This window comes from Natrinema marinum (assembly GCF_024296685.1).
GTDB lineage: Archaea > Halobacteriota > Halobacteria > Halobacteriales > Natrialbaceae > Natrinema > Natrinema marinum.
Genome location: NZ_CP100763.1, coordinates 2,068,607 through 2,124,912, shown reverse-complemented (window position 1 = coordinate 2,124,912; position 56,306 = coordinate 2,068,607). Strand labels below are relative to the sequence as shown.

General features: G+C 64.0%; 52 protein-coding genes, 1 tRNA gene and 2 pseudogenes (2 of these 55 running past the window's edge). 28 read left to right on the top strand and 27 right to left on the bottom strand.

Translation table 11 applies throughout. The annotated features are described in order from the left end of the window. Positions 1 to 29: the 3' portion of an adenylate kinase gene (locus NKH51_RS10500; protein ID WP_254761631.1), read on the top strand. Its footprint begins 607 nt before the window's first position; 29 of the gene's 636 nt are visible here — the last part of the coding sequence; the start codon falls outside the window, past its left edge; it ends in the stop codon at positions 27 to 29. A 64-nt stretch (positions 30 to 93) separates the two neighbouring features. On the opposite strand, the gene NKH51_RS10495 is transcribed toward NKH51_RS10500, so the two are convergent. The 3 genes from NKH51_RS10495 to NKH51_RS10485 form a co-directional block, all read right to left on the bottom strand. Then, the gene (locus NKH51_RS10495; protein ID WP_425606667.1) at positions 94 to 1,608 is read right to left on the bottom strand and encodes a DUF7289 family protein; all 1,515 of its coding nucleotides are present in this window, start codon (positions 1,606 to 1,608) and stop codon (positions 94 to 96) included. Between the two features lie 249 nt (positions 1,609 to 1,857). Then, the gene (locus NKH51_RS10490) at positions 1,858 to 3,801 is read right to left on the bottom strand and encodes a polymer-forming cytoskeletal protein (protein ID WP_254761629.1); all 1,944 of its coding nucleotides are present in this window, start codon (positions 3,799 to 3,801) and stop codon (positions 1,858 to 1,860) included. 138 nt (positions 3,802 to 3,939) lie between these two features. Continuing rightward, positions 3,940 to 6,600 carry a vWA domain-containing protein gene (locus NKH51_RS10485; RefSeq protein WP_254761628.1) on the bottom strand — a complete coding sequence of 887 codons (2,661 nt, stop codon included), beginning with the start codon at positions 6,598 to 6,600 and terminating at the stop codon, positions 3,940 to 3,942. Between the two features lie 271 nt (positions 6,601 to 6,871). Between NKH51_RS10485 and NKH51_RS10480 the strand changes: the two genes are divergently transcribed. From NKH51_RS10480 to NKH51_RS10465, 4 genes are all read left to right on the top strand, one after another. Continuing rightward, positions 6,872 to 7,825, top strand: coding sequence for a DUF106 domain-containing protein (locus tag NKH51_RS10480; RefSeq protein ID WP_254761627.1), 954 nt, complete (start codon positions 6,872 to 6,874; stop codon positions 7,823 to 7,825). A gap of 123 nt (positions 7,826 to 7,948) precedes the next feature. After that, complete coding sequence (gene cmk, locus NKH51_RS10475; RefSeq protein ID WP_254761626.1) at positions 7,949 to 8,524, top strand: (d)CMP kinase; 576 nt, start codon at positions 7,949 to 7,951, stop codon at positions 8,522 to 8,524. Next, positions 8,524 to 9,432: an RNA-guided pseudouridylation complex pseudouridine synthase subunit Cbf5 gene (locus tag NKH51_RS10470; RefSeq protein WP_254761625.1), complete on the top strand. Its 909-nt coding sequence runs from the start codon at positions 8,524 to 8,526 to the stop codon at positions 9,430 to 9,432. Before cmk ends, NKH51_RS10470 begins: the two co-directional genes overlap by 1 nt. Positions 9,433 to 9,514: 82 nt before the next feature. Further along, positions 9,515 to 9,585: transfer RNA gene (locus NKH51_RS10465), tRNA-Pro, on the top strand. Positions 9,586 to 9,846: 261 nt separating this feature from the next. Here NKH51_RS10465 and NKH51_RS10460 read toward each other — a convergent pair. Next, positions 9,847 to 10,218: a type IV pilin domain-containing protein gene (locus NKH51_RS10460; protein ID WP_254761624.1), complete on the bottom strand. Its 372-nt coding sequence runs from the start codon at positions 10,216 to 10,218 to the stop codon at positions 9,847 to 9,849. A 769-nt stretch (positions 10,219 to 10,987) separates the two neighbouring features. On the opposite strand from NKH51_RS10460, the gene NKH51_RS10455 reads away from it, so the two are divergent. The 5 genes from NKH51_RS10455 (at position 10,988) to NKH51_RS10435 (ending at position 14,534) form a co-directional block, all read left to right on the top strand. After that, entirely contained in the window at positions 10,988 to 12,016 is a 1,029-nt protein-coding gene (locus NKH51_RS10455) for a hypothetical protein (protein WP_254761623.1), read from the top strand. 4 nt (positions 12,017 to 12,020) lie between these two features. Beyond that, positions 12,021 to 13,535 carry a molybdopterin-dependent oxidoreductase gene (locus NKH51_RS10450; RefSeq protein WP_254761622.1) on the top strand — a complete coding sequence of 505 codons (1,515 nt, stop codon included), beginning with the start codon at positions 12,021 to 12,023 and terminating at the stop codon, positions 13,533 to 13,535. A 43-nt stretch (positions 13,536 to 13,578) separates the two neighbouring features. Continuing rightward, positions 13,579 to 13,857, top strand: a complete 279-nt coding sequence (locus tag NKH51_RS10445; RefSeq protein WP_254761621.1) for a winged helix-turn-helix domain-containing protein — start codon at positions 13,579 to 13,581, stop codon at positions 13,855 to 13,857. 2 nt (positions 13,858 to 13,859) lie between these two features. Next, a complete protein-coding gene (locus NKH51_RS10440) occupies positions 13,860 to 14,156 on the top strand; it encodes a DUF8036 family membrane protein (protein WP_254761620.1) in 297 nt (98 codons plus the stop codon). 111 nt (positions 14,157 to 14,267) lie between these two features. Beyond that, entirely contained in the window at positions 14,268 to 14,534 is a 267-nt protein-coding gene (locus NKH51_RS10435; protein WP_254761619.1) for a HalOD1 output domain-containing protein, read from the top strand. Positions 14,535 to 14,608: 74 nt separating this feature from the next. Here the strand turns inward: NKH51_RS10435 and NKH51_RS10430 are convergent, their stop codons facing one another. Further along, the gene (locus tag NKH51_RS10430) at positions 14,609 to 15,826 is read right to left on the bottom strand and encodes a zinc metalloprotease (protein WP_254761618.1); all 1,218 of its coding nucleotides are present in this window, start codon (positions 15,824 to 15,826) and stop codon (positions 14,609 to 14,611) included. Between the two features lie 176 nt (positions 15,827 to 16,002). Between NKH51_RS10430 and NKH51_RS10425 the strand changes: the two genes are divergently transcribed. From NKH51_RS10425 to NKH51_RS10415, 3 genes are all read left to right on the top strand, one after another. Then, positions 16,003 to 18,783 (top strand): ATP-dependent helicase, encoded by a 2,781-nt coding sequence (locus NKH51_RS10425; protein WP_254761617.1) that lies wholly within the window; start codon positions 16,003 to 16,005, stop codon positions 18,781 to 18,783. Positions 18,784 to 19,040: 257 nt separating this feature from the next. Then, positions 19,041 to 19,892, top strand: a complete 852-nt coding sequence (locus NKH51_RS10420; protein ID WP_254761616.1) for an alpha/beta fold hydrolase — start codon at positions 19,041 to 19,043, stop codon at positions 19,890 to 19,892. 27 nt (positions 19,893 to 19,919) lie between these two features. Further along, positions 19,920 to 20,444: an Lrp/AsnC family transcriptional regulator gene (locus NKH51_RS10415; RefSeq protein WP_254761615.1), complete on the top strand. Its 525-nt coding sequence runs from the start codon at positions 19,920 to 19,922 to the stop codon at positions 20,442 to 20,444. Positions 20,445 to 20,458: 14 nt separating this feature from the next. Here NKH51_RS10415 and NKH51_RS10410 read toward each other — a convergent pair whose 3' ends face one another. The 6 genes from NKH51_RS10410 to NKH51_RS10385 all read right to left on the bottom strand — a co-directional run bounded on the left by NKH51_RS10410 (position 20,459) and on the right by NKH51_RS10385 (position 26,212). Beyond that, positions 20,459 to 20,911: a PaaI family thioesterase gene (locus tag NKH51_RS10410; RefSeq protein WP_254761614.1), complete on the bottom strand. Its 453-nt coding sequence runs from the start codon at positions 20,909 to 20,911 to the stop codon at positions 20,459 to 20,461. A gap of 1 nt (position 20,912) precedes the next feature. Further along, positions 20,913 to 22,865: a 3-hydroxyacyl-CoA dehydrogenase/enoyl-CoA hydratase family protein gene (locus NKH51_RS10405; protein ID WP_254761613.1), complete on the bottom strand. Its 1,953-nt coding sequence runs from the start codon at positions 22,863 to 22,865 to the stop codon at positions 20,913 to 20,915. A gap of 289 nt (positions 22,866 to 23,154) precedes the next feature. Next, positions 23,155 to 24,216 (bottom strand): phosphotransferase family protein, encoded by a 1,062-nt coding sequence (locus tag NKH51_RS10400; RefSeq protein ID WP_254761612.1) that lies wholly within the window; start codon positions 24,214 to 24,216, stop codon positions 23,155 to 23,157. A 296-nt stretch (positions 24,217 to 24,512) separates the two neighbouring features. Beyond that, positions 24,513 to 25,082 carry a DoxX family protein gene (locus NKH51_RS10395; protein ID WP_254761611.1) on the bottom strand — a complete coding sequence of 190 codons (570 nt, stop codon included), beginning with the start codon at positions 25,080 to 25,082 and terminating at the stop codon, positions 24,513 to 24,515. Positions 25,083 to 25,295: 213 nt separating this feature from the next. Continuing rightward, a complete protein-coding gene (locus tag NKH51_RS10390) occupies positions 25,296 to 26,039 on the bottom strand; it encodes an HAD family hydrolase (RefSeq protein ID WP_254761610.1) in 744 nt (247 codons plus the stop codon). After that, on the bottom strand, positions 26,036 to 26,212 hold the full coding sequence (locus NKH51_RS10385) for an isopentenyl-diphosphate delta-isomerase (RefSeq protein WP_254761609.1): 177 nt from the start codon (positions 26,210 to 26,212) through the stop codon (positions 26,036 to 26,038). The genes NKH51_RS10390 and NKH51_RS10385 overlap by 4 nt, the downstream gene beginning before the upstream one ends. Positions 26,213 to 26,377: 165 nt before the next feature. Between NKH51_RS10385 and NKH51_RS10380 the strand changes: the two genes are divergently transcribed. The 3 genes from NKH51_RS10380 (at position 26,378) to NKH51_RS10370 (ending at position 29,542) form a co-directional block, all read left to right on the top strand. Further along, the gene (locus NKH51_RS10380) at positions 26,378 to 27,154 is read left to right on the top strand and encodes an SDR family NAD(P)-dependent oxidoreductase (protein WP_254761608.1); all 777 of its coding nucleotides are present in this window, start codon (positions 26,378 to 26,380) and stop codon (positions 27,152 to 27,154) included. A gap of 114 nt (positions 27,155 to 27,268) precedes the next feature. After that, on the top strand, positions 27,269 to 28,270 hold the full coding sequence (locus tag NKH51_RS10375; RefSeq protein ID WP_254761607.1) for a TIGR04024 family LLM class F420-dependent oxidoreductase: 1,002 nt from the start codon (positions 27,269 to 27,271) through the stop codon (positions 28,268 to 28,270). Positions 28,271 to 28,546: 276 nt separating this feature from the next. Beyond that, complete coding sequence (locus tag NKH51_RS10370; RefSeq protein WP_254761606.1) at positions 28,547 to 29,542, top strand: AIR synthase family protein; 996 nt, start codon at positions 28,547 to 28,549, stop codon at positions 29,540 to 29,542. On the opposite strand, the gene NKH51_RS10365 is transcribed toward NKH51_RS10370, so the two are convergent. The 3 genes from NKH51_RS10365 to NKH51_RS10355 form a co-directional block, all read right to left on the bottom strand. Next, positions 29,506 to 30,666 carry an ion channel gene (locus NKH51_RS10365; RefSeq protein ID WP_254761605.1) on the bottom strand — a complete coding sequence of 387 codons (1,161 nt, stop codon included), beginning with the start codon at positions 30,664 to 30,666 and terminating at the stop codon, positions 29,506 to 29,508. The two genes, NKH51_RS10370 and NKH51_RS10365, sit on opposite strands and share 37 nt — an antisense overlap. Before the next feature lie 92 nt (positions 30,667 to 30,758). Next, a complete protein-coding gene (locus NKH51_RS10360) occupies positions 30,759 to 31,601 on the bottom strand; it encodes a phosphatase PAP2 family protein (RefSeq protein WP_254761604.1) in 843 nt (280 codons plus the stop codon). Between the two features lie 78 nt (positions 31,602 to 31,679). Next, positions 31,680 to 34,442, bottom strand: coding sequence for an AAA domain-containing protein (locus NKH51_RS10355; RefSeq protein ID WP_254761603.1), 2,763 nt, complete (start codon positions 34,440 to 34,442; stop codon positions 31,680 to 31,682). A gap of 205 nt (positions 34,443 to 34,647) precedes the next feature. On the opposite strand from NKH51_RS10355, the gene NKH51_RS10350 reads away from it, so the two are divergent. Beyond that, positions 34,648 to 35,205, top strand: coding sequence for an SPW repeat domain-containing protein (locus NKH51_RS10350; protein ID WP_254761602.1), 558 nt, complete (start codon positions 34,648 to 34,650; stop codon positions 35,203 to 35,205). A gap of 10 nt (positions 35,206 to 35,215) precedes the next feature. On the opposite strand, the gene NKH51_RS10345 is transcribed toward NKH51_RS10350, so the two are convergent. Then, positions 35,216 to 35,470: a hypothetical protein gene (locus NKH51_RS10345; protein ID WP_254761601.1), complete on the bottom strand. Its 255-nt coding sequence runs from the start codon at positions 35,468 to 35,470 to the stop codon at positions 35,216 to 35,218. Positions 35,471 to 35,611: 141 nt separating this feature from the next. On the opposite strand from NKH51_RS10345, the gene NKH51_RS10340 reads away from it, so the two are divergent. Then, positions 35,612 to 36,163 (top strand): hypothetical protein, encoded by a 552-nt coding sequence (locus NKH51_RS10340; protein WP_254761600.1) that lies wholly within the window; start codon positions 35,612 to 35,614, stop codon positions 36,161 to 36,163. A gap of 1,047 nt (positions 36,164 to 37,210) precedes the next feature. On the opposite strand, the pseudogene NKH51_RS10335 reads toward NKH51_RS10340, so the two are convergent. Next, a pseudogene (locus tag NKH51_RS10335) lies at positions 37,211 to 37,582 on the bottom strand (transposase); the annotation flags it as partial. A 187-nt stretch (positions 37,583 to 37,769) separates the two neighbouring features. Here NKH51_RS10335 and NKH51_RS10330 point away from each other — a divergent pair. Beyond that, positions 37,770 to 38,180 (top strand): hypothetical protein, encoded by a 411-nt coding sequence (locus NKH51_RS10330; RefSeq protein WP_254761599.1) that lies wholly within the window; start codon positions 37,770 to 37,772, stop codon positions 38,178 to 38,180. Next, complete coding sequence (locus NKH51_RS10325; RefSeq protein ID WP_254761598.1) at positions 38,177 to 38,392, top strand: hypothetical protein; 216 nt, start codon at positions 38,177 to 38,179, stop codon at positions 38,390 to 38,392. The genes NKH51_RS10330 and NKH51_RS10325 overlap by 4 nt, the downstream gene beginning before the upstream one ends. A 48-nt stretch (positions 38,393 to 38,440) precedes the next feature. Here NKH51_RS10325 and NKH51_RS10320 read toward each other — a convergent pair whose 3' ends face one another. After that, positions 38,441 to 39,400, bottom strand: coding sequence for a zinc-dependent metalloprotease (locus tag NKH51_RS10320; RefSeq protein ID WP_254761597.1), 960 nt, complete (start codon positions 39,398 to 39,400; stop codon positions 38,441 to 38,443). A 134-nt stretch (positions 39,401 to 39,534) separates the two neighbouring features. Further along, the gene (locus NKH51_RS10315) at positions 39,535 to 39,843 is read right to left on the bottom strand and encodes a hypothetical protein (protein WP_254761596.1); all 309 of its coding nucleotides are present in this window, start codon (positions 39,841 to 39,843) and stop codon (positions 39,535 to 39,537) included. Between the two features lie 167 nt (positions 39,844 to 40,010). Here NKH51_RS10315 and NKH51_RS10310 point away from each other — a divergent pair, with 167 nt between their 5' ends. The 7 genes from NKH51_RS10310 to NKH51_RS10280 all read left to right on the top strand — a co-directional run bounded on the left by NKH51_RS10310 (position 40,011) and on the right by NKH51_RS10280 (position 43,938). Then, positions 40,011 to 40,184 carry a hypothetical protein gene (locus tag NKH51_RS10310; RefSeq protein WP_254761595.1) on the top strand — a complete coding sequence of 58 codons (174 nt, stop codon included), beginning with the start codon at positions 40,011 to 40,013 and terminating at the stop codon, positions 40,182 to 40,184. 139 nt (positions 40,185 to 40,323) lie between these two features. Continuing rightward, a complete protein-coding gene (locus NKH51_RS10305; RefSeq protein WP_254761594.1) occupies positions 40,324 to 40,551 on the top strand; it encodes an LSM domain-containing protein in 228 nt (75 codons plus the stop codon). Next, positions 40,548 to 40,724, top strand: a complete 177-nt coding sequence (locus NKH51_RS10300) for a 50S ribosomal protein L37e (RefSeq protein WP_254761593.1) — start codon at positions 40,548 to 40,550, stop codon at positions 40,722 to 40,724. Before NKH51_RS10305 ends, NKH51_RS10300 begins: the two co-directional genes overlap by 4 nt. Positions 40,725 to 40,886: 162 nt before the next feature. Then, positions 40,887 to 42,077 (top strand): threonine synthase, encoded by a 1,191-nt coding sequence (locus NKH51_RS10295; protein ID WP_254761592.1) that lies wholly within the window; start codon positions 40,887 to 40,889, stop codon positions 42,075 to 42,077. 140 nt (positions 42,078 to 42,217) lie between these two features. Further along, positions 42,218 to 42,391, top strand: a complete 174-nt coding sequence (locus NKH51_RS10290; RefSeq protein WP_254761591.1) for a hypothetical protein — start codon at positions 42,218 to 42,220, stop codon at positions 42,389 to 42,391. A 116-nt stretch (positions 42,392 to 42,507) separates the two neighbouring features. After that, entirely contained in the window at positions 42,508 to 43,209 is a 702-nt protein-coding gene (locus tag NKH51_RS10285) for a phosphoglycerol geranylgeranyltransferase (RefSeq protein WP_254761590.1), read from the top strand. An 81-nt stretch (positions 43,210 to 43,290) separates the two neighbouring features. Continuing rightward, positions 43,291 to 43,938 (top strand): helix-turn-helix domain-containing protein, encoded by a 648-nt coding sequence (locus tag NKH51_RS10280; protein WP_254761589.1) that lies wholly within the window; start codon positions 43,291 to 43,293, stop codon positions 43,936 to 43,938. Positions 43,939 to 43,959: 21 nt separating this feature from the next. On the opposite strand, the gene NKH51_RS10275 is transcribed toward NKH51_RS10280, so the two are convergent. Then, positions 43,960 to 44,754 carry an SIR2 family NAD-dependent protein deacylase gene (locus NKH51_RS10275; protein WP_254761588.1) on the bottom strand — a complete coding sequence of 265 codons (795 nt, stop codon included), beginning with the start codon at positions 44,752 to 44,754 and terminating at the stop codon, positions 43,960 to 43,962. A gap of 86 nt (positions 44,755 to 44,840) precedes the next feature. Between NKH51_RS10275 and aspS the strand changes: the two genes are divergently transcribed. Continuing rightward, positions 44,841 to 46,145, top strand: a complete 1,305-nt coding sequence (gene aspS / locus NKH51_RS10270) for an aspartate--tRNA(Asn) ligase (RefSeq protein ID WP_254761587.1) — start codon at positions 44,841 to 44,843, stop codon at positions 46,143 to 46,145. Between the two features lie 332 nt (positions 46,146 to 46,477). On the opposite strand, the gene NKH51_RS10265 is transcribed toward aspS, so the two are convergent. The 8 genes and pseudogenes from NKH51_RS10265 to NKH51_RS10230 form a co-directional block, all read right to left on the bottom strand. Beyond that, positions 46,478 to 47,353 carry a lipase/acyltransferase domain-containing protein gene (locus tag NKH51_RS10265; protein WP_254761586.1) on the bottom strand — a complete coding sequence of 292 codons (876 nt, stop codon included), beginning with the start codon at positions 47,351 to 47,353 and terminating at the stop codon, positions 46,478 to 46,480. 432 nt (positions 47,354 to 47,785) lie between these two features. Further along, complete coding sequence (locus NKH51_RS10260; protein WP_254765143.1) at positions 47,786 to 47,980, bottom strand: RICIN domain-containing protein; 195 nt, start codon at positions 47,978 to 47,980, stop codon at positions 47,786 to 47,788. A 662-nt stretch (positions 47,981 to 48,642) separates the two neighbouring features. Beyond that, on the bottom strand, positions 48,643 to 50,922 hold the full coding sequence (locus NKH51_RS10255; RefSeq protein ID WP_254761585.1) for a methyl-accepting chemotaxis protein: 2,280 nt from the start codon (positions 50,920 to 50,922) through the stop codon (positions 48,643 to 48,645). Between the two features lie 299 nt (positions 50,923 to 51,221). After that, positions 51,222 to 52,037 (bottom strand): alpha/beta hydrolase family protein, encoded by an 816-nt coding sequence (locus tag NKH51_RS10250; protein ID WP_254761584.1) that lies wholly within the window; start codon positions 52,035 to 52,037, stop codon positions 51,222 to 51,224. Between the two features lie 395 nt (positions 52,038 to 52,432). Next, entirely contained in the window at positions 52,433 to 52,861 is a 429-nt protein-coding gene (locus NKH51_RS10245; protein WP_256527527.1) for an RICIN domain-containing protein, read from the bottom strand. Between the two features lie 27 nt (positions 52,862 to 52,888). Next, positions 52,889 to 53,704, bottom strand: a pseudogene (locus tag NKH51_RS10240) (alpha/beta hydrolase); the annotation flags it as partial. A gap of 188 nt (positions 53,705 to 53,892) precedes the next feature. Beyond that, positions 53,893 to 54,774 (bottom strand): alpha/beta fold hydrolase, encoded by an 882-nt coding sequence (locus NKH51_RS10235; RefSeq protein WP_254761583.1) that lies wholly within the window; start codon positions 54,772 to 54,774, stop codon positions 53,893 to 53,895. 363 nt (positions 54,775 to 55,137) lie between these two features. Further along, positions 55,138 to 56,306: the 3' portion of an RICIN domain-containing protein gene (locus NKH51_RS10230; protein ID WP_254761582.1), read on the bottom strand. Its footprint extends 91 nt past the window's final position; the window shows 1,169 of its 1,260 coding nt (coding positions 92–1,260); the start codon falls outside the window, past its right edge — the gene reads right to left on this strand; it ends in the stop codon at positions 55,138 to 55,140.

The window sequence follows — 56,306 nt, the reverse complement described above, 5'->3', positions numbered from 1 at the left end:
TGAAGGAAACGATCGAGAACGCAGCATAGTCGCTTTAGCCAACGAGCGTCCGACGAAAGGCGAATACGACCTGGAGAAGGTCACCGTCTGTATCTATTTGTTCCGAACGTCGAGTTCGTGGACGGCCACGTTCAGATACGTGATCTGCGGTGGCAGCGAGTACTCGTCAGAGTAGGGGTCGATGTTGGATCCGTCCAAACTCGCATCGTAATCGAAGGAGACGGAGTTCGAGTGAGCACAGGCCGAGTAGGCGACGATCGATCCGTAGAAGTCGCCACCACCCTGCATGTGAACCTGGTGATGATCAGCACAGGTGCCGGTACTTCCGTCCCACCAGTTCTTTTGCTCTGATGACGAAACGTACAGCACACCCTCGAAGGCACCCGTATTCCCAGGACCGAAGTCGACGCTCATCGTCGAGGGACCGTAAAATTGGATCGTCTTTGCATTGGAGCTACAACTTCCGTCACTGGTATCGCAGATCTCGCCGTTTATGACGGCATCGTCTCCGCCAGCGTAGATTCGTAAGACGTTATCGTTGGCCGCGTCTCGGTTGACGACGTTGATCGACCCATCGTCGCCGAGATTTACGTCGCCCTCGACGATCAGCGTCGCGTTCCCGTTCGACAGGTCGAACGTATAGTCTTGGTCGCCGTTGATCTCCTCGATGAAGTAAGTCCCGTCGTCGAGCGGATTGGTGTGAGTACTGTTCGAGAGGTTCTTGTCGACGTCGTTGCCGGCTTTAGCGTCGGCGACCATTTGCTCGATGACGCTGTCCATTTCTGGCAACGGTGTTCCCGTCCGGTGAGTGTTGCCGAAGTTATCGTGCTTATCCTTGAAGTCGGCCGGGTCGTCCGAACCGATCGTTGCACCTTCGTCGAACGCACCTTCGAGATCGGCGTATCCGAGCAAGACTCTGATCGTTCGGTTCTGGTGATCGACGTTCTGGATCGATGCGCCGCTGGCCTCAGACCGGAAATAGCGTTCCCAGCCCCGATAGTAGTCGCTCTGAATCGTGATCGTGACGGAGTCGTTTTTCACGAAGGACACGTTACTGATCGGATCCGTAGTGTTGTGTTCGATCGCAATCTCGCCCGAATTGAGCGACTGTCTGCCACTGAGCGTTGTAATCGGGAACCACAGCGTTTCGTCCTCCGGATCGTAATCGATGTTCGGCGCGGAGAGCATCCGAGTACGGTTCCCCGTTTCGCGCCAGACACCACCCGATTGATAGGAAATAATGGATCCATCGTCGCCTCTGTACTCTACGGCGCCGATCGATCTATTGATGTCGACGCTTCCCCCTTTGATGTGAATCCAACCGGCTTTCGTTTTCGTCACCGCACCTGAGTCACCCGCGTCGAACTGGAGCGTCCGTGACGTATCATCGTTTGCGGAGACCGTAGACATCGTGTGGCCGAGTTCGACGAACGCCTGTTCGACTCGCTCGCTCTCCGTCGCTTCCTCGGCGGCCGTCATCGCGTTCCCAGCGACGAGAAGCAACCCAACACTGACCATCGCGACCATTCCGACCAAGAGAACGAGACCGAGAATAGACGCCTGTCCCCGTCTCTCGACAACGGATTGTTCCCCCACGGACGCGTTCATATAGGTAACAGAAGAATTTATGTAGATAAGAGAGTCGTCCGATCATACATTTCAAGATAGTTTATATCGGTGCAAGATTCGTTGACATAGTAGGTGGTGAGGAGAGAGTAGGAGCGAGAGCACTCGAAAGAGGTGAACGAGATTTGAACGATCGAAAACGATTCGTCGAGACTACGCCCCGAACCGCCGGTCGGCGGGTTTATCTAAGATCGTCTCGCCGGCCTCTCAGCCGTGGCCAACTCGGCGGCCTCACTCGTTCTCGACGCGGAGTTCGTAGACGGTGATGTTCAGATACTCGACGACCGATCCGCTATCGCTCGAGCCGTCCGCTGTGGGGTCCGTCGGCTCCTCGTATCGGTTCTCGAGCGTATCGTCGTAGGTGAGTTCGGTGTTGCCATTCGTTTCGAAGCCACCGGCGACGACGGAGCCGAATAGTTCCAGCGAGCCACCACCTGCGACGGCCACGTTGTCGTCATCGTCCGACGGGGCGTAGATGAGCCCGTGGAACACCGAGTTTCCGTTGAACGTATACGTCGAGTTCGAGGTGCCGTAGAACTGGAGGACCTTCGCGTCCCGATTGCTGTTCGGGCAGTTGTTGCTCGTCGTCGGGCAGAGGCTGGTACCACCTTGCATCGAGAAGTTGCCAGCTGAGTAGAAGCGAACGACGTTCCCAGAGTCGGCATTCGCGACGCGTATCTGCCCGTTCGCGGCCAACGAGATGTCGTTGCGGACGATGACGTTGATATCGCCATCTTGCACGTCGAATGTCACCGTGTTGTGCGGACCGTTCGAACTGGCGTCGATCTGATCGACGTAGTGCGTACCCGCCTCGAGGGTGTCTCCCGATTCGATCGTTCGGAACGTCTCGCCGCCGGTTTCCCCGGCCGAAACCATACCGTTGATCGCGTCGTCTAGAGGCTCCCGATTCGCGTCGGGACCGAGCCGGTCCGAGAGGAGCCCGTCCAACCCAGTCCCGTAGGTCCCGCTGATCGGGCCGTCGATATCCGAGACGTTCTCGTGTTCGTCGGACGGGGGTGTGCTGGGAGCGGAAATCGAGCCGGTGGCGTACAGCTCTCCACCGATACTGTTCCAGCCGGTCGTGATCGACCCGTTCGAGTAGACATCGTTTCCGATGCTGGGGCCGTTGTCGACGGTCACGTCGCCGCCGGCGACGACGTTGCCGCCGACGGTACTGGCCGACGATGCGACGGAGATGTTGCCGCCCGCGATGACATCGCCCTGTACGTCGGAGTCGATCTGGATGTCGCCCTCGGCGACGACATCGCCGGTCACCTGATTCGTCGAGGTTGTTACGTGTACGTCGCCCTCCGAGAGCACGTTACCGTCGACGTCGGAGTTGACCTCGACGCTCTCCGATGCGCGAACGTCACCGGTCGTCGTCCCGCCGCTGCTCGTCGCCAGCGTCCCGTCGATAGTCAACGCCTGATCGAAGTTCGCGTCGACGCCGAGCGATGGATCGATCGGCGGCTCGACCGTTACCGTCACGCGCTCCGCGCTATCGTCCGTCGTGACGGTTCCGACCGCGAGTTCGTCCTCAAAGTGGGTTTCCCACCACTCGTAGTACTCGCTCGTGATGGTGATCGTGACGGGCTCCTCGAGCGAGCCCGGGTGAACGCGGCTCGTGTTCCCCGCCGCCATCCGTATCGAGCCGCTCTCGAGGCGCTGATCGCTGGCGATCCGCGGAATCGGAACGTTGAGGGTGCCGTCACCGTATTGGACGTTCGGCTCCGAAATCGGCGTCACGCCGGTTTCGGTCTGCCGCCAGACGCCGCCTCCCTGATACACGATTTTGGTCCCGTCGTCGGCGACGTATTCGATCGCACCCAGATCACGCGTGAACGGATTCGAATCGTTAGTCCCGAGCGCGATCGTGATCTCGCCGGCATCGCGATACTGGATCGCGTCCCGACCGCCGTCGATATCGAGCGCCATCTCTCGAGCGGCGTCCCGTGCCGACGACGCCGTCTCGAGTTCTTGGCTGAGCTCGAGGAACGACTGCTCGACCCGTTCGGTTTCCGCATCCTGCTCGACATCGGTCGTCGCGTCGCCGGCCACGAGCAACATGCCGATGCTGACGACGGCGACCAACCCGATCAACACGATGAGCCCGAGCACTGCGGATTGGCCGCGTTTCTCCGGGACACTCGCTTGACTTTCGCCCCTCGAAGACATACACCAAGTATTGACGATATTCCTAATAAAACAGTAGGTCAGGCGGAACGTCACTGTGCGAACGGTCGAGCGCGAACCCGGTCGTTTCCGAGTCGTTTGACACGGGACGACCAAGTCCACCGTCGACAGGAGGCCTGTCTACCCGTTTATCCTCACCGTTTGCGTGTCGACGTTGACGACGTAATCGCTCGAGGTACCGCTCATTGTGGGCGAGACGCTGATGTCGAACGAGAGGTCATCCTCCTGTTGAATCTCTCTGTTGGCGATCCCCTCGAAGATGTCCTCGAGCTGGCTCGCGTTGTCGATCATGTGGAACTCGCCGTCGTCGGTGGCGGCGTCCCGCAGGAGCGGCTTGTTGATATTGTTCTCACCGAGTCCGATCGTGTAGACGGTGATACCCCGGTTCTCTGCTCGCTGTGCCTGTGCCCTCGTTCGGCTGTCCGCTGCAGAATTGCTATTTTCACCGTCACTGAGTACGATCATGATCCGATCCCGACCGGGCGTCGGCGTGGCACTGTACTCGTCGATTGCGCGTTCCATCCCGCTCGAGATGTCCGTCCCTCCGCCGGCCGTGACCGAGACGCTGTCGCGGACGTCGTCGAGATCGCGGCTCAGCGAGTGGAGTTCGTGTCCGTTACTGTTGAATTCGAAGACGCCTGCGCGGTCGTCGTTCGACCGGTTCATCATCCTGATGAACTTCTTTGTCGCGTTCGCTCGGAGGCCGAAGGGATCGCTGGAGTCGGTATCGATCTGAAATACATCGACTTCGCAACTCGTACACGTTCCGTTAGCGACGCGGACCTCCGTCTGCGGCCAACTGTCGCTTAGCTGGGTTGAATCACCGGGATCGACTGTCGTTGGTGACGAACACCCCCAGGGCCCCCAACACTCTCGAACTTCGAGGGAATAGTTTGCCTCAGGGTCGACGATGCCGGTAGTGTACCCGCCAGTGCTAATTGGCGTAGTTTGCCAGTTGTTATCTGAGACGGTACCGCTATCGTGCACTTGCCCCATCGAGCCGGACCGATCGAGCACGAACGTCACGTCGAGCGGATCTCTCGTTCTGTCCGCTTCGATCGAAATATTGCGATTCTCCGTCGGGATCGGAACGTCGGTCCGAAGCGTCCGATCGAAGTTGATCGTTGCGTCGCCGCGAAGATTGGTTGTCCCGCCGACGACCGCACCGGTGATCTCGACACCGTCGTCGATCGTGACGTGGCTTCCTGGCGCGTAAACTACCCCTTCGTAATCCCGCTCCACGTCGATAGTCGAACTGCTCGAACTGTAGACCCAGAGTGCGCCCGCCCGATTGCCCGGAACCTCGATGTCTTGTCGGATATCGACGTTACTCTCGGTGTAGATGTAGGCCCGGTTGTTGCCCGTGATCTGAAGATCCGAGAGTTCGAGTGGGCCGCCACCGTTGCCGATCCCGATATGAACGTCTCCGTCGGAGGTGTTGATCGTATCGATACCACTGTTCAGATCATCACCGTAGTAGAGCCCCGAATCGACGGTGGTGCTTCCGTAACTCTCGATATCGGTCACGTTAGGGTTGTTCTCGAGATAGTCGAGTGCCCCGTTCTCGACGTTCGAGTCGATCATATCGACGCTGTCGAAAGGCTTCGACATGTTCGCAACGAGACTATCGTGCTGGCTGGTCAGCCAGAACGCGGCCGTCGATCCGTCCGCAGTGGTGTTGATGTAGTCGTATCTCCACGATCCAGGATGCCCCGGGTGGCCTCCCCGGTCAAGTGCGGCGGCGTACGCGAGCGGTGAGATGTTCGGCTGGCCGCTGATAACCGACAGGTGTTCGTTGACGACAGGGATTCCGGTGACTTTAGCGCCTCCCTTCATCTTAAGATCATTATTGACAGCGAACAGATCCGCCGACCTGTTGCTGATATTGTGGTTATCGTATCCGCGCACGGTCAGCGCCGAATCGTAGTTCCCAGTGATCCTGTCGGCGTATAGCCCCCCGTAGACCGTCGGATCGATCCCGACGTGATTCGCGAACGGGTTCGTGCCGTCGATGGTCGCGATAACGGTGACCTCGCGGTTGGCCTCGTCGTGACAGATGACGTTCTTGTCGCTACCGTCGCTGATATCACAGGTGTTCGCGCTCGAGGCTTCGAACTCCGTTTTCAGGAACCTGTACCAGGCGTCGTGATACGGTGTGTCGGAGACCTCGATCGCGACATGACTGACGAAGGTGATGTTGCTTACGTTGAGGCCATTCGTTGACGACGGACGTTTCGTTACTCGGTTGGTACCACTCTTGACGTTGCCCTCCAGGTTCGTCACCGAGACATCGATTCGACCGACCTCGTTTCCGCCGGCCTGCTCGGTATAGTATCGGATACTCGGCTTCGAAACGACGCTCGAACTCTCCCCCGTTTTGCGCCAGGCGCCACCGGCTTGATGGGCTAATACGTTTCCTGCGTCGTCTTTTTTGTGAAGTGTGCCCATTGTTATACTTTCGCTTTCCGTGTCCCCATATCCGTTCGAGGCAGTGATCGTGATCGTCCCTTCATCGGATATTTCCCCTCCCGGGGCATGCACTGGTCCAGTGGTGTTATCCAGCATCGCTGTCTGGAGGTCCTTGTCGAACTGCCGCATCTCCTGTTCGCTCTGTTCGCCCGATGCCTGCATTTGAACAGCATCCAGTGCAACCATTCCGGCGGCAACCACGAGCGACCCTGCTATAATCACTAATCCGATCAGCAGAATTAACCCGACCTGTTCGTTCGCTCCTCGCTCCGATGGCCCCGTTACCGATGATTCTCTCCCCGTCCGATTCATTGATTGCCCTATCTATTACCATCTGTTTTATAAAAATCTGTGGCAATTCATACGCTGTCATATAAACTGTAACGAACGATTTAAACTGGCATGACGTATTGTGCTGCTAGATTAAATTGAAAAGAACGGAATGAACGATAGGGGCACCGACACTCGAGTACAAATGGGGGCACCAATGAGCCAGTGGAGCACATCCACGGCCCAAATGCCACCGCTCGCCGTCGACCGAAGAAAAACACTTGTATACCGGACGACGCCTAGACCCAAACAGATGACGCGTACAGCCGAGAAAATCGACGCCCTCGTCCGCGAGGATTCCTCGATGGCGGATGCACTCGAGTCTATCCGCGAGGAAGCCGACAGGAACGGCGGCGAGGTCCAGTGGGCCGACGTCAGCGACGAGTTGACGAGCGGACAGTGGGGGCGGCTGATCGAGAAAGGAGTGTTAGTCGACGGCGACGAGGGGTTCGTGATCGCCGATCGCGAGGCGTTCGATCGGGCGCTCGACGGTGACGGCGACGGCGGTACTGCAGCGGCCGACATCGAGATCGACGAGGAGGAATCGAGCTGGTCGCAGTGGGACAAGATGGCCGGTCTCGCGGCGCTCCTGTTGATGCCCGGCTACTGGTTCAATTCGATCCGAGAGGTCGTCGGGAGTACGGTCAATGCCGTCCTCGGGCCGCTCGACGCCGCGTTGCCCTTCTACGCCGTGATTCTGACCGTTGCCCTCATCACTGGCCTCTACTCGTCGCTGTTGCAGGCCAATCTGATGGACACGGAGCGCATGGGCAAGTACCAAGAGCGGATGCAAGCCGTCCAACAGGAGCAGAAGGATCTCCGTCAGGAGAAGAAGGAAGCCGAGGAACGCGGCGCGAGCGACGCCGAACTCGAGCGCCTCGAGAACGAACTCGAGCGCGCTCGCGAGGAGCAGATGGAGGCCATGGCCGACAATCTGGGTATGTTCAAAGAGCAGTTCCGCCCGATGGTCTGGATCATGCTGCTGACGATCCCGCTGTTCCTCTGGATGTACTGGAAGATCCAGACGGTGGGGATTACTGGCGGAGAGGCGACCGTCGTCATGCCGATCGTCGGATCGGTCGACTGGCAGTCCGGGCTGCTCGGACCGATGCCGGCCTGGATCGTCTGGTACTTCCTCTGTTCGATGGGCTTTTCGCAACTGCTGCGCAAGTCGCTGAACATCGACATGTCACCCTCGGCCGCCTGATCTGCTGCTGATCTGTCGCCTCGATCGCGGCTCGTTGCCCTGCATAATCTCGTTCGCAGATACGGTTACTGGCCGCGTTCGTGGATTCAAAACCCATTTTACCCGTCCCCTCGCAGATCGACTATGTTACTCACCGTCTCCGGCCCGCCGGGAAGCGGGAAGAGTACGACCGCGGAGTTGCTCGCTGACGCTTTCGACCTCGATCACGTCAGCGGCGGCGATATCTTCCGCGACCTGGCCGAGGAACGCGGCTACACCCCCCTCGAGTTCAACAAGCTCGCCGAGGAGAACGACCAGATCGACCGCGACCTCGATCGGCGACTGCGCGAGATCGCCGTTGAGGAGGATGATCTCGTCCTCGAGTCGCGACTCGCCGGCTGGCTGGCAGGCGACGAGGCCGACTTCCGCTTCTGGCTCGACGCACCGGCTCGGGTTCGCGGCGAGCGCATCGCCGACCGCGAGGACAAAGACCCCGCTCGCGCCACCGAGGAGACGAAAGCCCGCGAGGCCAGCGAGGCCCAGCGCTATCAGGAGTACTACGGGATCGATATTCGTGATCTGACGATCTACGACCTCTCGGTGAACACGGCCCGCTGGGAGCCCGACGCCGTCCTCGACATGCTCGTCACAGCCGTCGAGCGCTACGCTGCCGGCGGCGACGAGGGGAAAGCGATCGTCGACCTCGAGTCCGACTTCTGATGGTCCTGCGTGGTCCTCCCGCGGAGCGAACGCCCGCCGAGTTACTCACCTTCGGCGTCGTCAATCTCGACAAGCCCCCGGGGCCGTCCTCCCACCAAGTCAGCGGCTGGCTGCGCGACGCCGTCGCGGAGACGCTGGCCGACCGCGGTGCGAACGCGACGATCGATCGCGCCGCACACGCGGGCACGCTCGACCCAAAAGTGACCGGCTGCCTCCCGATCATGCTCGGTGACGCCACCCGGCTCGCGCCGGTCTTCCTCGAGGGCGGCAAGGAGTACGTCGCCGTCCTCGAGTGCCACGCGCCGGTCCCTGCCGACGCGGAATCGGTCGTCGCCGAGTTCGAGGGCCCGATCTACCAGAAGCCGCCCCGCAAGAGCGCCGTCTCCCGTCGCCTCCGCGTGCGCGAGATATACGACCTCGAGGTGCTCGAGACCGACGAGCGACGGCTCCTCCTGCGGATTCGCTGCGAGAGCGGGACGTACGTCCGCAAGCTCTGTCACGACCTCGGACTGGCGCTGGGGACGGGCGGTCACATGGGGCACTTGCGCCGCACCGCAACGGACCCGTTCGACGACCGGTCGCTGCACAGCGCCCACGACTTCCTCGATGCGCTGGCCTTCTGGCTCGAGGACGACGACCCCGAGCCGCTGTACGACGTCGTCGCCCCCGCCGAGCGGATCCTCGAGGGGATCCCGCGGGTCGTCATCGCCCCGAGCGCGGCCCGCGAAGTGGCCGAGGGCGCGCCCGTCTACGCGCCGGGCGTCCTCGAGGTCGACGACGGAGCAGACCGGGGCTCGCTGGTGGCCTGTTACACGCCTGACAGTGCAGCAGTGTGCCTCGGCGAGTTGGTCGGCGATTCGGACGCTGACAGCGGGGTCGTAGTCGACCTCGAGCGCGTCCTCGTCTGAGCGGGATCGAACACCGAGACGGGATCGCACTGTGCCCCCGAAACGACACGCTTAAACGGCGGACGCCCATCGGTTCACGTGCGGGACCGTGGGGTAGTGGTATCCTCTGCGGATGGGGTCCGTAGGACCCGAGTTCAATTCTCGGCGGTCCCACTCTTTCGGCGCGATAAATGATGGCGTGAAACGACTCCTGTGAGGAGAAACCATAGAGCAAGGAGCAGTGTCGGTACGACCGTGTTTCTGGTCGAAATTCTCTAAGTTATCAATTCCTCATGTATCGTGCCCTCAAGACATCGGGTGACTAGTAACAAATCTCAAACTTTGGACCTATAGATTCGGTTATTCTAATCAAAATTCTTGCCATTCTGAAATATGAGTCGGTCTGGATAGACCGGTTAGAACCGTAAATCGATTTTAGATGTCCGTCTGGAGAACGGTCTCGTCGCCTTGATCGTTGACACCGATTATGTTCGACCCATCAGGACATTGGAATGTGGCGCCAACACTACTCGCAGAGTTACTGTTGGCGGCACACTGGACTTCTGCCGTACCGTCTCCCAAGTTGGTGATAGTTACGTCCATATTGGAGTTGGAAGTATTGTTCTCAATCTGAAGCCCTGCCTGAGCTGGCGCACTCTGATTACTGCCCATATCCAGCACGAACGCCGCGATCACGGCCGCGAGAATGACCGTGATCGCGACCATCAGGATGACGCCGATAACGGGCGATACTGCACGTTCTTCGTCTGTACCAACCAGCTTCTTGCTGTAGTTTTTCAAATCCATGTTTGGATCTCGTTCATCGCCGGCCGTGAACGGTGAGAAAGCTTATTTACGGCCTCGATGAATCGAGGCTCGCGGATAGGGAAAGGGATCTGATTGGGACCTCCCTCACGTTCCCGCTTTCTCGAGCCGTCGTCGTCCGGCGCTAATACCCACGAGTGAACCACTCTCATATATATTTAAGGGAAGGTTATAGTCACGAACGCTGATAACACTTTCAAGCCTGATAATCAGCAGCTGCTATCCCAATTCCAGCGACCGCTTGAAGCGGTGCCGTCTTGCGGTTTGCTTGTTACTCCGACGACCGAGATGGATTTTACATGGCAGCCAATCCCACACGTTTCGCCCGTCGTCGAGGCGCTCGCGCACGGCCCGCACGACGACAGTGAGACACCGCCATCGCTCGAGTACACTCCGATAGACGACCCCGCCCGGATTGTCCGAACTCGTAACCTCCCATCGGTGAAGCGGCTCCCCCACACGAGCGCGCGACGACGTCTGGGGGCGCTCCGGAGCGCGGCCATTTGAGGAGACCGACGGGGCTCGAGTGCGTCTCATCGTGACATGGTGACGGAGTCTCCGATAGTGTCACTGAAATCCTGCTGGGGCGTCTTTCGGGGTGGGCTGCCGGAGAGCCGACGACCGCTCGGTCCGGTCCCGCGCTCGAGGCGATGTTGGAGGAATTCTAGAGAGACCTCCAACGCACTCGAGACGGATCTCGGTCGGATATTGAAAAATCTACATTACCGCCGTCGGCCTCGGAGCGAACGTGATGTCGAACGACGAAACGCGACGACGGTTCCTGGCGACGACCGGCGCGATCGGTGCGGCGTTGGTGGCCGGCTGTGCAGGGACGGGATCGACCGACACTGCTGACGACGAGATGAACGACAACGCGAACGAAACCGGCATGAACGGCGATATGGGGGGCGGGACCGATCCCGCGTCCGCCCCGCGGGCGGCGATCGATCGGTTCAGCGACGCAGCGAGCACGCTGATGGTCCGGACGGACGCGAACGACTTGCCCGGCCCTGACGAACCGATCGACTTCGACCAGGCCCCCTTCCTGACGCACGGGCTCGGCCCCGACGGCGAGCCCGTCTCCTACTACAACTTCGACGTCCAGCCAACCGCGCCGGCACCGATCTACGCCCTCTTCCGCGAGGGCGAAGACGAACCGGTGGCGGACCAGCGCAACATCGTCGATACGATTCCCGGCGACGAGGGCTATAACGACTTCTGGCACGTCCACGAGGTGACGGTGCCGGCAGACTACGAGGCCAACACCGCGACGAGCGTCGGGGACCTACGAGACGCCGGGTACGAGATAACGCCGACGAACGTCGTGAAGAACTGCCCGATCGTCCCCGAGGGGTCGACCGCGTCGATGCGCTACGGCGACGGGGAGCCGGAACTGGTCGACGGCTGGTACGACGGCCAAGTCGTGAGTTACTTCCTGTTCGAGGAGGCCCCGCTCACGGTGATGGACGACTCTGTTCCCGTCTCGCCGATCTACGTTACGTTCAACACGAACCCTGGCATGGACGGGGGCGGCCCGCAGTCCGGGTTCGTGACTGAAATGGAGAGCGACCGAACGCACAACGTGGTCGCGACGCTCCCCGGCGACGACGGCTACTCGCCGCTGTGGTCGGTCTCCGTCTACGACAACGCCGACTTCGATGCCGTCTCCGATCTCGAGTCGGCCACGGACGCGACGGTACTCGAGGCGGAGACCGCGACGGTCAACTGTCCGATCGTCGCCACTGGGATGGAAAGTCGTCCCTCGAACACCTCGATGTGAGACGATGACGTCACGATTCACCGCCGTGCTCGCTTCACGGCGTGATGTGGGCGGGACGCTGCTGGTGGCGTGGCTCGCAGGCGTCGCGGGCGTCGCCGGCTCGTTCGTCGTCGCGTCGTTTACGCCGTCGTTCATTGCGACCCCGATCGCGGACGGGCTGGCCCGGCACCTGCCCGGCGCGGTGATCACGTTCGCGATCGTCGTACTGGGCGATCTCGGCGCGAAGCTCAACGTCGTCACAGCGTTGGTGCTCGCGACCCTTCTGCTCGCCGGCGTTGGGTTGGTCGGACTCGCCGCCGGACCGCGTGTCGACGTGCCGCTGGCCGGACCGTTGATCGCGACCATAGCGGGTACGGTTGTAACGTTCGTCCTGACCGGAGCGGCTCTCGCATCGCTCGCGGCCGGCGCTGGTGTCGGCGCGGTTCTGACGGGCGCGACGCTGCTGGCGGCGACGACGCCGGCCGAGACCGACGCCGCCGAGCGGCGGCGCGTACTCGGCGGGGCCGCGAGCGCGCTCGCGTTCGTCACCGGGGGATATCTGCTCGGTGACTACCTCGGCACCGGTCGAGCACCACCCCCGGATGTCGATCCCACGACGGATGAGTCGGTCGTCGCGGCCGTCGAAGCCGCCCTGACCGAAGCTGACGAGAAATCGTTTGGCGTCGCGGGACTCGAGCCGCTCGTGAGCGAGGCGTTCTATCAGGTCGATATCAACGCGGCCGACCCGATCGTCGACGCCGACGAGTGGTCGTTGACTGTCACGGGCGCGGTGGAAGAGGAGACGTCCTACAGCTACGCGGACGTTCGGAACAGGGTGCCCGACAGTCGCTTCGTTACGCTCCGCTGTGTCGGCGAGTCGTTGAACGGGAAGAAACTCGACAACGCTCTGTGGACCGGCGTCCCAATCATGGACCTCGTCGAGCCGACGGCCCCCGCCGACGAGTGTTGTGTCATGCTCCGCGGCGCGGACGGCTTCTACGAGGAGTTCCCGCTGTCGGCCCTCCGTGACGGCTTTCTTGCCTACGAGATGAACGGCGACGTGTTACCGCGCGGTCACGGCTTTCCAGCTCGTGCGCTCATTCCCGGCCATTGGGGGGAGATCAACGTCAAGTGGCTCACCGAGATCGAGGTATTAGAGCAAGAACAGGACGGCTACTGGGAGAAGCGCGGTTGGCACGGGACCGGCCCCGTCGAGACGGTGGCGAAACTCCACGCGGTCAACGACCTGTCGGACGGTCGGGTTGAGGTCGCCGGCCACGCCTACGCCGGGACACGAGGCATTCGGCGGGTCGAGGTGTCGACGGACGGCGGCGACACGTGGACCGACGCCGAACTCTCGGAGCCGTTGCCGGGCGACGATGTCTGGCGACAGTGGCGACATCGCTACGATCCGCCGGGGGGTGAGCACGAGGTCGTCGTCCGCGCGACCGACGGAACGGGCACGCTCCAGCCGAACGAAGAGCGCGACGCGTTCCCGAGCGGTCCGACGGGATGGGTTTCCCGAACGATCGGCGGGTGAGCACATATATACCACTCGCGATGAAAACCTCGAGCAACGGCAGATGGAGAAGGCGCTCTGGTACCTACTGGTCGGGACGCGCGGCGGCGAAAGCCGGGTGCGGATCATCCGCGCGCTCGCGGAGCGCCCTCGGAACGCGAACCAACTCAGCGAACGGCTCGGCCTCGAGTACAACACGATCCGGTATCACCTCGACAAACTCGTCGAGCACGATATCGTCGAAACCGGCGGTGACGAGTACGGCAAGCTCTACTTCCTGACCGACCGGTTCGAACGCCACGAGGAGGAATTCGAGCGAATCATCGATCAAATGAGGGACTGACAATGGCAATGGAACCGAACCTGGCGATCGCAAGCGTACTGTCCGGACTGAATATCCTGCTGTTGCTCGGCCTCATCGCCGTCTGGAGTCGCAACTATCGGACGTTCAGGTCGTCGATGGTGCTGGGATTGATCGCTTTCGGTGTCGTGTTACTCGCCGAAAACGTGCTCGCCCTCTACTTCTTTTTCAGCACGAATATGCTCTACGCGGGCGACCAGTTCGCCCAGCAAATGCTACTCGTGCTCCGAACGCTCCAGTTGGCTGCAGTCGCGTTCCTCGCCTACGTCACGATGAAATAGTGATCGCCGGTTCGTTTTCCCGTCGGCGACGGCGATTTGTCTGACGCGCGTCAGTCGCGCGTCAGCAAAGGATCGTGGGGAGTTATTTACGACTTCGTTGGCGGGTGAGGTATGGCGAACTCAGCACCGACCAGTATGCAAGTCGTGCGGGCAGTGGCGGCCGAGGAAGGCGTCGATCCCGTTGAGTTGCAGCCGCCGCTCCACGAGGTCGTCGACGCCGATGCGCTCGACGAACTGTGCTCCCAAGCGGCGGACTCGAGCGGCCCTGCGCGAGCCGTCGAGTTCGCATACCGCGGGAAGCGGGTATGCATTGACAGCGAGGGGAACGTGGAGGTCGTGATCTCGGCCGATCCGAATCCCCCGGCGACATCCGACTGATAACGGGCCCGCTCGAGGAGGCGACGGTCGGCCCGTGACTGAACGAGGTGCGCGAGACGGCGCGGCGGCGAACGCTAGGGCTCGACGGTGACGACGTCCGTCGACGGCGTGTACATGTGGTCGTCGAAGAACGCCCAGTCGTCGAAGCCGGTGAGCCCGCTCGAGGAGAAGCCGTAGTACTCCGGCGGAGCGTTGTAGTTCATCACGCTTCGGTACCGCCAGAAGCCGTACTGCTCGGAGTCGATCCCCCCGAAGTCGCTGCGAAAGAGGCCGAGTGAGTGGCCGAGTTCGTGCATCGTGGTCGACCCCAGCCTGTCGGGGTCGGACCGCGGTTCGACCATCATCGTTCCGCGACGGGCCTTGCCGACGATGTTCGTCGATCCCGAATCACGGCCGACGTCCGCGACGATGACGAGATAGTGATACCCCTGCTGTGCCCGATCGAAGTATCGGGCCCGATACCCGTTGAGATCGTGCATGGTGGTCGACGGCTCCCACGGGATCGTCTCGTCGGCGATGAAATGCAGCGACGCGCCGGTCGATCCGTCGGGATTCTCGAGGGGGGCGTTCTCGAATGCGGTGGCGATCCGCTCGGTCTGTGCGCGACCGAGTTCGGCCCCCTCCATGGTGTCGATCTCGACGTAGATATCGGTCCGAAGCGGGTCGGCGTCGGGAAAGAGATCCTGCCGACGGATCTCCGCCCCGTCGGAGAGACCGTCGTCGTCGGTGTCGACGACCAGCGGATCGGTGCCGTAGTCGATCGCTTCCGCACCGTCGTTTATCCCGTCGCCGTCCGTGTCCGCGTCGGTCGGCTCCGTCTCGTACACCTCGAGTTCGTCGCCGTCGGCCAGTCCGTCGTCGTCCGAATCAGCCGTGAGCGGGTTCGTCCCGTAGTCCTCGACCTCGACGCTGTCGTTCAGTCCGTCGCCATCCGTGTCCTCGAGGTTGGGATCGGTCTCGTACGCTGTTGTCTCTTCGCCGTCGTCGAGGCCGTCGTCGTCCGTGTCCGCGTCGAGGGGATCCGTGTCGTACCGAGCGAGTTCGTCGCCGTCGTCGAGTCCGTCGCCGTCCGTATCGGCGACTGTGGGGTCAGTTCCACGCCGCTTCTCCGCGCCGTCGTCGAGGCCGTCGCCGTCGGTATCGCTCGCGAAGACGGCGGTTCCGTCGCGGAGTTCGTCCAGCAGCGTCACTCCGTCGGAGTCGGGGTCGACGACCGTCGTGCCGCCGACGAGCCCGGCCGTGAGGAGACCGACTACGAGGACGAACATACCGATCGACCGCGAAGACAGCATTTCGTGAAGGTCACGAACGAGAGAGTAATTAGAGTACGGGTGTCTTGGGTCGCCACTGAAGTGCGGCGATCGGTGCGGCCCGCAGAGCGACTGACCGACCGGGCCACGCCGCTCTCCGGTTCACTTTCACCACGCTGTCCAAACCCTCTTACACGCCGGCCCCGCAGACGACGATAATGGACGGGAACGAGCGCCTCGAGTTGCCGGTCGCCGACGACGCCCTCCCTTTCGATCCCGACGAGACGACGATCGAGGACGCCGACGTGTTCGACCTGCTAGAGCCCGCGGTCCAGGAGTGGTGGCTCGAGGAGTTCGGCGAGTTCGTCCCCGAGAACGAGGGGTTTTTCACGCCGCCACAGCGCGGCGCGATCCCGAAGATCCACGAGGGAACGAACACACTCGTCTGTGCGCCAACGGGGTCGGGCAAGACGATGTCGTCGTTTCTCTCGATCATTGACACCCTCTACGAGCGCGATCGGGAGGCGCCGGACGGCCTCGAGAACTCCGTCTACTGTCTCTACGTCTCGCCGCTGAAATCCCTCGCGAACGATATCCACCGCAACCTCGAGGTCCCCCTCGCGGGGATCGAGGAGATCGTCGCGGAACGCGACGGCGACGAGTCGATGGGGGAGATCCGCCACGCGATCCGCCACGGCGACACCGCCTCGAGCGAGCGCCAGAAGATGCTCGAGGAGACGCCCCACATCCTGAACACGACGCCCGAGACGCTCGCGATCCTGCTGAACTCGCCGAAGTTCCGCGAGAAGTTGCGGACCGTCGAGTACGTCATCGTCGACGAGATCCACTCGCTGGCGGCGGGCAAGCGCGGCACGCATCTGGCGGTGAGTCTGGAACGGCTCGAAGCGATGGCCGAGGGCGAGATCACAAGAATCGGTTGTTCGGCGACGATCGAGCCGCTGTCGCGCGTCGCGGAGTTTCTGGTCGGCCGAACGGAACCGGGCGGCGACCCGCGAGACTACGATATCGTCGACGCCCGGTTCGCCCGCGAGTTCGACCTCCGACTCGAGTGTCCGACCGACGATCTGATCAACACGCCCCGCGAGATCGTCCAGCAGCGGTTTTACCGGCGTCTCCACGAGCACATCCAGAACCATACGAACACGATCGTGTTCACCAACACGCGCTCCGGGGCCGAGCGGGTCCTCCACAACCTCCGGGAGGGGTTCGACGCCTACGACGAGGACAACTCCGGCTGTCACCACGGCAGCCTCTCGAAGGAGGTCCGCCAGCGCATCGAGGAGCGGTTGAAAGACGGCGATCTCGACGTGGTCACCTCCTCGACGAGCCTCGAGTTGGGGATCGACATGCCCCACGTCGATCTGGTCGTGCAGGTCGGCTCGCCGAAATCCGTCGCGGCGCTGCTCCAGCGGGTCGGCCGCGCAGGCCACCGCGTCGGCCAGACCGTCACGGGCCGGGTGATCGCGCTCGACCGGGACGAACTGCTCGAGTGTGCGGTCATGCTGAAGAAAGCCCAGGACGGGTTCGTCGACTCGGTGTCGATCCCGGAGAACGCCCAGGACGTGGCCGCCCAGCACGTCTACGGGATGGCCATCGCCGAAATCCGTCCCGAAGCCGAACTGAAGGGAATTCTGCGGCGCGCGTATCCCTACCGGAACTACTCGGAAGACGAGTACGAGTCGCTCATGCGCTATCTCACCGCCGAGTACGCCGGCCTCGAGGAGAAGAACGTCTACGCGAAGGTCTGGCGCGACGAGAACGACCCACCCGACGGCGAGCACCACTACGAGGAGTACCCGGTGGGCGAGCGCCTGATCGGCAAGCGCGGCCGGCTCGCGCGGGTCATCTACATGACCAACATCGGGACGATCCCCGACTCCTTTACCTGCGACGTGAAGACGCGCGCGAGCGACGAGTGGGTCGGTCAACTCGACGAGCAGTATCTCGATACCCTCGAAAAGGGCGACGTGTTCGTTCTGGGCGGCGACCACTTCGAGTACCGCTACCGCCGGGGCTCGAAGGTCTACGTCGATCGCACGAGCGCGCGCCCGACCGTCCCGTCGTGGTACTCCGAGCGGCTGCCGCTGTCCTACGACCTCGGCTGTGAGATCCTCGACTTTCAGGGTGAACTCCTCGAGCGCTACGAGGCCGGCGGGCCGCCGCGGGTCCGCGCGTGGCTCCGAGAGTTCCCGCTGGACGACGACAGCGTCCGTGCCATCGCGCGCCTGTTCGACTACCAGTGTCAGTACGCCGGCCGGGAGAGCGTCAGCACCCAGGATCGGCTCGCGATCGAGGTCGTCCGCGACCGCGACGAGTACGAGCGCCACTACTACGTCCACTCGAACTACGGCCGGAAGGTCAACGACGGGCTCTCCCGCCTGCTCGCCTATCGCTGCGCCCAGGAGGCGACCGCGAACGTCCGCGTGGCGGTCGCGGACAACGGCTTCGTCCTCTCGATGCCACTGAACCGGAAAGTCGATATCGAGGGCGTCATCGACGATCTCGAGTCCGAGCAGGTACGCGCGGACCTCCGAGCGTCCCTCTCGGGGACCGACCTGCTCCAGCGCTACTTCCGGATCAACGCGACCCGATCGCTGATGATCCTCAAGCGCTACAAGGGCTACGAGAAGTCCGCGAGCGAACAGCAGGTCTCCAGCGAGATGCTGCTGGGCTTCGCCGAGGATCTCGAGGAGTTCGCAGTCATCGAAGAGACATACCGCGAGATCTTAGAGGACAAACTCAACGTCGACGAGATCGAGGACATCGTCGCCGCGATCGACGCGGGCGACCTGTCGGTCTCGCGCCGACTGCTCGACTCGCCGACGCCACGAGCGTTCGGCCTCGCGACGCTGTCGGCCAGCGATGTCGTCCTCGCCGAGGACGAGAGCGCCGCCCTTCAGGCGTTCCACGAGCGCGTGCTCGAGGAGATCGGCGAGGAGTCGATGGCGGGGCTGACCGCGGGCTCCGAAGACGAGTAGCGGGGTGCCGGTCACGGTCTCTCTGAGGGGCCGTCGCCCGCCGCGACCCCGTCTCGCCGGCTGTCGGTTCCGGCCCGCTACCGGTTAACAGCGGTAGGGTTCTCCCAAACTGACTTTATGTTGGAAACTGAAGTGGCGCTATGTCACCGATGATGGTGTGTGAAACAACCGCACGAGAGTGCCGCGATCGCCGGGACGACGTGGCCGACGGGGTACCGGGTCGATCGACGAACGGCCGGTCGACGGGGTGGAGCTAGATGGTCGACCACGAGACCTGGGGCGACGAGCAGTCGACGACGACGGTGTCGGTCGACGGCCACGACCTCGAGGTCGCCTACCACGAAGACGGCGAGGGAAGCGACGACCCCCCGGTCGTTTTCGTTCACGGCATTCCGACCTGGTCGTTTCTCTGGCGCGATATCGTCCCCGAGGTCGCCGAGGACCGCCGGACAATCGCGCCGGATATGGTCGGCTACGGCAACTCCGCCATGTCGGACGACTTCGACCGCTCGATCCGCGCCCAAGAGGAGATGCTCGAGGCGCTCCTCGAGGACCTCGGCGTCGACCGGATCGCGCTGGTCGCCCACGACATCGGCGGCGGCGTCGCGCTGCGATTTGCCGCGCACAACCCCGACATCGTCGAGCAGTTGGTGCTGTCGAACGCCGTCTGCTACGACTCCTGGCCGGTCGAGTTCGTCTCGAACCTTGGCCTGCCCTCGACCGCCGAGTTGGATCGCGAGGCACTCGAGGGCCGACTCGACGGCGCGTTCGTCGAGGGGGCCTACGGCGAGGCCGACCCCGAGTTCGTCGACGGGATGAAAGCGCCGTGGCTAACGGACGAGGGCCACGTCTCGCTGGTTCGCAACGCCGTCGCGACGAACACGAACCACACGACCGAGATCGATTACGGCGCGATCACCGCCGAGACGCTACTGCTGTGGGGCGAAGACGACGTCATGCAGCCCTACGCCTACGCCGAGCGGCTGGCCAACGACCTCGCGGACGCCGAACTCGCCCCGCTGTCGGAGGCCTACCACTGGGTCCCGGAGGATCGATCGGACGCCTATGCTGAACGCCTTCGCGAGTTCCTCACCGGCGGGGGCGACTGATCATCAGTATCATGGAGGTACGATAATATGAGTGGAGACCCACCGAACTGGGAGTTCAAGGACCGCGATATCGCGATCCTCTGTGAGCTCTCGAACGATCCGCAGCTGTCGTCCCGAGAGCTGACGCAGGTCCTCGAGTCCGAGTACGACATCGACGTTTCCCACGTCACCGTCAGCGAGTCGATCCGGCGGATGCGCGACCAGGGCGTCTTCCGCGAGGCGATCATCCCCAACGAGGAGTACTACATCTTCGCGCTGTTCGAGTTCAAGTTCAACGCCGAGCACTTCGCGGAGCGCTGGCGCGACGCGATGGAGTACATCAGAGGGGACAAGCACACTCTCTTTTTCTTCCTCTCGGACGGGGAGTACCAGTGGAAGACGATCATGATGTTCCGCGACCGCCAGGAGGTCTCACACTGGATCCACGACTGTTACAGGGAACACGGGAGCGTCATTTCGAACATCCGCAACTCTGCGATCCACAACGTCCTCAAGTTCCAGACCGATCCGCGAATCTACGAGGACTTGCGAAAAGAACGCAACGAGCGGTAACCCCGCCCTAGTTATTAGCCGTCGATGCCGTCACGGAACAGCCGGTAGGTGGTCCGGCCGACGGCGGCCTCGCCGTCTTCGCCCTCGATGGTCACGTCGGTGACGCCGGTCGAGCCGCCGACGCGAAGCACTTCGGCTTCGGCCCGCAGGTCGCCCGTCGCCGGCCGCAGATACGAGACGTTGAGATCGGTCGTCGTCAGGAACGCCTCCGACGGGTTCTCTAACGTGCTGCGGAGCGCAAACGCACTCGAGGTGTCGATCAGCGTCGCGACGATCCCGCCGTGGACCGGATCGTATCCCTCGGTCCCGGTGGGGTTCTCGAAGTCCTCGTTTCGCTCGATGACGAGGACCGCACGTCCGTCCTCGAGGTGGTCGACGTCGATGTCGAGCCACGACAGGTAGCCGTGGTGCTCGACGAACGACGCCCACTCGGGCCACGCAGACGGCTCGTCCGGTCCGTCGGTCATGTTACTTACCCTCGAACTCGGGTTCGCGGTCCTCCGCGAACGCCGCGGTCCCCTCGAGGACGTCGTCGGTGCTCGACAGGAGGCCAAAGCCCTGGCTCTCCATGGCGATGGCGGCCTCGAGGCTCGCATCCTCGCCTTCGTTCATGACTTTCTTGGCGATCTTGAGGGCGATCGGTGGGCCGCCGGCGAGGTCGGAGACGAACTCCTCGACGGTGTCGTCGAACTCGTCGCGATCGGCCGAGCGGTTGATGAGGCCCCACTCTTCGGCGCGGTCGGCGTCGATGTGGTTGCCCCGGAAGACCAGTTCCTTCGCGCGGGTCTCGCCGAGGACGCGGGTGAGTCGCTGGGTGCCACCGCCGCCGGGAATCAGGCCGAGGTTGATCTCGGGCGCGCCGAACGACGAGCGCTCGGTCGCGATCCGCAGGTCACAGGCCAGCGCGAGCTCGAGGCCGCCGCCGAGACAGAAGCCGTCGATCTTCGCGAGGACGGGTCGCTCGAAGTCGTTGACGGTCTCGAAGGCGGGCGTCACGTCCATCAGGTCGGTCGGGTCGGCGTCGCTGAAGCCGGAGACGTCCGCGCCGGCACAGAACGCCTGATCGCCCGCGCCCTCGATCGTCGCACACCGGACCTCGTCGGTGTCGACCGAGGAGAACAGCTCGTCGATCTCGTTCAACAGGTCTTCCGAGAGCGCGTTCATCCGCGACGGGCGATCGAGCTCGACGGAGAGGACGCCGTCCTCGAGCTCGTAGTTCAGGTCGTGGAAGGGGCCGAGTTCGTCGTCGCCGTAGTCGTAGAAGCCGGCGCCGGCCGCTTCGCCGGTCTTGCCCTCCTCGACGAGCTGCTCGAGGTACGGGTGGGGTTCGTACCGTTCGGAGCCGGTCTCCTCGTAGAGAGTCTCGAGCTTCTCCAAGACCGTGTCGAGGCCGATCTTGTCGGCGCGACGGCAGATGCCCTCGGGGAAGCCCAGCCCGAGCTGGACGCCGGTGTCGACCGCCTCGGGTTTGGCGACGTCGTCGCCGACGAGGTAGGCGGCGGCGTTGATCATTCGAGCTTCGACGCGGAGCCAGTCGAAGTCGCCCGCGTCCTCGGGCTCGTAATCGGCGCCGTCGCCGTCCTCGTAGTCGTAGAACCCTTTCCCGGTCTTCTGGCCGAGTTCGTCGTTCTCGACTTTCTCCTCGATGATCGGTGGGACCGGCTGACCGGCTTCCTTGCGGACGTGGTAGCCGATGTCAATTCCGCTCAGGTCGGCCAGTTCGAACGGCCCCATCGGGTAGCCCCGCTCGTGGACCATCGTCGCGTCGACCTGGCGGATCGTGGCCTCGCCCTCCGAGACCATCCAGGAGGATTCGTCGCCGAACGGCCCGACGATGGTGTTGACGACGAACCCGCGGACGTCCTTGCGGACGTAGATCGGCGTCTTGTCGATCGACTCGACCCACTCGTAGCCGGCTTCGGCCGCCTCGTCGCTGGTTTCCTGGCCGTAGATGACCTCGACGAGGTCCATCTTGACCGGCGGGTTAAAGAAGTGTAGGCCCAGCACGCGCTCGGGCGTGTCGACGGCCTCCGCAATGTCCGTGATCGGGAGACTCGAGGTGTTGGTCGCAAGCAGCGTGTCCTCGCTGGTGTACTCCTCGAGATCGGTGAAAATGTCGTGTTTCAGGTCCAGATCCTCGGGCGCGGCCTCGATGACGAGGTCGGCGTCGGCGACGGCTTCTTCGAGGTCCGTCGTCGTGTCGATCCGACCGAGGACTTCCTCGGCGGAGTCGTCGAGCATCTCCTTTTCCTCGAGCTTCTCGACGCTCCACTTGATCGACTCGTAGCCGTCCTCGACGAACTCGTCTTTGATATCCCGCATCGTGACGTCGTAGCCGGCCATGGCCGTTACTTCGGTGATTCCGTGCCCCATGTTCCCCGCGCCGAGAACGGCAACGCGGTCAATGCTTTCGAGTGACATGGGCGTGTGGTCGGTCGGGAATGTCTTAATACCACCGAACCGGATTAGCAATGTTAAGCCCGTTGTCCCCCGTTTCACAGCACGTACGTCGATTCCCGTTCTCTATAAACGACGGTAACGTTAACTTGAGTTCATCGCGTGAATCAACCCCGTCAGAGCTGTTCTGCGGCGCTGCTCGCACTCGGGGCGTCGGCAACGAAGAAGACGAACCCGTTTCTCGATCCGTCGGTGGTTCCGCCCGCCACGCAACCGGCAGCACCCTCGGACGAAGAGTCGCGGATCGATCCCGCTACAGCGGCTCCTCGCCCTCGATAATTCGCTTCGCGCGCGCGGCCAGCGCCGGCACCCGATCGCGCATCTTCGGGTACATCGGATCGTCGCTGTTGCCCTCGAGGTAGCGCCGGAAGAACATCTCGCCGAGGCCGGCGAGTTTGTAGACGGCGAGCGCGCGGTAGAACCGCTCGTGTTCGAACTCGTAGCCGGTCAGTTCCTCCCAGCGGGCGACCAGTTCCTCGCGGGTCGGATACCCCTCGCGCTCCATGAACCGCGTGACCAACTCCGGAATCTCCGGCTCGGGGTCTTTCGTGTCGCGCCAGTACGACAGCATCCAGCCCAAATCGGCGCGCGGGTCGCCGAGCGTTGCCATCTCCCAGTCGAAGACACCGACGAGCTCCGGCGGTGTCTCCGGCCCGAACATGACGTTGTCGAGCTTGTAGTCGCCGTGGACGAGCGTGTGGGGGTGCTCCTCGGGGACGTTGTCCCGGAGCCAATCGCCGACTTCGTGGAGGTCGGGCACTTCCCGCTCGTCTTCGGTCACTTCGAACGCCCACGAGAGCTGTTTCCCCCAACGGTCGACCTGCCGCTGGGTGTACCCTGCCGGGCGGCCGAACTCGCCGAGTCCGATCGCCTCGTAGTCGAGGTCGTGGATTTTCGCCAGATTATCGACCAGTTCCTCGCCGATCCGCTGGCGATGCTCCGGCGTCGCGAACCGCTCCGGTTCGTCCTCACGAAGCACGTCGCCCTCGAGTTGCTCCATCACGTAGAAGTCGCTCCCGATGACGTCGTGGTCGTCGCAGGCGAGCACCGGTGTCGGCACGGGGACGTCGGTGTCGGCCACTGCGTTCGTCACGCGATACTCGCGGAGGACGTCGTGGGCCGTGTCGGCCGTCTCGCCCGGCGGCGGTCGTCGGATGACGAGTTCCCGACCGCCCCACGTGACGAATAGGGTCTCGTTCGAGTGGCCCTCCTGATGGCGGGCGATGTCGTAATCGTCGACTTCCCCGAGGTGGTCCTCGAGATACGCGACCAGCGCGTCCTCGTCGACGAGGCGCTCGTAGTAGTTCTCGCTCATGGCAGGCGCTCGCTGGCCCCGGCCCGGGTGGCCGATACGATGTCGTCGGATGTGTTTCGATGCGTGTCCGTCATTGTCGTGTGCCAGTATCTCCCCCCTTAACGAAAATAGTTACGCCGCGATCTCTCTTTTACAATGTTTGTGGGTCGTAAGTTACCGCGAACCACGGCCGCGCGACGGTCGCAGTCGTCCGTCAGCTGATCCAATGTCGGCAGACGCCGATCATTGGGATCGGGTGTGCCGGTGTTGCGTGCCCGAGTTCCGGAGGACGGCGACGGCAGAAAAAGTGACTCGACTCATCCGAGGACGTAGTCGAGTTTCGGGTACTTCTCGAGCAGCGGGACGCCGTCGATCTCGTATGCTTCGATGCGTCGGTCGAGTCCGAGGATCCGACCGGCACCGAAGGCGGCGACGGCGAGGAACACGAGCATGTACGCGAAGTCCCCGTTGATCAGGCCGTGGGTGATCTCCCAGTTCCCGAAGTAGAACAGGAGCATCATGAACGCGCCGAAGAACGCCGCGAGGCGAACGAGCGCGCCGACTAACAGCCCGATGCCGATGAGGAGTTCACCCCACGGGACGGCGACGTTGACGATGTCGACGAACCACGGCGTGGCTCCCATCCAGGCGAACACGTCCGCGAAGGGGTTGCCGTTCGTGGCCGCGCTGTGGGTCAGGTATCCGCCGGCGCTGAACCCGCCTTCCATGATCTTCGTGAGTCCGGAGTACGCGAACGCATACCCCATCATGAGCCGTAGCGCGAGCACGAACCACGCGCTCAGGCTGTGGGCCCGTCCGCGAACGGTCAGGCCGCCGAGGGTACTCTCGAACACGTTCGAACCGACAGTCATCTTCTCTGTAGCCATGAGTTCTTCACCTACTTCTATAGAAGGCGGTCACGAACATATAAATAAACGATAATTCTACAATCTCGAGAATCGGCTACCAGGGCGTGTATGTCCTGTGTGTGCTATTTTCTGTGCTATCGAATTCTTCTCTGTCAGTATTTAAATCAGCGTCGGGATACCACCGATTGGCTGGACCGATCGGTTACCGTCGATCACTCGCGCCGGCCGGTCTCACTCGTCTCCGCTCTCGTTATCGTCGACGATCTCGAGTACCTCTTCGGGCGATTCGATCCGATACGCGACGGCGGGGCCGTCGTCGGCTCCGAACGCGACGCCGTGCATCCCCATGTCGGCGGCTCCCTTCACGTCGTGGTCGTAGCGGTCGCCGATCATCAGCGACCGCGCGGGGGTGACGCCGGCCTTCTCGAGGGCCGTCTCGAAGATTTCTGGGTCGGGCTTGGTGCGGCCGACTTCCTCCGAGGTGGTGATCGAGTCGAAGTGTTCGCGGACGCCGAACCGCTCTAGCATTCGCCGGCCTTCCGCGTCGTCGACGTCGCTGATGACGCCGACGTGGAGGTCTCGATCGGCGAGCCGTGCGATCGTTTCGGGTGCGCCCGCGATCGGTTCGATCGAGGAGCTGACGACCTCGTCGAACCGGGGCTGCCACTCCTCACGTGGGATCTCTTCCCCGACGATCGTCTCGATCCCGCGGTGGTAGCCCTCGCGCGCGGAGCGGAACTCGGTGCCGTCGCGCTCGCGGAAGTAGTCCCCGACAGTCGTCCGCCAGATGTCGATGGCGTCCTCGAGCGTCGTGTCGACGTCATGGCGGTCGAGGACACTCGCGATGAAGTCCGCGTGGGCCGCCTGAACGGTGTCGAGCGCGAGGATCACGCCGCCGATGTCCCAGAAGACGGCCTCCCACCCGCCCGCGTCGGGGGTCGCCGCGCCAGCATCGACGGTCGCGTCCTCGCTCATCGCTCGGCCCTCCGGAGCGTCGAGCGACAGCCCTCCTCGCTCGGTTCTTCGCGGGCGCGTTCGACGAGGTCCTCGTCGGTGACGGGGAACTCGGGCGATTCGTCCTCGAGCAGCCCGCTGAGAGAGACCTCGGCCTGTCGATCAGGTCCGTACGTTGGGGTATCTGGTGACATGGGTTGGTCCGGGACGGCGGTCGGTTCGCCGTCGTGGGTACCTGTGGCACTGCCACCCATTCACTTAACACTACGGTATCTATACCCACCTTTATTAACAGTTGACGCGAATAGCTGGCTGGATTGAACAATGGTAAGCGAAATCCGACACGCAGGTGACCGCGAATGAGTACCGAACAGTTCAGCGTCGACGGCGAGACCGCTATTATCACGGGCTCCTCGAGCGGGATCGGCAGATCGATCGCGGAGCGGTTCGCCGCTGACGGCGTCGACGTGGTCGTCTGCTCGCGCGAGCAGGAGAACGTCGACCCCGTCGCCGAGGAAATCAACGAGAGCGACAGCCCCGGCCGCGCACTGGCGGTCGAGTGCGACGTGACCGACCGCGAGGCCGTCGAAGCGCTCGTCGAGGCCACCGTCGAGGAGTTCGGCGGACTCGACGTACTGGTCAACAACGCCGGTGCGTCGTTCAGAGCCGAGTTCGACGACATCTCGCCGAACGGCTGGAAAACGATCATCGACATCAACATCAACGGCACGTATCACTGCACGCACGCGGCCGCGGAGCATCTGCAAGACGGCGGTGGCTCGGTCATCAACCTCGCCAGCGTCGCCGGCCAGCGCGGCTTGCCGTTGATGAGCCCCTACGGGGCGGCTAAGGCGGCGGTCATCAACCTGACGACGACGCTCTCCTACGAGTGGGCCGACGAGAACGTCCGCGTCAACTGCATCGCGCCGGGCTTCGTCGCGACGCCGGGCGTCGAGAGCCAGATGGGCATCTCCGCCGACACCATCGACCGCGAGGAGGTCGGCCGCCGCATCGGTACCGTCGAGGAGATCGCCGACGTGACGCAGTTCCTCGCCAGCCCCGCTTCGTCGTACATGGTCGGCGAGACCATCACCGTCCAGGGCGTCCCGCAGATCAGCGACGACCACGACATTTAGTCGCGTCTGTCGCTCGTCTCTCTCACCGTCTTCGCCCGAGAAGCCCGTAAACGTTTGTTCGCACGCCGCCGGTTCCCATACACCCAAAAGGCAGTGTTTCGTCTGTGAATGACGATGACTGACAGAGATGTCCACTTACCCGTCGCCGCACAGCCGACGATTGACTCGATCGCCGACTACGCGCGGACAGCCGAGGACGTCGGCTACGACTGCGCGTGGCTCCCCGAAACGTGGGGCCGTGACGGCGTGACCGTGCTCTCGGCGATGGCCGAACGGACCGAGACGATCGATATCGGCTCGAGCATCCTCAACACCTACTCGCGCTCGCCGGCGCTGTTGGGGCAGACGGCGGCGACGCTGCAGGAACTCTCCGACGGCCGGTTCCGGCTCGGGCTCGGCCCGAGCGGCCCCGTCGTGATCGAGAACTGGCACGGAGTGGAGTTCGGCAACCCGCTCAAGCGGACGCGCGAAACCGTCGAAATCGTTCGAGAAGTGCTGTCGGGCGAGACGGTGAACTACGACGGCGATGACTTCGAACTGTCGGGCTTCCGGCTGCGCTGTGACCCGCCGGAGACCACCCCGCCGATCGAGGTCACCGGCATGGGCCCCAAGGCGGTCGAACTTGCCGGTCGGTTCTCCGACGGCTGGCACGGCATCATGCTCACTCCCGAGGGCATGGCAGACCGCATCGAGGACATCGAGCGCGGCGCCGACCTCGGCGACCGCGACCCCGACGACGTGCAGGTCTCCGCCGGCGTCACCTGCTGTGCGTTAGACGACCCCGAGGAAGCTCGCGCGATCACTCGCCAGCACATCGGCTTCTACATCGGCGGCATGGGCACGTTCTACCGCGACGCCCTCGAGCGCCAGGGGTACGACGAAGCGCCCGAAATCTACGACGCGTGGCAGGAGGGCGACCGCGAGCGCGCGCTCGAGCTCGTCGACCAGAACATCCTCGACGACCTCTGTGCGGCCGGCGATCCGGAAACCGTCCGCGAGCAAATCGAGCGCTACGAGGCTGTCGACGGAGTCGACACCATCGCGGTCAGCTTCCCGCGCGGCGCGGACGAGGAGCAGATCCGACAGACGATGAAAGCGGTCGCGCCCGAGAACTGAGCGGGCTCGACATTCCTCGGTTTCTCCGTGGTCAGTACAGGCTCTGCGACAGCAGCCCGGTCTAACCACGTTCGGGCGGGAATGAAAGGGGCGAGGCCGCTCGCGGTGCGAGGCGAAGTAAGGACCGCAGGCCGACGGCCGAGGACCGCAGCGAGCCACAGCCCGCGAGCGGACTCGGGGCTTTCTGGATGTATGCGTCCGCGACTCCGCGATCTTTGACGCGAAGCGAGCGAATCCTTCGACAGCTACAAACGGTGCATCGTCCCAGTTCGTGGTATGCCCGGCAAGGTGAGCCCGGACGACCTGCTCGCGCACGTGTTCGAGCGGACGGGGGCGGCCGACGAGACGATACTCCAGGGACCCGCAGACGGCGAGGACGCGGCGGCGATCGACTGGCCCGACGGGGACGGGACGCTCGTGGTCAGCTCCGATCCGATCTCGCTGGCCGCCTCGCAAGTCGGCCGGCTCGGCGTTCCCGTCGCGACCAACGACGTGGCGGTCTCGGGGGCCGACCCGCGCTGGCTGACCGCCGTCGTTCTCCTCCCGACCGGGACCGACGAGCGCACGCTCGAGGCGATCGCCACCGACCTCGACGAGGCCGCCCGAGAGATCGGCGCCTCGATCGTCGGCGGCCACTCCGAGTACGTCGACCAACTCGAGCGGCCGCTCCTCTCACTGACCGCGATGGGTTCGACCGACAGATTCGTCCCGACCGGCGGCGCCGAACCCGGCGATCGGGTCGTCCTGACCAAGGCCGCCGGAATCGAGGGCACGGCCATCCTTGCGGCCGACTTCGGCGGCGACCTCGCGGTCGACCCCGAGATCCGCGAGCGCGCCGAGGGGTTTCTCGCGGAGATCAGCGTCGCTCCCGAGGCTCGAGTCGTCCGCGAGTACGCGACCGCGATGCACGACCCAACGGAGGGCGGCGTCGCGGCCGGCCTGCTCGAGGTGGCCCGCGCCTCGAACGTTCGGCTCGAGGTCGATCGCGACGCCGTGCCCGTCCGCGAGGAGACGGCGGCGCTGTGCGAGGCCGCGGGCGTCGATCCGCTGTGTATCTTCGGCTCCGGCGCGCTGGTCGCGACCGTTCCCGAGGACGCGCTCGAGGACTGCCTTGCCGATCTCGAAAACGCGGGCCTCGAGGCGGCCGCGATCGGCACCGTTCGGGCGCTTGAGGGCGGCGACCCCGAACTCGTCCTCGACGACGAGCCGATCACCGAGCCGATCGAGGACGATCTCTACCCGCTCTGGGAAGCCGCCGACGCGGACGACTGACTCGCAGCCCCGCCAGTCCGCAGCGCGCCCAGCGTCGCCTCGACCAGCACGGCGTCGGGGTCGACGACGGCGTCCGCGCCGGCCCGCTCGAGCGCGTCGACCGACTCCTCGCCGGCGATCGCGACGATTCTGGCGGCCGTTCGCGATCGGACGGCCGCGACGAGTTGGTGCTGGTCGCCCGCGCCCGCGCCGACGAGGACCGCGTCGCCGGTCTCGAGGGCGGCCCGCTCGAGTGCTCCGTCGGCGGTCGGCTCGCCGCCGATCACGTCGACGCCGTCGGGAAATGTGGTTGCGTTTTCGCTCGTCACGACGGTAACCGCGGTCCGTCCGGCAAGCGCCGTGACGACGGGCCAGATTGTCTTGCCCGTTCCGAGGACGACGACTCGTGTGTCGTCGGCCTCGCCGCCGATCGCTCCGTCAGGCTCACGATCTCGTCCTTCCGTGGCGCGCCGACCGGTTTTGGTCAGATGCGCTTCGATCGCGGGGCCAAACAGGCTCCCGGCCGTGGCTGCGACGGTCGCCGGACCGAGAGCGACCAACGAGATCGCGAACAGCCGCGCCGCTTCGGTCTTCGCGTGGACATCGCCGTAGCCGACCGTACTTGCCGTCACGACAGTGAAGTACACCGCGTCGACGACGGTCTCGACTCCGTCGAACCCGTTTTGGAGCGCGTACGCGCCGGCCGTCCCGTAGCAGAAGACGCCAACGATCGAGAGCAACGCGCCGATCTGGGTCGCGTTGAGGTGACTCGAGCGGGTAAACCGCTTGCTCGTGGCCACGAGGACGACGAGTCCGCCGGCCGAGAGGACCACAAGCGGCACCGACAGCACCCGGGCGTGGACGATGCCGTGGGCTGCGGAGAGACAGACAAGCACGACCGCGGCGACGTAGGCCAGCCGATAGCCCCGTCGCAGCCCCCAAGCGGTGACAAGCAGGGCAAAGCCGATGATCGTCCCGCTGAAATCCGCTATGGACTGGACATCGCCGAGTACCCCCTCCGCTTCGAGGGCTGGTTGGGTGAGGATTGCACCGATTCCAGTCGCGATCGACGCGAACGCGATCACGGTGACGATCACGACCGCGACGCGAGCACTGGTCCGACGCGGGCGAAACGTCTCGAGCATACGAGAACTACGCGGCCGCTGGCGGTAAATCCACAGTTCACGTGGTCTCTGTGATCGTGTCTGAATGCGCGTCCGGCCCGTACACCCGCGTCTCACCGAGGGGATTCGAGCGCGTCGAACTCGAGGCCGCCGACGAGGGCCGGCACGAGGAGGATGCCGGCGATCAACAGCGCGTAGAGGACCACGAGGAGCGGTTCGACCGCGCCGACGATCGCCTCGAGACCCCGGAGGACGACCACGAACCCGCCGCCGACCGCGACGAGGATCGCCCCCTCGAGCCGAGAGCGAAGGTCCGGTAGCGCCGTCAACTGCCGCGAGCCGAGGAGGCCGCCGATCGAGCCGCCGAGGCCGAGCAGCGAGTCCTCGGTGCCGCCAGCGACGACGACCGCGGGAACCGCGAGGACGAGCGCGATCGCGAAGCCGGTCGTCGGATCGCCGCCCGTCAGCCGGTCCATCGCGATGACGAAGGCGATCCCGAGGACCGCGCCGGCGATCACGTCGCTCAGGTAGTGGACCCCGAGGGCGACTCGAGAGAGCGAGACGGCCGCGACGAGCGTGCCGGCACCGGCGACCGCGAGCGGATCGCCCCGGCGATCGTACACCGAGACGAGGCCGCCGTAGACGACCGCCGCCGCGAACGCGTGACCGCTCGGAAAGCCGTAGCCCTCGCGTGCGCCCTCGAGCGAGACGAGCAGGGCGTCCGCCGGCGGCCGCGGCAGTCCGAACAGCGTCTTGAGCGTCAACACCAGCGCCAGTCCGGCGACCGCGTAACTGGTCACCAACGCCGTCCGCCGGCGATCGCCACACCAGAACAGCACCGCGAGCAAGACCATGAGGACCGTCGTCCCGCCGAGTTCGGTGATCCACACGACGAACTCCGCGTACTCCGCCGGCGTGGCGTCGCGAACGGCCGCGCTCGTCTCCTCGAGTCGCATGTCACCGGCCGTTACTCTCACTAGCGGATAAATACCGGCGGTACGGAGCACGGCGGAGGAACCGATCGGCCCGCCGCGTCACCGACGCGCCCACTCGAGCATCCGCTCGTAGACCGGATCTGACGCCAGCGCCGACGCGTCCCCGACCAGCACCAGCGCGCGCTTGGGTCGGGTCAGCGCCACGTTGATCCGCCGATAGTCCTCGAAGATCGGTCCCTCGAGCGAGCCGGTCGCCGTAAAGGAGACGACGATGACCTCCTGGCTCGAGCCCTGAAAGCGGTCGACGGTGTCGACGGCCACGTCGTCGGGGACGTGTTTCGAAATTTCCGAGACCTGCGCGCGGAAGGGGGCGATGACGCCGATGTCGGTGCGCTCGAGGCCGGCCGCCTCGTAGGCCTCGATCAGTTCGGCGATTCGTGTGGCCTCCTCGCTGTCGGTGTACCGGCTCCGGTCGCCCTCGACATCGACGAACGAGACCGGATCGCGGAGGCCGACGGGAAGCGCGTCGCGGGAGACGCCCTCGAGATCGTCCAGATTTCGGCCCGCGACTTCGGGCGTCGCCGGCCGGAGTTGGCCGTCGTAGAACTCCCTGGAAGCGAAGACCTGAATGCGCTGGTTCATCCGGTACTGGCGGTCGAGCATGACGCCGGCCTCGGGATGGAGATCGACGAGCCGCTCGAACAGCGACTCGGTGAGATCGTTTTCCGCTCGGACGACCGGCGGGAGCTGCTCGTGGTCGCCGACGAGGACGAACCGCTCGGCCAAATTGATGGCCGCGTGCGTGCCGGGTTCGGTGAGCTGGGCAGCCTCGTCGACCAGCGCGGCATCGAAGGCCTGCTCTTTCATCACCCGCGAGCCGCAGGTCGCGGTGGTCGCCGCCACCACCTGCGCGTTCTGCAGTTCCGCGACGCGGTCCTCGGGGTCGCCGGCCCGCTCGAGCCGGTAGGGCTCCATGTCCTCGCGGACACCACTCTCCGAGCCGACGCGGACGACCCGATCGGTGTCGACGCCGTCCGCGTCCTCGAGTTGCTCGAGGACGGCCTCCAAGGCGTTGTCGACCGCCCGATTGGTAAACGCCGACAGCAGGACGCGCTCGCCGCGCTCGACCATCGCCGTGATGGCGCGGGCGATGGTGTAGGTCTTCCCGGTGCCCGGCGGGCCGTGGATCAGCGCACAGTCCTCCGCGCCGACCGCTTTCGTCACGGCCTCGTTCTGGGCGTCGTTGTTCGAAATGAAGGTCTCGCCGGGGTCAGCAAATTCGGGTTTCGCGCGGCCGAACAGGATGTCCTTGCGCCGCTCGTCGCCCTTGAGCAGCGCGTCGTGCATCGCGACGAGCAGCCGGTCGGTCGTCAGCTCGGAGGGGTAGACATCGAGTCGCGTGACCTCGACCGGCTCGTCCGCGGTCAGGACGACCTCCTCGTCCAATCGTTCGATCATCGCGAGCTCCGAATCGCCCCGAACCGGATGGCCGTCGCTTGCCAGCACCAGATCGCCCTCGCGGAGCTTCGAGGTCGCGCCACCGGTCCGACGCGCCCGCAGTTCCCAGCGCCCGCCCTCGAGCGGCCGCTTTTCGACGAACTCGAGGTCGATCAGCGCGCGGTCGTCGTCGGCCCGCTCCTCGGCCGTCTGCTCCCAGAGTTTGGCGTACTCGCGGTGGACCTCCCGCCGTTCCTCCTCGATGGCCCGGTAGAAGCGATCGAAGTACTCGAGTTCCTCGTCGGGCAGCGATTGGCCGATCTGACCGGCCTTCGACTCCTGATCGAGGCGCCCCGAGACGACCATGCAGGTATCCTGCTCGAAGCAGTACTCGCACTTCGCGTCGGCCTCGTAGCCGGTCGGCACGTCGCCGTTCGTCTCCATCGCCGTGATCTCGTTTCGCAGCCGGACGACGTACTTCAACAGCCCGTCGCCCATCGTGAACTCCTTGGCGGGGGTGAGATCGCCGGTCTCCTCGTTGCGATCCAGCGCCGAGTTCTTCGTGTAAAGTAGCGTTCCGAGGTCCACGTCGCCGCCGTGTTCCTCGAGTAACAGCGCATAACAGGCGGCCTGGACCTTGTCCTTGAATCGCGGTTCCTTTTTCAGGTTCTTGCCCGTCTTCAGTTCGACCGGCGCGCCCCGGCGGACGGCGTCGGCCCGCCCGCGAATCCCGAAGGTCTCGCTGATGAGCAACTGCTCGGAGCGCCAGCTATCCTCCTCGGTGAGGCGGCCCTGCTCGAGCCACCCTTCGATCGCTTTCGCGTTCTCGCGTATCTCGTCTTTCACCGCGTCGGGCGTCTCGCCGAGCAGGCCCAACTGGAGGCCCCGTTCCTCGATGCGGGCCTCGATCGACTCCTCGAGATCGCGCCCGCGCAGCAGGTCGCCGAAGACCTCGTGGACGAGCGTCCCCTTGACGACGGGGTAGTTCAGCGGCACCCCGGAGAGCTTGTTCAGGTAGTAGAGCCGGGGACACTCGACCCAGTTGCGGATCGCGGTCACGCTGACGAGGAAGGAGGGCTCGACGACGACGTAGGAGTCGCCGGTCGTGGCGAACTTCGTTTCGCCCTGATACTCCTCTTCTTTCGCGTCCGTCACGAGCAGTTCCATCCCCGGCTCGAGCAGTTCCGCCGACTCGGTCCACTTGTTCCACAGCGTCACCGTCGTCGTCTCGCGGCCGTCGACGGCGGCCGTCGTTCCGCCGTCGGTCGTCCCACCGTCGCTCCGCGTGGCGGATGTACCGTCGGCCGCCGTCCCGTCTCCGTCGCCGGCCAGCCGAAGCGGCACGTCGGCGAGGTCGCTCTCGCCGTAGCTCGTCGACACCGACCGCACCTCGACCTCGCCCGCGACGGTTCCGCGTACGTGCACAGCCTACCGTCACGGCCGAGCGATCAAAAACGCTATCGGTCCGGGTACCGCAGTCGGTGCCGCCCCAGCCGTCCGTCTCACCGGGCTCGCGGTCGCGGACTCGCCGCGGTAATAGCTTGTTACGGACGGTTTCGATCCCTCTCGAGAACCGACGGCAGCGGAACGGACGGGTCGCTTTTGAGATTCCGAGCCGTACCTCGTTCCCATGAGTGACCCCAACGACGACGACCGTCGGACCAGCGGGGACTCCGGGGCCGACACCGGCGACGAGCCGATCGAGCGGACCGAATCGGCGTCGGCGGATGCCGACTCCGGAACCGGGTACGGAGACCGGCTCGACGCGGGCCGCGACCACCGCGACGAGTCGGCCCGAGTCGCGAACGAGGAGCGCCGGCGCAAGGCCTCGACACTCGGCCTCGTCGTGGCTGCCCTCGGCGCGTGGGTCGCCCTCTCGGTGCTCGTCTTCGGCACCGCCGCCGCGCCGCTGTGGAACAACGTGCTGGTCGGCCTCGTCGTGGCCGCCGCCGCCGGCTACAACTACTACCGCCTGACCAACGACATTCCGCTCAGCGCCGCCATCGCGTCGCTGGTCGCCATTCTCGGCGTCTGGCTGATCGTCTCCTCGGCGCTGTTCGGGATGACCGGCGGCCTGTTCTGGAGCACGATCACCAGCGGCCTGTTGATCGCGGGGATCGCGGGCTTCAACGCCTACGAAGCCAGAGAAGCGCGAACGGTCGCGACCGAGCCCGGACCGGGCGCGTGAGTTCCTGCGCTCAGGATCGACCGAGGCCGTGGTCGCGCTCGAGCCGGCGAATCCGGTGTTCCGCGGCGTGGTGGCTCGTCGCGACGACGGCGAAGGCGATCATCGTGACGGCGAAGGCGATCGAGACGACCGGTGAGAGCCCGTTGACGTAACTGTTGCATAACTGGCCGAGCGCCAGCGCGAGCGGGGTCAGCGTCAGGAGCGCGCTCTTGGCCGGTGCGGCGCGAAACAGTTCGACGAGCGAGAGTTGCTGGCGGCCGGACATAGGGAAACCGTCTGTTACTCACTCTGGTCGGGGAGCCGTGGTATTCCTTTTGGTTCGACCCCCCGTGGACCGTCCGCTTGCGGCGTCTTTCGACCGGACCGATACGTTCATTCTGCCGGCGTTCCAATCCACGACACGACCATGCGGATACGCGAGTGGCAGGACGTACTCGAGGACGTCACCGAACGGGATGTCGATCCCGAGGATTGGCGTGCGGTCGCCGGCGACCGCGCCGGCGGCGTCGGCGAAGACATGTACCTCGCGCATCCACGGGCCGGCGTCTTCTTTCTGAAGACGTACGCGAAGAACCCCTTCGAGGTCCGCGGTGTCGGCGGCCGCGTCGCCCGCAAGGTAGACGACGAACTCGACTCGTTTCTCCCCGAGCGGGACTCGGGCGGCCGCTTCGCCGTCCAGTCTCCGCCGGAGGACGAAGCGCAGGCCGAGACGGTCGGGAAGCGACTCGAGACCGTCCTCGAGACCCATGCGGACGCGCCGACGCGCCCGCAGGACCTGTTCGACGACGTGATGGAGGCCATGGGAAGCCCCGCCTTCGGGCCGATGGAGTACGACCAGTACGACCGGCCCGACGAGCTCGACGACCTCTCCGAGCGTTTCGAGGAGGCCGACGAGCTGCTGCACTCGGAGCTCGAGGACCTGATCGAGACCGATGAGGTCGACCGCGGCTTCATGTAGACCGAACTTTTTACGCCTCGGGTTCGCCGCAGGCGAACCACTCTCTGCTCGAGGGACGCTTCGCGTCCCTCGTCGGGCGCAAAAACGTCCGCAGAAATCGGAGATTTCTGATGGGCCCGCGAGAGCGCTGTTCTCGCGGACTTCGAGGAAAAAGGCCGCCTCCGCGGGGCGTTGTCCCGCTCCGGCGGAGAATCGCTCACTTCGTTCGCGAATACTTGTGGGGAGTTCTCGTCGTTCGACGAGCGGACGGTGCCTACACAAGGATCGGAATCTGAAGCTTGCCTTTTGGTTCGACTACGCCGAGTTCCTCGGCGTACTCTTCGCGTAACTCGGAGAGAAATAACCTAGTGAGCCGACGCATAATTCTCGACGAGAAGGCTGTTTGATACAGCTCTTGCCTCCTCATTCCCTCGAAAAGAAGCTTCGATAAGCCGTGGCTGTTACGGGGTTTTTCTCTTAGCTAGAGACAGACGGCCTTTGACGAGTTATACCGCTTGTATAGAAAAATAACCCCAACCAGCTGTTGGAGAAGTGGGATAAAAAATCCAAAAATACCCCCGAGAGCGTATAGCAGTGGGAGAGGATGCCATTCTGAATCTGTTCCCAGAACGCTCTTCGCATCCTTATATACCATAATTGGGAAAAGAAATATCATAGTGATTCCAACGAACCCTAACAGACTAAGAACTAACAGTGTTACTTCAGTAAGTAGTCTTACATTTGCCTCGATAATGAGTAAACTCGCATAGATAGTTGGCAGCAGAACTATCGGAGCGACTACTACTCCCATAATCATGTACGTCCAAATTGTTGGTGAATGACTCTCTAGCCAGCCCATATTTTCATCCAATATTTTAGTGTATGTGAAATTTGCTATATCTATAGAAAGCCGTGAATGGTCAAACCAGTTTTGAGCAACGGGCCTGTGTCTCCATGCTGTCGTATGTTCTTTCACCAGCCCAATGAAATAATTGTTGGTCTGTCAGTTACGTTGTGGAGAACGGTGGAGACAGGCTTAACCTGCTACCCTTTCCGTGGGCCATGCGTATCAGCAAGAAACTGATGTAACCGCAGGATTGTCCCGTCAACAATCATCACGTCATGGAATCGGTTAAACTCTGTATCGACTGTCATCGGGACAAAGACCCCGTCAAGTGCGACTTTGACGAGGCCGCGGAGATACTCTGCGAGCAAGGTGTCAACCGATGATAAATGCTGCCGAAAGAGAGCGTCTCGTCAGCAGTAGCGTTTAGCTACGTCGGAAACCAGCGAGTGTTTGGCTTCGCCGGAGGTGAGTGCCAAACACGAACACCCAACCGAGAACGGGATTCGAAGATCACGGGCATGTTCGTCCACGCCGGGTTCTTCGGCGTACTCTTCAAGGAACTCCGAGGGAAACAACGTAGCGAGCGGACGCATACTTCGAGATACGAAAGTTCAGTTGCGTATAGACTCGACTTCCTCACTCTTCGGAAAAGATGCCTCGACAAGCTGCTGTCACGCGGTTCCTCGACTAACTACAGACGGATGGTTGCTCGAGTCACTCGAGCGCACCTGCGACTGCGTCCGGTGGGCCTTTGGAACCGGACTTCGACAGACTCAATATATGAGCGACCACGCCGAGTCCGTCGTCCGCGACTACTACGACGCGCTCCGCGACGGCGACCCCCTCGTACCCTACTTCCGCGACGACGACCCGACCGTCAAGTTCGGCATCAGCGAGTCCCTGTTCGGCGGCCGCGAGGTCGCCGCGGCGCTCGAAGCACAAACCGAGACGACTACCGACTGGTCGATCGAGAGCCGACGCCTCGTCGTCGACGAGCGCGACGGATTCGCGACGTTTGCCGATGAGGTTGCGATGGCCTGGATGGATACGGAGAGCGGCGAGCGCCGTCGGTTCGACAGCCGCTGGAGCGGGACGCTGATCGAACGAGCGGCGGCGGACGGAGCGGCGGCCGCGGACGGCCCGCGCTGGCAGTTCGCCGTCATGCACGTCAGTGCACCCCACGAGCTATGAGCCGCGGGCCGCGCGGCTCGACGCGCTCGAGCGTCCCCACGAGCGCGGCCGACCAGCTCAAGGCCGCCTTCGTCCTCTTAGTCGGGCTCTCTGGGGGGCTGATCGCGCTTCAGAGCGGCGCTCCGCTGACGGTGATCGGCGCGGCGGTCCTCGGCGGGGTCGTCGCCGGCGGGGCGTTGCTCTGGTATCTGCTCTGGATCACGACCGACTGATGCGAGCGCGTCCGCGGTCCACGGTCGAAACGCCTCGCGAAGCGCCGACTATCGGCGGTCGACGCGCCGGATCCACGTCCCCGGCGCGTCGAGTTCGTCGTGGCTGGGGAGGTTCTCGGGTTGCTCCCAGACCAGGCTCGCCGTCTCGAGGTCGCGCACGGTGACGACGTGTTCGAAGAAGTTCTTGCCGCGTCGGTACTGGCGCTCCTTGAGCCCGAGGCCGAGCAGGCGACGGAAGAGCTTCTGGAGCGGCCCCCGGCCCTGTCGGCGCTCGTCGAGTTTCCGCCGTAAATCCTCGTACTCCTCGTCGAACGCGTGGTCCATCAGGAGTTCGGCGTACCCCTCGACGACGGTCATCGCCGCGTCGAGGTCGCGAAACGCCGCCCGGTCGAACGAGCCCTCCGAGAGCTTCGCGATGCCCTCTTCCATTCGGGTCTCGAGGTGATCCGAGAGCCACGGGGCGGCCCCGAACTCGGCGGCGTGGGTTACCTCGTGGAAGGCGATCCAGCGGCGGAAGCGATCCGAATCGACGTCGAGCTTCGCGGCGGCGTTCAGGATGTTCGGCCGGACGAAGTACAGCGCGTGCTCGTCCGCGGGCGTGTCGGCCAACAGCAGGGGATCGTACTGGCCGAGGACGTTCCGCCCGAGGAAGGCGAGCAGCACGGTCATCGTTCCCGTATTGATCGTCCGGGCGACGCCGGGAAACGCGCCGGTGTGGGTCTCGAGGGTACTCATGACCCGCTCGAAGGTGGCGACGTTGGCGTCGATCCAGTGGTGGCGGTTCTGGATCTCGACCGTCTCGGGCACGTCGAACTCGACCCCCGCGACGGTCCGCACGGCCGCTCTCGCGTCCCGAACGTCGCGAGCGTAGGCCTCGCTCTCGCCGGGCTCGAGCTCGAGCGATCCGGGGTCGGTGGCCGCCTTGGCGGCGTCGGCGGCCGACCGCCAGTCGATCGCATCGTCACCGGACGCCCCGGCGACGGCCCGGGCGCTGCGATAGAGATTCACGACTCTCACTAGGGCAAGGAAGCGCAAAAGCGTTCGGCTCAGTTCCGTTCGATGTGACGCGCCGACGCCGGCGGTCGATTACCGATTAAATGTGCGTCCCGATCACCGCCGATCGGTGTCTACCGTGACGGCGATCAGTTGACGATGACGTCGGGCTCTTCTTCGGCCTCGAGTTCCGATTCCTCGTCGCCGCCGCGGAACTTCTGGGCGGCGACGGCGATGCCGACGAGGACGACGAGCGCGACCAGCGCGCCGACGGCGCTCTTGCCCGCACCGCTGGAGTCGTCATCCTCGGCGTCTTCCATCTCGATATCCGTTTCGGTCTCGAGCTCTGCCGTCGATTCGCTGCCGCCAAACGGTAGGGCGTCGCTGAGCGATCCCAGTCCGAACCGTGCGTCGCCGTCGAAGCGCAACTCGATGAGGGTGAAGTTGGTATCTCCCATAGGCGGACGGACCACGAGAAGTCACTTAGCCGTTTGGTTAGGTCTCTGTTACTGACGTTTGTAGCGATACGTTACGAGGCCCGTGCCCCTCTCACGCTCCTGGGGCTGTCGACAGCGAGTCTCGACGAATGGATACGCTTTTGTCGTATTGGTAGAATAACACGATTATGGTCCTGGATAACCCCGCCGTCCGATGGGGATACGGTCTGACCAGTGGAATCGCCGTCGCTGCTGTCGCCCTTCTCTTTCTGGACGGAACGGCACAGCTCATCGCGCTCGGGATCGCTCTCCTCGACGTGGTCGTCACGCCACAAATCCTCAGGCTCGCCGCCGAAGGCTGACCGGTCGGCGACTCGAGAGCAGCCGTTCAACGGTTCTGACACTAACCGCCGTTTGACGCCCGGTAGCTGTCGCCACAGCGACGACTTCGGCCGCGTACGGACCGGTACGATTAAGTGTCCATCACCTGCGGTGTTTCGTATGAGTGGACGACCGCTGGACGTCCTCGAGGCGTCACTCGGCGAACGCGTCACGGTACGACTCAAGAGCGGCGACGAGTACGTCGGCGACCTCGCCGGCTACGATCAGCACATGAATCTGGTGCTCGAGGACGTGACGATCCCCGTCGAAGGCGGCGTCGAGGAGGAAACGCCGGTCGAAGACACAACCATTATACGCGGCGACAACGTCGTGTCGATCACTCCATGACTGGCGCAGGAACCCCGAGCCAAGGAAAGAAGAACAAGACGACGCACGTCAAGTGTCGTCGCTGTGGTGAGAAGTCCTACCATACGAAGAAAAAGCAGTGCTCGTCGTGTGGCTTCGGCAAGTCCGCCAAACGCCGCGACTACGAGTGGCAGTCGAAGACCGGCGATAACTGATTCGCGCTCTCTCTGAGTTCTGTTCGGTTCTGTATTCGATCACGCTCCAGCCACGGTACTAGCACTGACGTGATCGACGCTCGAGTCCGATAGCGGCGCGACCGACGATCGGACCCGGTCGCCGATGGACAGCCCTTAGTTCGCCGCCGCGAAGGATCGTCTATGGAGACGTCAGACGCGTTCGCCGGACTCGAGTGTGTCGACTGTGGGGCCGCCGTCGACGCCGCCGAGTCCCACCGGTGTCCGGACTGCGGGGGGTCGCTCGACCCGAGCTACGACTACGACGCGATCGACCTCGATCGGGAGACGCTCGCCGACCGGCCGTTCGACTCGCAGTGGCGCTACGCCGAACTGCTCCCCTTCGCCCGCGAGGCCGCGGTGACGACGGACGAAGGTGCGACGCCGCTAGTGGACTGTCCCGAGCTGGCGGACGAACTCGGCGTCGAGCGCGTTCTGATCAAAGACGACGGCCGGAACCCGACCGGCTCGAGCACGGACCGGGGCGCGTCAGTGGCTGTCACGGCCGCCGCCGAGCACGGCGCGAGCGATGTCGCGCTTCCCTCGACGGGCAACGGCGGCCAGGCCGTCGCGGCCTACGCGGCCCGCGCGGGGTTGGACGCACACGCGTACCTCCCCTCGCGCTCGGGCTTCACGAACAAAGCGATGGTCAACGTCCACGGCGGCGACATGAACGTGGTCGGCGGCCGCTTTGGCGACGCCGTCGGGGCTTTCGAAGAGGGCCTCGATGAACACGACGACTGGTACTCGCTCCGGGCGTTCGACACGCCCTATCGCCACGAGGGCGCGAAGACGTTGTTCTACGAGATAGTCGAGGGGCTCGAGTGGACCGTCCCCGACGCGATCTGTTATCCGACGGGTGACGGCGTCGGGCTCGTCGGCCTCGCGAAGGCCGCGACCGAGTTCCGGGAGCTGGGCTTGACCGACGAACTGCCCGCCCTCTACGCCGCGCAGGCGTCGGGCTGTGCGCCGATCGTCGAGGCCCTCGCGGACGGCCGCGACGAACTCGAGCCGGTCGAGCACCCCGACACGATCTGTGGCGAACTCGAGGTCCCCGATCCCGCGGCGGGGTCGCGCGCGCTCGAGGCCGTCCGCGAAACCGACGGCGACGGCGTCGCGACCGACGACCCCGACATTCTCGAGGCCGCCGTGCGGGTGGCCCAGTCGGCGGGTCTCGAGTTGATCCCCAGCGCCGCGGCGGCGGCCAGCGGCGCGTGGGAACTCGCCGAGCGGGGCGCGTTCGACGGCGACGAGACGCTCGTTATCGTCAACACGGGCTCGGGGAACAAGGAGGCGGACGTGTTGCGCAGCCACCTGATGGGACAGGGCATCTGAGCTGCCGCCGAGTTTGCCAGTCAGTGGTATCCCTCGGTATGACGGGTGAAACCGCTAGAGGGGGGCAAGTTCGTCGATCCGGTCGACCGATTTCACCGACAGGGTCTTGACTGCGAGACGAGTAGACGAAACGAGTACCAATGTGTGAACATTCACCAGAGTGTTCGAACGGGGCCACGTGCCAGCTCGTCCTCGAGAACGGGCAGACCGGGCTCGAGACCGCCGAGTACTACTGCAAGGCCCACCTCGTCCTGCGGATCTGGGAGCTCGAGGAGGAAGGCTCGATGCGGGCTGTCAGCGCAGAGCAGTTGTAAGCTGCCGTCGGGAGTCCCAGACCACCGAGGAGCCGGTCTGCGACGGCTCGAACCCCGGATCCGCGAGTCGGGTTCGTTCCGTAGCGTTTTTGCTGGTTGTCGGGAAACGACGCGGTATGACTACCCCCTGGGAGGACTGGAACCATATTCTCAAACTCGATCCGGACAAGGAGCTTCCGGACGGAGTGACCTACGGCGACCTCTGTGCGACCGGCACCGACGCGATCGAGGTCGGCGGCACCATGGGCATCACCCGGGAGAACATGAGCGCCGTCATCGACGCCTGTGCCGAACACGACGTCGCGCTCTATCAGGAGCCCTCGAACCCCGAAGTCGTCCTCGAGGACGAGGTACTCGACGGCTATCTCATCCCGACCGTCTTCAACGCCGGCTCGCCGTTCTGGATCACCGAGGCCCACAAGGAGTGGGTCCGCCTCGAGGGCGACCTCGACTGGGCGCGAACGACGACCGAGGCCTACATCGTCATGAATCCCGAGGCCGACGTGGCGGAACTGACCGAGGCCAACTGCGATCTCGGCGCGGACGATGTCGGCGCCTACGCGACGGTCGCCGAGCACATGTTCGGCCAGGAGATCGTCTACGTCGAGTACTCCGGCATGCTCGGCGACGAGGGTGTCGTCGAAGCGGCCGCGGCCGCGCTCGACGACTCGACGCTGTTCTACGGCGGCGGCATCCACGATTACGACTCGGCGTACACGATGGCCCAGTACGCCGACGTGATCGTCGTCGGCGACCTCGCACACGACGAGGGGATCGAGGCAGTCCGCGAAACCGTCGAAGCGGCCAACGACGCGTAGCGCGGACCGGCAGCCCGCGATTTCTCGACTGCGGTGACAGTGGCCTAAACTGTTTTGTCGCTTCGCATTGCACGACGGCTCATGAGTCTCCTCGCTTCGTTCGAGGCGTCGTCGCCGGCGCTCGTCCTCGGGCCGACGCTCGAGGCGCTGCCGTCGGTCGACATCGACATCGAACGCCAGTACGCCCTCGACCCGACGCGCCCAATCGCGTTCTGTTGGATTCGCCATCGCGACCGTGAGCGAGTCGAACGCGCGCTCGTCGACGACGAGACCGTTGCGGACTTCGAGCGGATCGGCGGGGTCGAGGGACGCGATCTCTATCGACTGCAGGGAAGCCCGACCGATGTCGTGTCGGCCTACCGCCAGTGGGTCACCGCGGGCGGCGAACTCCTCGAGTGTCGCGGCGCGGACGACCGCTGGGAGGTCGAGATGCGCTTTCCGGATCGAACATCGTTCGGCGAGTATTACGACTTTCTCGCGGACGAAGGCGTCGCCCTCGAGTTACACCGGCTCTCCGACGGCGACGAGCGCCGGCGAGGGCACGAGTCGGCGCTGACTGACCCACAGCGGGAGGCGCTCGTCCTGGCCCACGAGCGCGGCTTTTTCGAGGTGCCACGAGAGACGGGGCTGAGCGAGATCGCCGACCAACTGGGAATCTCGACGCAGGCCGTCAGCGAGCGCCTGCGGCGCGGCCAGGCGCAGTTGATCGAGAACCAACTGGTCGAGTGAGTCGGCACCGACCGCCGCCAGTCACTCGGACACGAGGTCGCGCAACTGCGGGAGCACGTCGGTCACATCCTCGCGAAGCACCACGTCGGCGGTATCGTCGTGAGGCGTCGACTCGAGGTTGACGATGCCGACCGTCGCGCCGGTCGAGGCGGCCAGCCGCGGGAGCGAGGCGGCGGGCTCGACGACGAGCGAGGAGCCGATCGCGAGGAAGGCGTCGCTCTCGCGGGCGAGCACCCGCGCGCGTTGAATGACTGTACCCGGTAGTTGCTCGCCGAAGAGGATCACGTCGGGTTTGAAGACGCCGCCGCAGTCGCACGTCGGCGGTAGGTCGCCGTCGGCCGCGCGCTCGAAGATCGGATCGCCGTCGCGACGGTTTCCACAGTCCGTACAGCGAACCCGTTGGGAGTTGCCATGGAGTTCGAGGACGGTCGTCTCTGGCTTTCCGTCTACCTCGTTACCCTTGTTCCCGTCGCGGACCGAACCGACGGCATCGCCGTGTAGTCCGTCCGTGTTCTGGGTGAGGATCGCCTCGAGACTGCCCTCCCGTCCCATCGCAGCCAGCGCCTCGTGGGCCGCGTTGGGCCGGTATTCGTCGTCGAACATCTCCCGCTGGAGTTCGACGCGGTCGGCCCAGAACCCCTCGGGATCGCGCTGAAACCGGCCGTAGGCGAACTGTCCCTCGTCGAACCGCTCCCAGACGCCGTCGTCGCCCCGAAAGGTCGGCACGCCGGAGGGGGCCGAGATCCCCGCGCCGGTGAAGGCGACGACCGTGTCCGCGCTCCGTATCTCGTCGGCGAGTCGCTCGAGGTCGTCCATACGCCCCTAGTCGCGCCCGTCCGGCAAAACGATTAATCTCGGTGCGAACGACTGCGCTTAAGTTCCGCCTGCGTGAACCGGGAGGTATGCAGGACAGAACCTACACTGCCGACGCCGAGCCGGGCGACGACGCGACCGTTGCCGGCTGGGTCCACGAGATCCGCGACCTCGGCGGGATCGCCTTCCTGATTCTTCGGGACACGACGGGCAAGATCCAGATCAAGTTCGAGAAAGACGAGATGGACGAGGACCTCGTCGAGACGGGACTGGGCGTCTCTCGCGAGAGCGTCGTCAAAGTGTCGGGTGCGGTCGAGGAGGAGCCGCGCGCGCCGACGGGCGTCGAGGTCACGCCCGAGTCCCTCGAGGTTATCGCACCCGCCGACCCCGAACTGCCCCTCGACCCGTCCGGAAAGGTCGACGCCGACCTCTCCACTCGACTGGACAACCGCACCCTCGACCTCCGCAAGGACGAGATCCAGACGGTCTTCGAGGTCCGTTCGGACGTGCTGCGCTCGGTCCGTAACCAGTTCCGTGACTACGACTGTACGGAGATCAACACACCGAAGATCGTCGCGACGGGGACCGAGGGCGGCACCGAACTCTTCCCGATTACCTACTTCGGCGAGGAGGCCTTCATGAACCAGTCGCCCCAGCTGTTCAAGCAGCTGGTCGCGGGCTCGAACGTCGAGCGGGTCTTCGAGATCGGCCCGATCTTCCGCGCGGAGGAACACAACACGCCGCGGCACTTGAACGAGGCCACCTCGATCGACTTCGAGGGCGCGTTCTGTGACCATACCGACGCTATGGACGTCGCCGAGGGCGTCGTCAAAGCCGCCTACGAGTCCGTTCAGGAGAACTTCGGCGACCGACTCGAGGAACTCGACCTCGCCGAGGACTTCGCAGTCCCCGAAGGGGACTTCCCGCGCATCAGCTACGAGGAGGCCATCGAGCGCATCAACGCCACGGGCGAACTCGACGAGCAACTCGTCTGGGGCGACGACCTCTCGACGCCGGCCGAGGAAGCCCTCGGGCAGGATGTCGGCGGTCACTACTTCATCACCGACTGGCCCAGCGAGATCAAGCCGTTCTACATCAAGGATCACGACGACGATCCGCAGCTGTCGACCGGCTTCGACCTGATGCATCCGCGCATGGAACTGGTCTCGGGCGGCCAGCGCGAACATCGCCACGAGAAGCTCATCGAGGGCTTCGAACAGCAGGGCCTCGACCCCGACCAGTTCGAGTACTACACGAAGATGTTCAAGTACGGCATGCCGCCCCACGCCGGCTTCGGTCTCGGTGGCGAGCGCCTGATCATGACGATTCTCGGGCTGGACAACATCCGAGAAGCTGTTCTCTTCCCGCGAGACCGACAGCGACTCTCGCCGTAGGCGAGGTCGCTAACCGTCGAGCGGGAGCTCGTTGGACGACCGGAGGGAGTCCAACGGTGTTCCCGCGAGATCGTCAACGTCTGTCGCCATAGGCGACAGACCTGAGAGCCGCGAGGCTCATTTCGTTCGTCTCGCTCGATCGTCAGCGGTCCAGTACATCGGGGTCTTGCGTCCGCCTCGAGTGGAGACTGTCTCTCGGATCGTTTTCACGACTCCGTTCTTGGCGGTCCGTGGTCGGCAAATAGCGTGTCGCCCGACGATCGAGGATGGTGTCGATTCGTCCCAGCAGAAACGCACTACTCCAAGACGGCGATCCGATCGTGGAAGAGTGACTAGCTGAACCAGCCTAGCCCGCCGTCCTGATCCTCGATCGCCTCGGCGAGGTCGGAGCCGACTTCGTCGTCTCCGAGGTAGCCCAGATGACTGAAGACGCTAAAGGTGACGTCGACATCAGTGTAATTGTCTGGGGTATCGAATGGGCAGCCCGCACCGTCGTTACCGAGCGCGGCACCGAAGAGACCGCCGTAGGCCGATCCGACGGTCGTGTCGTTCTCGGAGTGGTAGTTACGGACTTCCTCGGCGTTGTCTTCGATACCGTCGTACCACTCACCACCACCGATTCCACCATCACAGACCATGTCTCCGTCTGCAGCAGCACCGATGGGTGCGACGGTCTCGACCGTATAGCCGGGACCGATCTCGTTTATCGTCTCGAGGACGACGCGACCGCCCAGCGAATGTCCGATGAGACGGACGTTGCCGCCGCCGTAGTCGTAGAACTCTTCGAGCATTTCGGCGAGTTCCTCGCCGACGTCTTCCGTCTCGGCGGTCGCACCCGCGAAATTAATTGTCGTGGCATCCCATTCGATCGCGACGTAGGCGTCCGCTTCGTAGCCGGCGTCGATCATCGACTCGGCGACATCCTCGGCTTGGCTTTCGACGGTCGTATCGCCGAACCAGCCGTGGACGAAGATGAACAGTTCGTCTTCGACAGGAAGGGACTGAAAGATACCTGAACCGAATATGCTACTTCCGACATCGATCACTTCGATATCGGGACCGAACAACTGTGCTGACGCCGAACCCGTCGTCGCCGCCAGTCCCGTCGCACCGACGATCGTCGTTCCGGTCGCCTTCAGTAGCGTCCGTCGCGTCGACGTGTTCGAGCCGTCCGATTCCACCGTTCTATTACTATCGGTATCTGGCATGATGCGGTAAATACGACCCCACCTGTGAAGGTGTTACTTTCTACCCATATACGAGTGTATTCATATCGGGTCTAGATGTGAATCGAGCGATATTTCGGCGACAGTCACCCGTCCGCGTCAATCGACGGCCGATCCCGTCCGTTGGCAACGAACGCTAACGCCTGACAGTGGTCGCTTCTGTGAGATTCAGACGTTCGAACATCCGATAGAGCGTTCATAGAGCACGTACGATACGTCGGCGGATCGACGAGCGCGACGAAAGGAGACTGCCGACGGAGACGCACGTCCGGCCGGCTGGGTTCGCCGACGGACCGGTGAATCATCCAACTATCTCCAATCACCGTTCGAACGATCCGCATCCGTGCTGCGTGGTATGGTCTCGGATCAGACCTGCTGGAAGGTCCAGCGCTGCCACGCACCGCCGTTCGAGGACTACTGGATCACGTTGGCGCCGTCCGCCGTACTCGCTTCGTAGACTTCGGCGACCTTGCCACTGTGGGCCGCTTCCAGCGAATAGGTGCCGTCGCCGTTGTCGCTGACGACCCATTCCTGCGTGGGGTGGCCGGTGTCGGCGTACTGCTGACCGTTCGCGCCGTCGCTCGTGTTCGCGTTCGCGACCTCGAGCAGTTTGCCGCTGTTGACGTTCGTGAGCCGGTAGGTTCCCTCGGCGATCTGTGCGGACGTTCCGCCGCCTCAGATGTCACGTCACCGACGCCGACCGATGTCGTACTGAAGACGCCCGCGACGACGGTCGTCTCGTAGCCGGCGTTGGCGAGGCCGTCCTCGAGACTTTGTCCCTGATCGCCGGCGGACGAACTGGCGCCGCCGCCGTGCAGGTAGATGACCAGTTCCGATTCGTCGCTACTGGGCAGTTCATCGGCGGCACCGAGGCCGTCGAGTTCAAACTCCTCGATGCCGGAACTGAACAACTGTGCGGTCGCCGACCCGGCCGTTGCCGACAGTCCGGCTGCGCCACCGATACTCGTCCCGCCGAACTTCAGCAGCGTCCGCCGGTTCGTCCCGTTCGATTCCGGCGTCTGATGGGTGTCGTCGTTTCGTCCCATGAACATTTTCATACGCGGTACAAGATGGGAATTTATGAAGTCTACTACGGCAATTTATACCAAGTGTCTATATGCAATACTCTCAAGTGGCGTACAATCCGACGCGTTACTGCTCGTGGTCCCGACGCTGCGATTTCAGCGAGAACAGTGCTCGGATCCGGTATGCGGGGTGTCTGTCCCCGCTTGCGCTCGCGGGGGCTATCGAGGTGCCCCCATCATGGCGTTCTAGTCTCCCGTCTGCGGCGTGGCCGCCGTTTGCGATCCCCCGGTGTCGAACTCGTTTAACCGCCGCTGGAGGTTGTTCGCCCGTTCGGCGAGGTGGCTTGCGCTCTCGGTCACTTCCGCGAGTGCCGAGGTCTGCTCTTCAGCCGCAGCCGCGGCGTTGCTCGCTTCTTCAGCGACCTGCTGGCTCAGCGATTCGGCTTCGTCGACCATCGAGACGATCTCCTCGGTCGCTGTGGCCTGCTGCTGGCTGGCGACGCTGATCTCCTTGGTCCCGTCGTAGGTCTGTTTGGCGTAGCCGGCGATCTCGTCGAGCGCGTCGACGGCCGCCTCGACGGTCTGGGCGGTCTCGGCGATCCCCTGGCGGGTCGTCCGCACCTCGGTTGCGGTCGTGTCGGTCTGGGTCTTGATGTCGGCGACGAGCTGGTCGATCTCGTCGGCCGACGATTTCGTCTCGGCGGCGAGCTCTTTGACCTCGCTCGCGACGGCCGAGAATCCCTCGTTGCCCGTCCCCGTTCGTGACGCTTCGATGTTGGCGTTCATCGCCAGCATGTTCGTCTGCTCGGCGACCTTCTGGATGAACTCCGTGATCTCCTCGACGCGAGTGACCTGCTGTTGGAGGTGTTCGATCTCCGCGACGGCGTCTTCGGCGTCCGTATCGATCTCTTCCATCGCGTCGATCGCCGCCTTCGCTGCGGTCGTCCCCTCCTGGCCGGCCTCCGCGGTCCGCTCGGCGAGCGTCGTCACCTCGTTCGAGAGCGACGTAATCTCCTCGGTGGAAGCCGAAATCTCTTCCATTCCCTCCGAAACGGAGCGGAACGTCTCGTGTTGGCGTTCAGTGCTGTCGGAGATCCGCTGAACGGCGTTGCTCACCTCGCTACTGGCCTGCTGGACCTCCGCGGCGCTGGCCGTGACTTGCTGGCCGTGGCCCGTGACCTCGTCGGCGAAGCGCTTGAGATCGTCGGTCGTCGCCTCGATTTCGGCCATCATCTCGTTGTACTCCGTTGCGATCTCGCTCATCGCCTCGTTGTGGCTGTCGGTGTCCATCCGACGCGTGAGGTCGCCGTCAGCGGCCTGTTCCATCACGTCGCGAAACTCCGTCGCTTTCGTTTCGAGGTGGCCCGCGAGCTCCGCCATCTCCTGGCCCTTCCGCTCGGCCCGTTCGCGGGCGTTCTCGGACTCTTGTAAGCTCTCGCGCAGCGAATCCCGCATGTTCGCGAAGGCGGCGTAGAGTTGCCCGATCTCGTCGTGCCGGTCGCTCTCGAGTTCCGTCTCTAAGTTGCCGTTCTCGAGTTCGGTCGCTTTGTCGGCAAGCGTGCCGAGCGAGTTGCTCGTCGATCGGCCGACGACGACGCCGATGAGGCCGAGGCCGAACAGCGAGACGAGCACGAGCGCGATTACGGACTGCGTGATCTCCTCTTGGAGGGCGAACGCTTCGGCGGCCGGGATGTGGGTCATCAGGACCCAGTCGGTCCCCTCGATGCGGGCGTAGCCCATCGACATCGTCCCCGTGTGGTGGCCAGACTCCATGTCCATCTCCACGTAGCCGACCTCGTCGTTGAGACCCTTTTTCACGGCCATCGAATTCGATTGGCCGTCCGATTGCATGTTGGGGCCGCCGATCTGCTCGTTGTGGTGGCTCAACACGACGGTCCCCTTCGAGTCGACTACGTGCGTAAAGGAGCCGTGGGCGTCCGCAGGCGTCTCGAGCGAGTTCGCGAACGCCGGCAGGTCGAGGAGGACGACGACGAGTCGGTCGTCGTCGCCGGCGGCCTCGGTGACGACGCCGGCGACGGGAACGTCGACGCTTTGCGCATCGTAGGGCTCGGACAGTACGGGTTGGTCGCCACTGAGATCGGCGTTCGTCCACGGCGCGTCGCTCACGGACGCGTCCTCGGCCTCCTCGCTCGTGCTCGCGAGGATCTCGCCGCTCGAGGCGTCGACGTAGTGGATCGCCGCCACGTCGTCGTGCATTCGCTCGTGTTCGGCTCTGAACGTCGATCGAATCCGATCCGTGTCGCCGCTTCGAACCGCGTCCGAGGACGCCAGGAGTCGCGTCTGTCCGCGATGGTGGGCGACCCACTCGCTGACGGATTCAGATTGCAAGAGCGTCGACTGGACCATCGATGATTCCGTGTCGTCCGCGAGACTCGTCCCCGTCTGAACGTAGATCAGGGCCCCGATAGCGGCGACCGCCGCGACGACGACGAGCAGTGCGAGAACGAGTTTGAGCGCGTAACTCCTTCTAATGCGGGTTGATAACGCAGTGACCGGATTTCCCATATACACCATCTGGGAATCATTACATCTATAAAAATCATTGGGTCCTGACCATTCCAGAACGTAAAGTGGACTCAGTGCCCGCAATAGCGATCAATAAGGGTTGAAACGATGATAATTGTACTCTCCACTAGTGTATATATTGGTACACTTTTATCCAGGCCAGGGAAATTATACTGGAACGTGACGGGGAACTGATCTGAGTACGGCCGGGCGGGAAAAAACGCAGGAGCCGCGTCGGTTCGACAGACGTGTGATCGCCGTCGTTCAGCTGGCAGAGCGGATCGACGGTACTGGTTCGGTTACTCGCAGCCGCCGTTGTTGATCGCCGCGGCGAGATCGGCGCCGACCGTCGCGTCGCCGAGATACTCGAGGTGACCGCCGACGCTGGCGGTCACGTCCACGTCGGTGTAGTTCGACGCGGGATTGCAGCCGGCGCCCTCGGTACCGAGTGCGGTGTCGCCGAGGCCGCCGTAGGCCCCGCCGACCGTCGAGTCGTTCTGCGAGTAGTAGTTCCGAACCTGACAGGCGTTGCTGAGCCCGGGATTCCACGGATCGCCGCAGATCTCCGAGCCGTCCGCGGCGGCCCCGAGGCCGGCGACGGTCTCGATTTCGTAGCCGCTCGAGAGCTTGGTCGAGGTCCAGTAGACACAGCGGCCACCGAGCGAGTGACCGACGAGACGGATGTTTCCGCCGCCGTTGTCGTAGAACTCCTCGATGAGACCGGCGACGACCTCGCCGACGTCTTCGGTGTCGGCCTCGGCGCCCAAAAAGTTGAGCGTGCTGCCCGGCCACTCGATGGCGACGGTCTGATCGGGCGAATAGCCGCCCGACTCGAGGGAGTTCAGCACGTCGGTCGCCTGGCTCTCGACGGTGGAGTCACCGAACCAGCCGTGGATGAAGATCAGGAGCTCGTCGGTGACTGGGAGGCTGCCGTCGGCGCTCCAGCCGAACCAGCCGTCTTCGACCTGAATGACTTCCGGGCCGCCGAACTGGGCGGACGCCGAACTCGATGCGGCGGCCAGTCCCGCGCCGCCGACGATCGTCGTGCCGGCGGTCTTCAGGAGCGTTCGCCGATCGGTCGTCTGCGATTCGTCGGGGGTGTCGTGGTCTGTCATGCGACGACTGCTTGTTTCGGGGCGTTTTGATTGGATTTTACTCCTCTATTATGAATGTATTTAATAACGGAGGGATAAAATGTTAGATTTGCATGATTACTATATCGACAGGCGCGACCGCTCTCGGCTGGTCGAGTATGCGCACCAAACGGAGTTCCGCTGACTGAAGCGGGTGTTCGATACCCTCGGCTGCTCGTCGTCGTGCTGAAAGAACCAAAACGTCGTGTCCGAATTCCCCTCATGAGCCGCGACAGTGGACGCGTCGTCGAAGCCGACGGATCTCACGAAATCGTGTGAGCGATCCAGACTCGGACCGGCAGTCGCGGCCCCGCAGGCACCGATCGGAGCCCCTGTTGCCTATCGGCGCTCTCGGTGGTTCTATCCGCGGTCTCGGATTAGACTTGCTCGAGGGTCCAGTTTTGCCAGGCGCCGCCGCTCGAGGACCACTGGACGACGTTGGCGCCGTCTGCCGTGCTCGCTTCGTAGACTTCGGCGACCTTGCCGCTGTTGGCGTTCTCGAGGCTGACGGTCCCGTCGCCGTTATCGAGGACGATCCAGTCCTGGCATGGGCTGCCGGTGTCGGCGTACTGCCGGACGTTGTCGCCGTCGCTCGTGCCGGCGCCTGCGACTTCGAGCAGTTTTCCGCTGTTGGCGTTGGTGAAGGTGTAGGTGCCGTCGCCGTTGGCGCTCACGTCCCACTCCTGGCACGGGTGGCCGGTGTCGGCGTACTGCCGGACGTTGTCGCCGTCGCTTGTGCCGGCGCTGGCGACTTCGAGCAGTTTGCCGCTATTGGCGTTCGTGAGTCGGTAGGTTCCTTCGGAGATCTGCGTGGGTGTTCCGCCACCGCTGCCACTGCCGCCACAGCCGGCGTTGATCGCCGCGGCGAGATCCGCACCGACTGTCGCGTCGGACATGTATTCCAGGTGGCCGCCGACGCTGGCGGTCACGTCTACGTCGGTGTAGTTCGACGCGGGGTCGCAGCCGGCCCCTTCCGTTCCGAGGGCGGTGTCACCGAGGCCGCCGTAGGCCCCGCCAACCGTCGAGTCGTTCTGGGAGTGGTAGTTGCGGACCTCACAGACGCTGCTGAGTCCGGGGTTCCACGGGTTACCACAGATCTCCGAGCCGTCCGCAGCGGCACCGAGCCCAGCGACGGTCTCGATCTCGTAGCCGTCAGCGAGTTTGGTCGCGGTCCAGTAGACACAGCGGCCACCGAGCGAGTGGCCGACGAGGCGGATGTTCCCGCCGCCGTTGTCGTAGAACTCCTCGATGAGACCGGCGACGACGTTGCCGACGTCTTCGGTGTCGGCCTCGGCGCCAACGAAGTTGAGCGTGCTGCCCGGCCACTCGATAGCGACGGCCTGATCGGGCGAATAGCCGCCGGCCTCGAGGGAATTCAGCACGTTGGTTGCTTGGCTCTCGACGGTGGTATCACCGAACCAGCCGTGGATGAAGATCAGGAGTTCGTCGGTGACCGGCAGACTCCCGTCGGCGCTCCAGCCGAACCAGCCGTCGTCGACGCTGACGACTTCTAGGCCGCTTGTCTGACCGGATGCCGAATTCGATGCGGCGGCCAGTCCCGCGCCGCCGACGATCGTCGTGCCGGCGGTCTTGAGGAGCGTTCGTCGATCGGTCGTCTGTGACTCGTCGAGGTTGTCGTTGTCTGTCATTCGACAGCCGCACATTTAGGTACTATTCGGTTGGGTTTTATCCCATCTTTCTGAGTATACTTATCACCCCTCGCATAAAATGTTACGAATAACAAATTGGTTATATGGCGCATCCGGCCGCCCCTTCTCGGCGAGCGCACCTTGCTCCCCCCTAGGTGTGCCCTGAAAGCAATGCGGTCGAGCGAAAATTAGAAGTCGAACCAGCCGCCGTCGTCGCCGCCATCGTCGCCGCCGGTGCCGCTACAGCTTCCGGCGTTGATGGCCGCGGCGAGGTCCGAGCCGACGGCGCTGTCGCCGAGGTACGCGAGGTGGCTACCGACGCTGTAGGTGACGTCGACGTCGGTGTAGTTCGAGGCGGGGTCACAGCCGGCGCCCTCGGTACCGAGTGCGGTGTCACCGAGGCCGCCGTAGGCCCCGCCGACCGTCGAGTCGTTTTCGGAGTGGTAGTTGCGGACCTCGCAGGCGTTGCTGAGCCCGGGATTCCACGGATCGCCGCAGATCTCCGAGCCGTCCGCGGCGGCCCCGAGCCCGGCGACGGTCTCGATCTCGTAGCCACTGCTAAGCTTCGTGGCGGTCCAGTAGACACAGCGGCCACCGAGCGAGTGACCCACCAGTCGCACGCTCCCGCCACCGTTGTCGTAGAACTCCTCGATGAGACCGGCGACGACCTCGCCGACGTCTTCGGTATCGGCCTCGGCGCCGAAAAAGTTGAGCGTGCTGCCTGGCCACTCGATGGCGACGGTCTGATCGGGTGAATAGCCGCCAGCCTCGAGCGAATCGAGCACGGAGGTTGCCTGACTCTCGACGGTGGTATCGCCGAACCAGCCGTGGATGAAGATCAGGAGTTCGTCGGTGACCGGGAGGCTATCGTCGGCGCTCCAGCCGAACCAGCCGTCATCGACCTGAATGACTTCTGGGCCGCCGAACTGGGCGGACGTCGAGTTGGACGCGGCGGCCAGTCCCGCGCCGCCGACGATCGTCGTCCCAGTCGCTTTCAGGAGCGATCGTCGATCGGTCGTCCGTGATTCGTCTGCAGGTCGCTGCTCATCGTGGGTGTCGTGGTCTGTCATGCGACGGTTCATCATATGCCTCGACCTTCGTTGTACTTTGCCTATCGTTATTGAGTGTATTTAATATGGGGTGGTAGATATTTTCCACAGCGGCGCACGGTTTTCAGGGCGTCGCAGAGAACGGCAGTGTTCGTGGTCTCAAGGGAGAATCGAACGCTGCAGTCGGTGACCGAGGCCGCGGCCATGGATCGCCACTGCGCCGAGAGAGACAGGGCCGGTCGGTGGACACGTCGCTGACGCTACCGAGTTCGACAGGAACGCGAGAACTCTCGAGGGGTCGGATCGGCAGTTATGAGTTCGGTGCCCCAGGGATCAATCGGAGCGCTTGCCACCTATCGATTCCCGGTACGTTTCGATCGTGGCTCAGATCTGCTGGAGGTTCCAACGCTGCCAGGCCCCGCCGTTCGAGGTCCACTGGTTCACGTTGGCGCCGTCGGAGGTACTTCCCTCGTAGACTTCTGCGACCTTGCCGCTGTTGGCGTTCTCCAGGGTGTAGGTACCGTCACCGTTGTCGAGGACGATCCAGTCCTGGCACGGGTGGCTGGTATCAGCGTACTGTCGAATGTTGTCGCCGTCGCTCGTGCCTGCGCTGGCGACTTCGAGCAACTTCCCGCTATTGACGTTGGTGAAGGTGTAGGTGCCGTCGCCGTTGGCGCTCACGTCCCACTCCTGGCACGGGTGACCAGTATCGGCGTACTGCCGAACGTTCGCGCCGTCGCTCGTGTCCGCGTTGGCGACCTCGAGGAACTTCCCGCTGTTGGCGTTCGTAAGCCGGTACGTTCCGTTGGCGATCTCCGCGCCCGACCCGCCACCGCCACCGCTGCCACCGCGGTCGACGGGTGGTGCGAAGTTACTGAGGTAGGCCTGCCCGAACCCGGTGCTCGCCTTGTAGGTGGTGTGACTGCCGACGGAGCCGCTTACGTCGACGTCCGCGTAGTTCGACGGCAGCGAGCCGCCCCCCCAGCCGCAGTCGGCCGGTCCGCTGCCGAGTCGTGCGATGGAGTCGTTCGTCGAGTAGTAGTTCCCGACGAAGTTCGCCACGTTCTCGATCGCGGCGTGGAACGCGGACCCGTCACAGGGCGCGTCGGTGACCTCGTAGGAGCCGATCGTGTCGGCGTTGGCTACCCGGAAGCGGCCCTCCGCGGCGGCCAGAAACTCGTACGTAACGATCCCGCCCATCGAGTGACCGAGAATTCGGATCGTCGTGCCGGGGTTCGCCTGGATGTACCCCTCCATCCAGTCGGCGAAGTCCGCGCCCTGCTGGCGGGCGCTGGCCTCGGCGGAGCTGGGGAGCCCGCTGTCGTCCCAGGTCACCGCGGTCACCGTCTCGGTGTTGCCGAGGCTCCGGATCGTATCCCGGAGCTGTGCTGACTGGCTGACGCTGGCCGACGACCCGGTGTAGCCGTGAACGTTGAAGATAACCTCGTCCTCCCCTTGCGGTGCCGCCGATACCGGTGGAATACCGCCTCGGAGGTCTACCTCCATGATCGAGTCGGTGTCCGCACTGGCCGACCCCATCGCGGCGCCGATCC

Excerpts from the sequence above, each read along its gene's own strand:
- NKH51_RS10495 (WP_425606667.1), bottom strand. The coding sequence starts at position 1,608 with ATGAACGCGTCCGTGGGGGAACAATCCGTTGTCGAGAGACGGGGACAG.
- NKH51_RS10490 (WP_254761629.1), bottom strand. The coding sequence starts at position 3,801 with ATGTCTTCGAGGGGCGAAAGTCAAGCGAGTGTCCCGGAGAAACGCGGC.
- NKH51_RS10485 (WP_254761628.1), bottom strand. The coding sequence starts at position 6,600 with ATGAATCGGACGGGGAGAGAATCATCGGTAACGGGGCCATCGGAGCGA.
- NKH51_RS10480 (WP_254761627.1), top strand. The coding sequence starts at position 6,872 with ATGACGCGTACAGCCGAGAAAATCGACGCCCTCGTCCGCGAGGATTCC.
- cmk (WP_254761626.1), top strand. The coding sequence starts at position 7,949 with ATGTTACTCACCGTCTCCGGCCCGCCGGGAAGCGGGAAGAGTACGACC.
- NKH51_RS10470 (WP_254761625.1), top strand. The coding sequence starts at position 8,524 with ATGGTCCTGCGTGGTCCTCCCGCGGAGCGAACGCCCGCCGAGTTACTC.
- NKH51_RS10460 (WP_254761624.1), bottom strand. The coding sequence starts at position 10,218 with ATGGATTTGAAAAACTACAGCAAGAAGCTGGTTGGTACAGACGAAGAA.
- NKH51_RS10455 (WP_254761623.1), top strand. The coding sequence starts at position 10,988 with ATGTCGAACGACGAAACGCGACGACGGTTCCTGGCGACGACCGGCGCG.
- NKH51_RS10450 (WP_254761622.1), top strand. The coding sequence starts at position 12,021 with ATGACGTCACGATTCACCGCCGTGCTCGCTTCACGGCGTGATGTGGGC.
- NKH51_RS10445 (WP_254761621.1), top strand. The coding sequence starts at position 13,579 with ATGGAGAAGGCGCTCTGGTACCTACTGGTCGGGACGCGCGGCGGCGAA.
- NKH51_RS10440 (WP_254761620.1), top strand. The coding sequence starts at position 13,860 with ATGGCAATGGAACCGAACCTGGCGATCGCAAGCGTACTGTCCGGACTG.
- NKH51_RS10435 (WP_254761619.1), top strand. The coding sequence starts at position 14,268 with ATGGCGAACTCAGCACCGACCAGTATGCAAGTCGTGCGGGCAGTGGCG.
- NKH51_RS10430 (WP_254761618.1), bottom strand. The coding sequence starts at position 15,826 with ATGCTGTCTTCGCGGTCGATCGGTATGTTCGTCCTCGTAGTCGGTCTC.
- NKH51_RS10425 (WP_254761617.1), top strand. The coding sequence starts at position 16,003 with ATGGACGGGAACGAGCGCCTCGAGTTGCCGGTCGCCGACGACGCCCTC.
- NKH51_RS10420 (WP_254761616.1), top strand. The coding sequence starts at position 19,041 with ATGGTCGACCACGAGACCTGGGGCGACGAGCAGTCGACGACGACGGTG.
- NKH51_RS10415 (WP_254761615.1), top strand. The coding sequence starts at position 19,920 with ATGAGTGGAGACCCACCGAACTGGGAGTTCAAGGACCGCGATATCGCG.
- NKH51_RS10410 (WP_254761614.1), bottom strand. The coding sequence starts at position 20,911 with ATGACCGACGGACCGGACGAGCCGTCTGCGTGGCCCGAGTGGGCGTCG.
- NKH51_RS10405 (WP_254761613.1), bottom strand. The coding sequence starts at position 22,865 with ATGTCACTCGAAAGCATTGACCGCGTTGCCGTTCTCGGCGCGGGGAAC.
- NKH51_RS10400 (WP_254761612.1), bottom strand. The coding sequence starts at position 24,216 with ATGAGCGAGAACTACTACGAGCGCCTCGTCGACGAGGACGCGCTGGTC.
- NKH51_RS10395 (WP_254761611.1), bottom strand. The coding sequence starts at position 25,082 with ATGGCTACAGAGAAGATGACTGTCGGTTCGAACGTGTTCGAGAGTACC.
- NKH51_RS10390 (WP_254761610.1), bottom strand. The coding sequence starts at position 26,039 with ATGAGCGAGGACGCGACCGTCGATGCTGGCGCGGCGACCCCCGACGCG.
- NKH51_RS10385 (WP_254761609.1), bottom strand. The coding sequence starts at position 26,212 with ATGTCACCAGATACCCCAACGTACGGACCTGATCGACAGGCCGAGGTC.
- NKH51_RS10380 (WP_254761608.1), top strand. The coding sequence starts at position 26,378 with ATGAGTACCGAACAGTTCAGCGTCGACGGCGAGACCGCTATTATCACG.
- NKH51_RS10375 (WP_254761607.1), top strand. The coding sequence starts at position 27,269 with ATGACTGACAGAGATGTCCACTTACCCGTCGCCGCACAGCCGACGATT.
- NKH51_RS10370 (WP_254761606.1), top strand. The coding sequence starts at position 28,547 with ATGCCCGGCAAGGTGAGCCCGGACGACCTGCTCGCGCACGTGTTCGAG.
- NKH51_RS10365 (WP_254761605.1), bottom strand. The coding sequence starts at position 30,666 with ATGCTCGAGACGTTTCGCCCGCGTCGGACCAGTGCTCGCGTCGCGGTC.
- NKH51_RS10360 (WP_254761604.1), bottom strand. The coding sequence starts at position 31,601 with ATGCGACTCGAGGAGACGAGCGCGGCCGTTCGCGACGCCACGCCGGCG.
- NKH51_RS10350 (WP_254761602.1), top strand. The coding sequence starts at position 34,648 with ATGAGTGACCCCAACGACGACGACCGTCGGACCAGCGGGGACTCCGGG.
- NKH51_RS10345 (WP_254761601.1), bottom strand. The coding sequence starts at position 35,470 with ATGTCCGGCCGCCAGCAACTCTCGCTCGTCGAACTGTTTCGCGCCGCA.
- NKH51_RS10340 (WP_254761600.1), top strand. The coding sequence starts at position 35,612 with ATGCGGATACGCGAGTGGCAGGACGTACTCGAGGACGTCACCGAACGG.
- NKH51_RS10330 (WP_254761599.1), top strand. The coding sequence starts at position 37,770 with ATGAGCGACCACGCCGAGTCCGTCGTCCGCGACTACTACGACGCGCTC.
- NKH51_RS10325 (WP_254761598.1), top strand. The coding sequence starts at position 38,177 with ATGAGCCGCGGGCCGCGCGGCTCGACGCGCTCGAGCGTCCCCACGAGC.
- NKH51_RS10315 (WP_254761596.1), bottom strand. The coding sequence starts at position 39,843 with ATGGGAGATACCAACTTCACCCTCATCGAGTTGCGCTTCGACGGCGAC.
- NKH51_RS10310 (WP_254761595.1), top strand. The coding sequence starts at position 40,011 with ATGGTCCTGGATAACCCCGCCGTCCGATGGGGATACGGTCTGACCAGT.
- NKH51_RS10305 (WP_254761594.1), top strand. The coding sequence starts at position 40,324 with ATGAGTGGACGACCGCTGGACGTCCTCGAGGCGTCACTCGGCGAACGC.
- NKH51_RS10300 (WP_254761593.1), top strand. The coding sequence starts at position 40,548 with ATGACTGGCGCAGGAACCCCGAGCCAAGGAAAGAAGAACAAGACGACG.
- NKH51_RS10295 (WP_254761592.1), top strand. The coding sequence starts at position 40,887 with ATGGAGACGTCAGACGCGTTCGCCGGACTCGAGTGTGTCGACTGTGGG.
- NKH51_RS10290 (WP_254761591.1), top strand. The coding sequence starts at position 42,218 with ATGTGTGAACATTCACCAGAGTGTTCGAACGGGGCCACGTGCCAGCTC.
- NKH51_RS10285 (WP_254761590.1), top strand. The coding sequence starts at position 42,508 with ATGACTACCCCCTGGGAGGACTGGAACCATATTCTCAAACTCGATCCG.
- NKH51_RS10280 (WP_254761589.1), top strand. The coding sequence starts at position 43,291 with ATGAGTCTCCTCGCTTCGTTCGAGGCGTCGTCGCCGGCGCTCGTCCTC.
- NKH51_RS10275 (WP_254761588.1), bottom strand. The coding sequence starts at position 44,754 with ATGGACGACCTCGAGCGACTCGCCGACGAGATACGGAGCGCGGACACG.
- aspS (WP_254761587.1), top strand. The coding sequence starts at position 44,841 with ATGCAGGACAGAACCTACACTGCCGACGCCGAGCCGGGCGACGACGCG.
- NKH51_RS10265 (WP_254761586.1), bottom strand. The coding sequence starts at position 47,353 with ATGCCAGATACCGATAGTAATAGAACGGTGGAATCGGACGGCTCGAAC.
- NKH51_RS10255 (WP_254761585.1), bottom strand. The coding sequence starts at position 50,922 with ATGGGAAATCCGGTCACTGCGTTATCAACCCGCATTAGAAGGAGTTAC.
- NKH51_RS10250 (WP_254761584.1), bottom strand. The coding sequence starts at position 52,037 with ATGACAGACCACGACACCCCCGACGAATCGCAGACGACCGATCGGCGA.
- NKH51_RS10235 (WP_254761583.1), bottom strand. The coding sequence starts at position 54,774 with ATGACAGACCACGACACCCACGATGAGCAGCGACCTGCAGACGAATCA.